Genomic DNA, 57,671 nt, shown 5'->3' with positions numbered 1-57,671 from the left:
CTTCAGCCGGTATCGAAGTCACAGTTGGTAAAAATAACCTTGAAAACGACCAGTTAACAATGAAACTTTCACAAAAGAATCACTACTGGCTACACGTAAAAGGCATCCCCGGGTCACACGTTATTTTAAAGGATAGTGATCCTGACCAACAGTCAATCACTGAAGCTGCTACGATTGCAGCCTACTATTCTAAGGCTAGAGATTCTAGCAAAGTACCAGTCGATTATGTCCAGATCAAACATATTAGAAAGCCTAATGGTGCTAAGCCTGGCTTTGTAATCTTTGAAGGTCAAAAGACGATCTTAGTCGATCCTGACCGCAAGTTAGTAGAAAAGTTACGCGTTAAATAAAAATAAGCCACGGCGACTGATTATTCAATCTTCATGATTTGAATAATCGATCAGCCAGTGGCTTTTATTTTTTCTTAGGACGTAATTCTTTTAGTTTCGCTTGAGCTTCTTGTTTATCTAGCAACTGATAACGTTTATCGTCAATTGTTAACAAATACTGTTCATCAAAATTATCAAAGATTTTTTCAAGCGACAGGTCATCATCGATCTTGTTACCAAGCAATAACTTCACTAAGGTATCTAAAACATGAACGGAACTAGCTAGTTCGTGGCGAATAATATCGTTGGTCATCCCCCGATACTTCTTAGTTACTAACCAGTGATCGTGATTTAAGATCATCTCAAAATTGAAAATATCCACTTGGTTATCTTCTGCCAACTCCTGATTGATTAAATTAGCTACCTCAGCTCGATCTTCTGCTGTCATGAAGTTATTGATCGAACTCACTTCATAGATATGTTTGTCTCGTTGAGCACGATAAATTACTGATGGGGCTAAATAATTTTTCCCATCACTGACGACCATTACTCTGAGAATTGAGTCACCAGTGAGGTCCATATTTTTGATCTCTTGGGCGCTGAATTGAAAGACATGACCATCTTCAGTATTTACGATATTTTTCGAAAGGTCGATGATATTCAAGACATTTTCACGCTTGATCAGATCCAAACTCTTCATTTCCATGTGCGGGTCATCAATTTCGACAACTTTGCGTCGCATTGACAACGGAGCATTCCATGGTTCACGGCCAATGATAATGGGTTCAAGTCCATTTTGATCGATTGACTTGGCTAATTGGAACAAGACAAATTGCCGAATCATGATATCGGTTTTTGAAGTAATGATCGGCGTGCGGACAATGATTTTCTTTCTGTCGCTGAGTTGCAGTTCATTGCTGATACCACTGGTAACAAAATAATTGTGATTGATATATTCATTGTTTGCGACCGACACAGCCCGTTTATTTTTAACTACTGTTCGGGTCACGATATCGGAACTATCTAACAGTAATTTACTGTGACCAACCCCTTTAACACCCATATTGACCATTCGTTCAACATTGTTGCCATCGATCTCGCCTTCTCGAATGATCAGACTATTGTCGATGATGTTTTGCAGAGCTTGTAAATATGGCAAATTGACCCCGGTAATCTCTGAAAGCATAGGCATTTCAAATTTCCGCCGCAAGGCTTCTGACAAGACATCTAAAATCCAGCTCGTCGGATGGATGATCTTTTCAAACAGATCGTCATCGTCTAACTTGCGTAACTGATTATAACGGTCAAAGTTGTTGTTCAATTTATCATTTAAGGCCCCCTTATTGAGCACTTCTTCCAAACTAAAACCGTTGACCACAATACTAGAATCTGAGGTCTTACTTGGTCCCAAGTAAATTTGCTCATCTGACTTCCATTGTGGGAATCGGGAAGTTAAATGGTCGACAAATGGTTCGGCCGCCCCATTAAAAGGATTTCCGGCGTCTAGTTGTAATTTATCCAAATGATAACCTAAACACAATTCGACTACCGCCGTCGCGATGGGATAACTTGTCGCATATTCCAAAAACTTCGTTTCTTCACTCAAACGAGGAATAAATTCCGTAATATAAGATTCATTCGTCGTATGGTTGTATGCAAAATGAACTGTGCAGACCCCAATGATATTGAAGGCTCGAGCCAGTTTTATCGAAAAGTTTCTTAAACGTTGCAACTTCGAATCATTCAATGAAATAGCTGGCGAGACTAAGTTAGAGTCCAAATGGTGAATACCGATGGGTTCGATATCTTCAATTGTGCCAATCAACGCCGAATTATCATAGCGGTCACGTAAAATTGTGAATGAATACTCACTGAAACCTCTGATGCTTCGTTCAATTTCAATCTTACTGTCGGAAATATCTTCCATGGCCATAAAGTTATCGAGTTCAAACAGATTATTAATATTAGTCCAGCCACTCGAATGGCGATTCGAATAACGTCGACGAGCGATTATCGGAAACCCGATTGAACGGATAAAACTGTAAATTTCTTTTTCATCATCTGAAGAAACAAACTTGATTACTGGCAAGTGAGCTTTGGTTAATTTTTTGATGAAAAGTTCCCGTTTGAAGGTTGCTAAAGAAGCAGAGAAACTGGCCCCTAAGACTTTGGTATTAGCTAGTTTACCGTTCAAACTGGAGACGATTCCTAAAGCATTCCGATCGCCGACTGTTGGTAAGATAGCGTCGGGATGGTACTTCTGCACAAAATTGAGTACATTTTCACCGGTAACTTTTTCGACTACCGTCTTATCAAAGAAACTACCTGACGATAATAATGAGGTTGGATCTTCGACGATAATTGAGGTCTTGTAACCCAATTGGTGCAAAATATCGACGGTATCATAAAGAGCGGTCGAAAGATCAACATTTTTGTCGCTGCTCGTCGGACCGATAATTAAGATAGTATGTATATCATCTAAATCCATTGATTTTTAGCTCCTTCTTGCTTCTTGGCCGATTCAACTAAGTCGATAAATTCATCAAAAACATAATAGCCATCAGTTGGTCCAGGAGCTGCTTCAGGTTCAAAAAGTACCCCCATAATGGGCAAGTATTCATGACGAATTCCTTCGATCGAACCATCAGCAACACAAACATTCGTAACAATGAAGTCCGAGCCACCGATAAATTTTTCGTCCAAGGTATAAGAATGATTATGATTGACAAAATCAATTTTGCCACTGGCAACTTCTTTAACTGCTAAAGAAGATTCATGGTGTGGTTCTTTTAATTTGGCTATTTGGCAATCATTGGCCAAGGCAATCAACAAATTGCCCAAACCGATGCCTAAAATAGGATAACTCTTTTGTAAAGTTTGAATCGTTTGAATCACTTTCGGTAGATCTTTGGGATCACCAGGTCCATTGGAAAAGATCATTCCATCGGGATGGAGGTTTTCGATTTCTTTAACACTCGAATTGTAATTAACAATGATTGAATTGCAATCTCGATACGACAACTGGCGCAAGATCGAATACTTTAACCCTAGATCGACGATGACGATTTTTAAGCCCATGTTTGGATTGGGATAAGATTGTCTCGTCGAGACCCGTTTAACTAAGTCTGGTGGCAAAACTAGAGCTTTGATCTGGTCGATTGCATGTTCATCGTGCGTGTCCATAATACTGGCCTTCATCTCACCATGTTCAGCAATATGTTTAGCTAAAGCTCGTACGTCAACATTTTTAATGCCGGGGATCTTCAGACTTGTAATCCAATTTTCAAATGGAATTGAACCATCAACCGTCGCTAAACTAGAGGAGCCGATGACGACACCTTTACATTGTGAGTTGATTGATTCATAAAAATCACGGTTTATCCCTGAGTTACCAACTGAAGGAATTGTGAAAGCCAAAATCTGACCCTCAGTATCTGGATCAGTAACGGATTGCTCAATTCCTGTACGATTATTTGAGATTACCAACTGTCCCGTGGTAATGATAGAAGATCCAAAGCCTTCACCAGGAAAGACCGTACCATCTTCTAAAATTAAATAACGTTTCATTACTAGCAACTCCTCAAATTATTTATTCGATTTCGATTTTATCTTCGCCATCGATCTCTTTCATCGATACCTTGATCTTTTCCTTTTGAGAAGTTGGAATATTCTTGCCGACAAAGTCAGCTCTGATCGGTAATTCACGGTGACCACGGTCAACTAATACCGCCAAAGAGATTTTCTTGGGACGTCCAGCCGACATCAAAGCATCCATAGCTGCACGGATGGTTCTGCCTGTATAAAGAACGTCGTCGGTTAAAATAATATGTTTATCATTTATATCGATATCTAATGGTTGCGTTTTTACGGCTGAAATATCTTTTTCCTCGTGAGTTTGATCATCACGATAAGGTGTGATATCCAATTCTGCCACTGGAATTTTGATATTTTCTAATTGTTTCAATCTGGATTCAATTCGGTGGGCCACAAAAACACCCCGAGTTTTGATCCCTACTAAAACAAGATCGTCGATTCCCTTATTTCTTTCAATAATTTCATAAGTGATCCGGGTCAATGCACGTGTCATTGTTTGACCATCAATAATTTCTTTAGCCATAATTTTCCCTACTTTCAAAAAAGCACTCACAAAGTGAGTGCTTTTAGTTTTTCATCGCACACAATTCTATTGTTAGATTATAGCACGAGCTTACGGCTGTCAATGTCGTAATTGTTCTAACGTGTCTAAGAAAATCTTTGGTGGTTCCACGGAAAATTCCATCCACTGATTCGTTCTTGGATGAACAAAGCCTAATGTCTTAGCGTGTAAAAATTGTCCATGTCCAGGCAAAGTATTCTTTGGTCCATACAAGGGATCTCCAGCAACGGGATGTCCGATATATTGCATATGAACTCTAATCTGATGTGTTCGACCAGTTTCTAATTTCAATTTTAAAAGTGAATAGTTCTCAAATTGCTCTAAGACCGTGAAATGTGTCACCGCATTTCGACCATCTTCAACCACTGCTTGTTTCTTACGATCAAACTTGGAACGACCTAGTGGCGCATTGATCTTGCCGGTCTTCTCTTCAAAGTTACCATGAACGATTGCTAAGTACTCGCGCAAATTGCTCTTATCTTTAAGCTGCTTCATCAAAGATTGTTTAGCAAGATCGTTTTTGGCAATCATCAACAGGCCCGAGGTATCCTTGTCGATCCGATGCACGATTCCTGGTCGGATCACGTCATCGTCATTGATCTTACAATGATATAAGATAGCGTTGACTAAGGTTTTATCAGGATGACCAGCCGCAGGATGGACAACCATTCCTTGAGGTTTATTAACCACGATCACATCGTCATCTTCATACACTACATCAATAGGAATGTCTTCTGGAATCGCCTTGATTGGTTCCTCCTCTGGGACATTGACTAATAATTTGTCACCTAAAGTTAACTTAGCACCAGTCTTAATAACAGCTTGGTCGTTAACCAAGACGTCACCATCTTTAATGAGTTTTTGAAGACGTGAGCGGGTCATTTCTGGGATCTGTTCGCTCAAAAAGGCGTCCAAACGTGTTTTTTTAGCTTCTTGATATTCTAATTCATACGACTTACTGATTATTTTTCTCACCTGCTATTTGGATAATTAACGACACCACGATTAAGATAACTCCGACAGTTATAAAAGTATCGGCTAAATTAAAAATTGGGAAATTGATGAAGTCCAAATTGAACATATCAACTACAAAGTGTCTTGTAAAACGGTCAATGGCATTCCCAACTGTGCCGGCTAACAAAAAGATCAACGAAAAACGATAGAGGTATTCTTTTTTATCAGCTTTGACAAATAAATACATCAACACGCCCACTGCAATGATAGTTACTAAATAGAAGAAAAGCATCTTCCCTTCTAACATGCTCCAAGCGGCACCAGTATTGGTAATATGCGTGATCGACAATAACCCCGGGATAAAATCGTGGATTGTACCTGGAGCGATATTGGTGTAAACGTAATATTTCAAACTTTGGTCACTGACGACTAAGACTGCGAAGAGCAGCCAATAAATCAACTGCACTAGAATAGTCCCCCAATTGTTCCTTCATTATCGACATCCATTCCTAAAGCGGCTGGCTTTTTAGGCAAGCCTGGCATCGTCATAACATTACCTGTCAGAACAACGACAAAACCGGCTCCTAACTTAGGTACGATATCTGTGACATGTAAGGTGAAATCACGTGGAGAACCAAGTTGTTTAGGATCGTCGCTAAGTGAATACTGAGTTTTAGCGATACAGACTGGCAAATCGTCCCATGCTTGGTCTTTTAGAATCTGTAATTGTTTCTTAGCCTTACTACTATATTCGACATTATTGGCACCGTAGATTTCAGAAGCAATCGTCGCGATCTTAGCTTCAGTTGTCTCGCCGTCTTCATAAAGTCTTGTATAATTAGCTTCTTTTTCTGTGGCCTTGATGACCGCTTTGGCTAATTCTTGACCACCTTTGCTACCGTTGTGGTGAATTTCAGCTAATTGAACATCAACTCCGACTTCGTCACAAAGTGATTCTAAGAGCTTGATCTCATTGTCAGTATCTGTTTCAAATTTATTGATCGCTACCACAACGGGAATGTGATAGTAGCGCATATTTTGAATATGACGTTTCAAGTTCTTGAATCCTAGATTCAAAGCATTCAAATCTTCATTCTTAATATCATCGAGTTTTTGACCACCATTGTATTTCAAGGCTCGAACAGTCGCCACGATCACAATTGCGTTTGGCGCATAGTCTAGTTTTGGTGTCACGATATCAAGAAACTTCTCGCCACCAAGGTCAGCTCCAAATCCGGCTTCGGTAACGGCATAGTCACCTAACTTCATCGCTAGTTTGGTAGCTAAGATACTGTTACAGCCATGGGCAATGTTTGCGAATGGACCACCATGAATAATAGCTGGAGTATTTTCCAAAGTTTGAACGAGATTAGGCTTTAAGGCGTCTTTCAACAAAACAGTGATGGCACCTTCAACTCTAAGATCTCTCACGAAAATTGGCTTTTTATCGTAAGTATAGGCAATCAAAATATTGGAGATTCGTTCTTTTAAGTCATCAATGTCTTGAGCAAGACATAAAACAGCCATTAATTCACTCGCAACAGTGATTTCAAAGTGATCTTCCCGAGGAACAGAACTGAAAGGTCCACCTAAACCGATCACGATATTTCTTAAAGAACGGTCGTTAATATCTAACGCACGTTTCCAAACGATTATTCTTGGATCGATATTTAAATCGTTGCCTTGGTGAATGTGATTATCGATCAAGGCTGCCAAGGTGTTGACCGCACTAGTCAATGCGTGCATGTCACCTGTAAAGTGAAGGTTAATATCTTCCATTGGTACAACTTGAGCGTAACCACCACCAGTGGCTCCACCCTTCATACCCATAACTGGTCCTAGTGAGGGCTCACGTAAAGCTAAAACAGTCTTTTTGCCCAATGATTGTAATGAATCAGCCAAACCGATAGCAACCGTCGACTTACCTTCACCGGCCGGTGTAGGATTGATCGATGTGACCAGAATCAATTTACCATCGTCTTTTTCCATACTTTTAAGAATACTTCGGCCAGAAAACTTAGCTTTGTAATGGCCGTATGGTTCAATATCTTCCGGTGTTAAACCGACCTTTTGAGCAATTTCGTTAATGTTTTTCATTTTATCGTGCTCATTTATTTGAGCAATTTCGATATCACTTGGAAATGACATTGCTTTCACCCGCTTCTTCTTTGATAATATTTAAAATTCCCTTAGTAGAAGTAATCTCAAATGGAAAGAAATCATGATTATTGAAATCAAACTTCAAAGTCCATTTATTTGCCGTAATATTAACATTAGTCTGTTCAAAGACACGTGTTTTATAATATGGTTCTTTGATGATTACTTGGTCAGCAGTTATCTTGATCCAAGAATTAGTTATAATATAGAAAACATAAGCCGCATCGACTATCCAAACTAAAAATGGAATGATGCTGAAACTCATTATCTCTAATTGTAAAATAATTCCTAAGCAAAACAAACTTAACGCTATCGACCACATGATGATACCCCATGCCCCAGTTGGTTGAACGAAATGTTTCTTTGACATAATTTCTCCTGAAAGGTTCTAAATAATATGATTAAATTGTACACCGATGCTGGACTAAATACTAATCTAAATCTTGGTGTAGTAGCATTTGTAATAACAAAAAATAAGGATACTTATAAAGAGGCTCTCCAACATGATAACCTAGATAACCACTATTTGGAATTTTTGGCATTAAAACTTGCCCTAGATAAGATTATAACCGAACGGTGGAATGATGAGATAGTTTTTATCCATTCTGACAGTCAGATTGTGATTGACAGTTTGGATAAGCACTATTCCAAGCATTACCAACCGATCCTTGATGAAATTTTAATCGACCTCAATCAGTTTCCAGGCTACTTTGCCAAGCATATTGCAGACAAAGATAATCGCCAAGCTCACACGCTCGTTCACCAAAAAATGTTAAAGATTCGTTCAAGTGAAGATAAATAGTTTCTGATTTTCACAAACTGTGCTACGATAAAAACGTTTCCAAATAGTTGAGGAGGTTTATTCTATGTACTACGTTGTGATGAAAGATCGTGATATTCGTGATAATTTGGCTACAGAACAATATTTGATGAATAATGTAAAATTCGACGAACCATTAGTGCTATTTTATATTGAGAAACCTTGTATCATCGTTGGCCGTAACCAAAACACGATGGAAGAAATAAATAGTGATTATATTAAGGAACACAATATCACTGTTACTCGGCGGATCTCTGGTGGCGGTGCCGTCTACCAAGATCTTGGCAATCTATGCTTTAGTTTTGTGGTGGACTCAGATGATAAGAACTTCGGTGATTTCAAATCATTTACACAACCTATCATTAATGCTTTGCATGAAATGGGAGCCACAACTGCTGAAGTTTCTGGTCGAAATGACTTATTAGTTGATGGTAAAAAATTCTCTGGCAATGCCATGTACTCTAGAAATGGTAAAACATTCTCTCATGGTACTCTATCACTGGATGTTGACTTAGACGTTTTAACTAAAGCTTTACACGTCCAAAAAGATAAGATTGCTTCTAAAGGAATCAAATCAATTCGCAGTCGTGTAACTAATTTGCGCCCTTACTTAGCTCCTGAGTACCAAAACTTAACTACTGAACAATTCCGTGACCGTCTATTGTTGGAATTATTCCATGCTAATGATTTAGCTGAAATTAAAGACCGTGAATATATTGTGACACCAGCTGATCAAAAGGAAATTGACAAGATCAAGGAACAATATTATTACAATTGGGATTGGGTTTATGGCAAATCTCCAGCATTTACGGCCAAACAGAGAAAACACTTCGATATGGGAACTGTCGATGTCAGATATAATGTTGAAAACGGTAAAATCGAACATGTAGAAATTTACGGTGATTTCTTTGGTATGAAAGATGTGACCGATATTAAAGACAAATTGCTGAATGTTAAATTCGACCGTGACGAAATCTTGAAAGTTCTCGATCAATTCGATTTAGATGATTATTTCAAAGGCATTCCTAAGGAAGATTTAGGTAAACTCTTTACTCCTTAATCATTGTTAGCAAAAAAATAAAGAAATGAGAAATATATTCTCGTTTCTTTATTTTTTTTGCTATGATTATTGTTATTGAGGAGAAAAAAATGATTAATGAATTAGTATTAAATTCCAAAATACAATTGATCGACATTCATTCCGAAGACAGTTTATCAGATGATGATCGAAGTATTTTAATTGAAAAGTACAACTTAAATAACGAAATTTTAGATTACGCAGATGATGATAATGAACGCGCTCGATTTGAATACGATGAATTGACTAATACCTTTTTGATCGTTTATAACGTTCAAAACGAAAATGAACAGACCGAGGATCTGTCACAAAGGGTATTACCAATTTCTTTTGCCATCAAAGAACAACAATTGTTTTTGTTTACCAATGATGCCACCCACTACATTAAGGATTATTTGGTAAATGCCAAGTACCGTCTCAGTGAGGGAACGCAAAAGGAAATATGGGAGTTTATTTTTAACACCTTGGATCAAATTTCTAGTGACTATAGCGATAAAATCAGCGAAACTGACGGTCAAAGAAATCATATTCAAGCTTTGATCAAGAAACACCATTCATCAGAGAATCAGATCCTAGAATTGGCTGACTTAGAAGATTTAACGACTTATTTGAGTACGGCGATCAATGGTAATCTAACCGTCATCAAGCAGTTACAAATGACTGCCACGGGCAATTCTCAATCGTTATCTTTTAGCCAAACCACACGGGAACATTTACATGATTCCTTGGTTGAAATTGAACAGATCAAAAACGAAGTCGACCTTTCTGCTGATATAATTGATCGTATTTCTAACACTTACAACAATATTTTGAATAATAGAACAAATACGACCATGAAAGTACTGACAATTTACACAATTGTTCTCAGTATTCCCACGATCGTATCTGGTTTTTACGGTATGAATATGAAATTGCCAATTGCTGACCAAGGTTGGTCTTGGGTCTTTTCATTAATCATCACGGTTGTTATTATTTTAGTAATTCTTTGGGACTTGCATCGCCGGGATAGCCTTTAATGCTTGTTAGCCCAGTATTGATAAAGGTCAGTTCTTAAAGAACCGTTGTAAAGCTTACGCTTCTTGGTTGCTTTTTGACCATAATAAGTTTCAAATTCAGTATCACTAGTCAAAATATACTTATTCCATGTGGGAGCGGTCGCAAAGACTTCTCCCATTTCTTTGTATAGTCTACGGACATTTTCCATATCGCTCATTCTTTGGCCGTATGGCGGATTAGTTATGATCGTTCCAAACTCGCCTTCAATTTTCAAATCTTTAACGGCAATTTGCTTAAATTGAATGTCGTGCAAAACTCCGGCATCATGGGCATTCAATTTTGCCACATCGATCATTGAGCCATCGATATCACTAGCAAAAATATCTAAGTCGATATCTTTTACACCTGCTTGAGCCTCTTCTTTGAGATTGTCGAGGATCTTATTATCGAACCAATCGAAGTCTTCAAACAAGAAATGACGTTGGATGCCGGGGGCAATATTCTTAGCCAAACGAGCAGCCTCAATTGCAATTGTACCGGAACCGGTTGTTGGGTCCATGAAAGGATCTTCTGCGGGATGCCAGACAGTTAATAAAATCATGGCGGCAGCGAAGTTTTCTTTCAAAGGAGCAGCACCGTGTTCGATTCGGTAACCACGTTTGTATAATGATTCGCCAGTTGTATCTAAAGTAACTTCAACTAGATCTTTATGAATACGGGTTTCAATCTGAAATTTAGCCCCTGTTTCAGGTAAACGTCCTCGACGCATGAAAACATCGGCCATCTTATTGACGATGGCTTTTTTGGTGATGGCTTGAATATCACGTTCCGAATGAAGTTGTGATTTAACCGTCCGGGCTTTAATTGGAAAAGCTGCATTTAGAGGTAACCAATTATCCCAATCAATTGCATAAACTTTGTCAAATAGCTCTTCGAAAGTCGTTGCTTTAAAGCTGTCGATCAAGATTTTAACTCGATCAGCACTGCGGAGCCACAAGTTAGTTCTGGCAATATCTTCATATTCGCCTTCAAAATAAACTTTACCGTTCTCAGTTTTAGTTTTATATCCTAAATCTTGTAATTCTTTAGCTGTTACAGACTCAAAGCCACTCGACATCGTCGCAATTAATTTCATATTGTTCCTCTATTTTTTATTTTTTTAAATTTTTGTATAAAAAAAGGACGAACAAGTCGTCCCTTTTGCCTCGATAAACTCCTATAGGCCACGTTCTGTTCATGTATTAGGATGGCGCCCTAATACAGTTAGTAATCATCTATCTACAATTAAGTCTTCACAGTAGATTCAATTCTCGTTGTGAAGCGCCCCTACCAAAGTTTGGGTTGCCCGCTTGCGGGGTTTACCTCGTTCCACTATTGCAATTTCTCGCAATAATACGTCTCTGTGGCACTTTCAAGCTATTCACACATAGTCAAAGACCTTAGTGCTTTCGCTGCCGTTACCTTAAAAGGTACCTTGGCTTATTAGGCCAAGCACAAACACTGCCAGCATCGCAGCTCGCGCGGGCGTGGACCTTCCTCAGCCTAGATAACTAGACCGCGATTACTCGTAATTTACCGACTTAAATAGTATACACTAAAATTGGTTAGAATTGTTAGAATTATTAAAATTTCCATTAAAATTATTTTGAGATGGATTTGATCCATTGTTCATAGGACGATTTGCTTGGAAATTATTTGAATTTTGATTTTGGAAACCATTATTCAGGTTGTTTTGGTTCATACCTGGATTGATTTCAGTGTGACCACTTTCGAAGCCATTGTGATTAGCCATATTATTTGGCACTGCAGCAGAAGCAAATTGTTTAGCATCATTATCTTCTGGAACACCATTAGCAAAATCATGACCAAAGACACGCTTCTCAAGATTTGATAAACGTTTCAAAATATCATAATTCTTTGAGGCTTCAGCTGTAGCACTAGTTGCTGGCTTAGGCTGAGCCGGTCTCATATGATTATTTGGTCTGGCTTGTTGAAAATTTGGACGATTATTCATCGCACCGTTGCCACGATTGTTCATCAAACTTTCATTTTCGCTCTTTAATTGGTCGATTTCATTGATAAATGTTTCGTAATCTTTAATGATGCCATCAAGGAATTGATCAACTTCCGTTGGATCATAACCACGCATTTTAGTCTTGAATTCTTTTTGTAAAATGTCGTTTGGTTGATAATTGATTGAAAAATCATTACCATTTCCATTACTTGCTTGTGGCTGTTGGTTCATTGAATTATTCATGTTGTTCATTTTTAAACACCCCAGTGTTAATTATTGTCAAATTCTTGCTTCTCTTAGCTATCATACAACATATTAGCAAAGTCTTGCATAGAATCAAAATCAATGAGTTCTAATTGGTAATCAATACCCCGAGCTTGGTAGTTTTTGATAGCCTCATAATCATACTTAGGTTTGCCACCACTATCAGGATCGTAGAAGATCAGCGCCCCATCGGTATGTTCTAACATAAACTCCTGCCATACTTTTAATTGCCTAGGATTATAGTAACTCATATTAGAAATTTTATTAACATAGTCCGCATTTCTTAAAAAAACATTTAACAATAGCTGATTGTTCTCATTCCATTGGCTGCCAAATTTAGCAAATGGTAGCATTACTGCATGTTTTATATTATAATCTTTTTTCTTAACTTGTTGTACAGCTTTCCCAACAATTTGTTCAGTCCCCATTTGCGCACCAGTAATCACCCATTCTAGGCCGTCTTCGGCATAACTGAGAATACGTTGTTCAAAAAAGTCTTGAATAACTTTTGCTTTTGGGTCATTATCTTTAAAAATACCTAGTTCATAAGATCGGTAACCAGTGATCCATAAATTTTTAATCATAAAGAACCTCCCTAATAATGATTCTCTTTACCATCATGGTATAATTTGCTCAGTAGGAGTTGATATTTTGAAAATAAACTACCCCGATGGTCAAATTTTTAACCGTCCATCGAATCTCTCCAATAAGGCATCTACCGATACCACCGCTAAGAAAAAAATGATTTTTGGCGATCGTGGAATGACTCTTGAGGAAGAAATTAATGAAAGTAATAAGTACTATCGAGCTCATGAAATTGCAGTGATCTACAAAAAACCAACACCTATTCAGATCGTAAAGGTCGATTATCCTAAACGTAGTCGAGCAGTTATCAAAGAAGCTTACTTTAGACAAGCTTCGACAACGGACTATAATGGTGTTTTTCGTGGTCATTACGTCGATTTCGAGGCTAAGGAAACTAAGAATAAAAATACATTTCCATTGAAGAATTTTCATCAACATCAAATCGATCATCTTCGCTTGTGCCAAAAACAAGGTGGCATCTGTTTTGTCATTATAAAGTATGTGACCTTAAAACGCTATTTTGTAATGCCAGCTGATGATCTATTTGAACATTGGGATGCGCAAAAACATGAGGGGGCCAAATCAATTCAATTAAACGATATCGTAAATAGTTCAATTGAAATTAAGGCTAATTACGATCCTACTTTACCCTATATTGATGCCGTACAGCAGCTAATAGAAAGTGGGAAGGAGAAATAATGAATAATAAAAATATCTTTACCTTCAAAAATATCTTAAAGTGGCTTGCTTCCATATTAGCCGTTTTAGTCGGAATATTTTTGTTTATCTTCATATATTATGCTTTTAGTGCTCCAGCCGTCAGTCAAGAAAATCTTCAAAGTGGCGGTTCGTCGACGATTGTTGATTCGACTGGTAAGACCATCGCTTCACTCGGAGACAATAAAAGAAATTATGTGACGATTGATAAAGTTCCACAGCAGATGCAAGATGCAGTAGTTTCTATTGAGGATAAGAACTTCTACAACGAGCCATTTGGTATCGATCCGGTTAGAATCGCAAAATCGGCTTTTAACAATGCTACTACGGGTACTTTACAAGGTGGAAGTACCTTGACGCAACAATTGATCAAGTTGACTGTCTTCTCCACAGACACGAAAGATCAAACATTTAAACGTAAAATGCAAGAAGCTTGGCTGGCCATGAGGGTCAGTCAAAAATTCTCTAAACAACAGATTCTCGAATTTTACATGAACAAGGTCTATTTGAATAATGGTATTTATGGTATGGAGACCGGTGCAAAGTATTACTATGGAAAAACCTTAAAACAGCTTACTTTGCCGGAAATGGCAATGCTTGCTGGTTTACCTAATGCTCCTAGTAACTACGATCCTTACACCCACCCTACCGAATCAAAACAACGTCGGGATCTAGTTATTCGGGCGATGTACGAAAACAACAAAATCACTAAGGCTCAAGCTGATGCAGCTATTAACACGCCAATCAGCTCTGGCTTACAACCATACAAGAAAGTCTCAAATAGTAATAATGAAAAACGAATTGTTTCTGATCCATATATTAAAGAAGCTATAACGGAAGTTAAGAAAAAAGGCTTTGATCCATATCGAGATAATCTAAAAATTACTGTCAATATGGATTACGATGCTCAAAGACGTCTTTATAACATCGTGAATACTTCTAATTACGTCCAGTTCCCTGATTCTAAAATGCAAGTTGGAGCAACTATCGTTAACCCTAACAATGGTAAAGTTGTTGCCATGATTGGTGGGCGTAACTTGGGTGATATTCAATTTGGTCTTAATCGGGCTGTTCAAACTGGCCGTAGCAATGGTTCAACTATGAAACCTATCTTAGACTACGCTCCAGCAATCGAATATCTCAATTGGTCAACTTACCATCAATTGGAAGATACGGAATATACTTATCCCGGAACCGATATCCAATTGAAGGATTGGGATGAACAGTACGAAGGACAAATGAGTTTAAGAAAAGCTCTAGTCAATTCACGAAACGTGCCTGCAATCAGAACTCTTTCAACAGTTGGTTTTACTCGCGCTAAGAGTTTTGCCAAGAAACTTGGTATCACGATTGGAAGTGACGAAGGACTATCAGCAGGTATCGGTAGTAAAGTATCTTCACTTCAAGGTGCTAGTGCTTATGCGGCCTTCTCTAACGGTGGAACGTACTACAAGCCATACTATGTTTCTAAGATCGAGACCGCTGATGGAATCGTTCATAACTACGATAAGTCTGGTACTCAAGCCATGAAAGATTCGACTGCTTATATGATCACCGATGTCTTGAAAGGTGTTCCGGCAACCTATGCAACTTACGCTAACATCTCTGGCTTACATCAGGCTGGTAAGACGGGTACAACTAATTATTCCAGCGAGGCAATCGCCTCAAATCCTGCTCTAAGTGGAACTGCAATGGATTCTTGGTATAACGGTTATACCAAGAACTATTCAATGAGTGTCTGGACAGGTTATGATTCTCCAAACGAGAGTGGTATTTCTTCAAGCGAACAATCGATTGCCGGCAAGATTTACAAGGCGGAAATGAGTTACTTAGCTAGCCAAACTAACAGCAACCCTAACTGGAAGAAACCTAGCTCGGTTGTTTCAATGATGATCAAGAACTCTGGATCAACTACACCAGTAGTCGCCTCCCCTAGTTCAAGTTCATCTAGTTACACTAAAGAATTATTTGTTAAGGGTCATGCACCAAATAATCCTTACAAAGATTCCGACTACAGTACAAGTAGCGCCACGGGCTCAAGCAGCAATGAAGTGACAACAAACCGTCCTTCAAGCAGTACTTCAGAGTCTTCAACGGATGAGAATAGTACAACTAATTCTGATGGCAATACTGAAACTGGTACTGGTTCAGATAATCAAAATACAACGAATAATTCAACTGATAATTCCAACAGTTCTGGCAACACTAATACTGGTAATACCGATTCCAATACTGGTGGGACTACTGGTAATAACAACGGTTCAACTGGTGGCAATACCGGCGGTACAACTGGTGGTGGTTCCTCTGATGGCAACTCTAGTGGTTCGACCGATGGTGGAACGTCCAGCAATGGTGGTTCATCAACTAATGGTGCAAGCACGAATAGTGCGACCGATTCTAATCAATAAGTTGATTTATCTGTAATTAATAGCGACAAAATAGCCCTTGATTCTTCGGAATCAAGGGCTATTTGAATGCATTCAAAACTTAATTGGCTTCATTTTCGGTGTTCAGTCGGTCACACTCAATAATCAATTGATTAGTTTCTTTAGCAGGATCAAGTTTCATAGAATACTTACGGCCATATTCAATCATCGTATGATGAGCTCAATGCAATTCTTGTGGTTCCATGACCGAAACGATCTTTTTTTCAACTTCCAAAGGACTAGCCTTCTGGTCGACAAAATGCAGACGCTTTGAAATAGCTGAAACGTGTGTATCCACGGCAAATGTTGGCTGATTAAACACGTCACTCAACACGACATTAGCTGTCTTTCGACCCGCTCCAGGAAGTGCCATGATGCCGCTTCTAGTTTCTGGGACGACGTCATTAAGCTCTGTGTGGACGACTGCGGCAGTTTTAATGATGTTTTTGGCCTTGTTGTGAAAGAGCCCAACACTCTTAATAATTTGTTCCACATCCGCAATATCAGCCTTCATCAGGTCCTTTGGTTCAGAATATTTGGCAAATAAGACTGGAGTAACTTTATTCACCGAAACATCAGTTGCTTGAGCACTTAAAATTACCGAAACCAAATACTGAAATGGTGTGCGGGAATCAAGTGATGGCCCGACTGGTCCAATATCCTCTTCCATTTGATGAATTGCCCAAACAATTTGTTCATCTTTTAACATTAATAACCCAACTTCTTTCGCCGTTCTTGCAGTTGTTCTGCATATTTAATGTTGCTCTTTTCCCAACTGATCAAAATTCGATCCATATATTTCAATGAATAAGCTTGATTCAAAACTGCCTCTCGTAGCGACAAACTAATTAAGTCGATACTGTAATGGTCGTCGTCGATCCACTGATGAATCTGTTCTTGCTCAATTGGAGACAGAGGCCGCCCAAACTCAACTTCAATCTGTTTGAATAATTCTTCAGTTTCAGACATCAATTTATCCTTTTGATTCGATTGCTGTTCTTGAGCTAATAAATTCTTGATTCGATGATAGATTGGTGTTAATGAATAGAGGTCACGCTGCTGGTGATGATCCATTACGGTTTTAAGTTCAATGATTCCTAGTTTGATCATCCCTTGAATGATGGCGTAGATCGTCGTCTCATCAAGTCCTGTATCGACAGCTAAATCAGCTGCCATCGGAAATGTGTTACCCTTTTGAGCATACATGGACAAGGCCAAATAAACTATTAGATCCTGTTCTGTCATGCCTAATTTGTGATAATTTTTGAGAATTAAATTGTTGATAGTCGTTGAACCACTGTCAACAAAGTCATTAAATAATTCATCGTTCATTTTATATTTTACTCCGCTGAATAAAAAAAGCCCGAGAAACCAAATTGTCCCGACTTTTTTTATGTTTTAAATATTATTGATAATCTGTTTACTCTGACCAGTTCGAAAATCGATTAGATTATAACCGATGCTGCCATTCTTATTCTCAAACGCTACTTCCCAAGTAGGTTTATTTTTATATAACCCTAAATTAACATGGAGGATCTTTTTGGCATTATATTTGGAAATTACTTCGTCCATCACGGTTTGACGAACCGGAGCATTATTCTTATTGATGATTTCTGTTTTACCAGACTTAGCATTGATAATTATGTAGCGATATTTTTGATTTTTAGTTAAACCACCAACAGAGTAATACTGTTTATCACGCGTATAGTTGCCAAAATAATCCGGCGTAACAATGCCTGCTCGGTCCTTAGCGATTTGATTAGCCTGAGACTTAGCACTCGAATATGGTGCAAACGAGAGATTGATATAAGTTAATACCGAAACGACTGCAAGTGCAATCAGCGAGATAGTCAATAAAATTTTTGTGCTTCTATTCATAATACGTCCTTTTTCTAATTAACAAAAATAGTATAGCAATAATTTGTCTAATTCAAAAATTCATTTATATCTTTTTTAATTAAATCCATATTTTCATTGACTACTGGTAAACCTTTCGGTAATGAGTCTAAAATTGTTTTGCCGTAACTCTTCGTCAAAATGCGGTTATCTAACAGTATGATGACGCCTCGGTCGTTCGGTGTCCGTATCAAACGACCCAATCCTTGGCGTAATTGTAAGATAGCATTTGGTAAAGAGTCAACTTTAAAGACATTCATATCCTGTTGTTTCAAAATATCTTGCTTGATCTTCACATCGGGTTGTTCTGGCGATTCGAAAGGAATTCGCGTCACAATGAGAATCTCCAAAACTTTTTTGGGAAAGTCGACGCCCTCCCAAAAAGAATTAGCTCCGAGCAAAACTGATCTCTGTCCGATGGCAAAGCGTTTCTTGATCTTTTCATTCGATCCCGTTACACCTTGTGCCAGAATTTCCCATTTTTCCTTAACGTCAGTTTCCATTAAGCGTTCATAGACTTTGCTCAGAGTATTCAGAGAATTGAAGAGGATCATCGTTTGATGATCTAAATGGTCCAAGACATCGACGATATACTTGGTAACCATCTCAAAGTACTCATCGCTAGAAAGACTCTGAATGTCTAATAAATCGCTTGGTAAGTAGATTTTACTGTTCTTCGAAATGCTGTTATTGTCTGGCAAAATGACCATCTGATTGATCTGATTCTGATTCAGCTGCGTGTCCAAAATGAAATGTGAGAAATCCTTTTGAATCGTAATAGCCGCCCCAATCGCAAAGATCTGACTGAACTTGTCAGTCGTTTGATCGATCAAGTTACGAATGTCATATTGGCGCCAACTGATTTTTAAGGTTTTAGGATCATAGTAATCGCGCATTTCTAATTGAATGCCAAACTTATCTTTCTCGCTTTGCATTGCTTGGAGAAGTTCATCGAGATTTTTCAAGACCACGATCAACTTACTATTCTCGATCGTCAAGTTAGAGATAACTTTTGACAACTCGACTGAAATGAAATTCTTTTGAAAATTATATTGGTCGAATAAAGTTTCAACCCGATTAGAGATCAGTGATAATTCAACGATCAGATCCGACAACAACTCCGTCAAGGCCTGATTATCTTTCCCAAAATTATTACTACTGTCCAAGATTGAGACAAAGTTCTCACGATCCTTAAAACTGACCTTATTGCGGATATAATTACCAAAAATGTTGTATTCCAAGCGTTCCATCAATTCATCGACGGCTTGAAAATGAGTTTCCATATCTTGTAAGTCTTGATAATTCCACAGTTGCGTCGTGACCTCGGTAAAAGCATAGCGCAGTGTGACCCGATTTTGATAAAGAATATCACTGATTTTTTTGACATATTCATTCAATTGCAAAAAGTCGATCGTTGGTGAACTTGCATCACGCAGACTGCCTGCAAAATGATTGGCTTCATCGATAACTAAGTATGAATTACCACCCCAATAAGGACTGTCTAAGTGTCGCGACAAGAAAGCCTGATTGGTGACTAAGATTTTGGCTTCAAAATAACGATTTTGTTGATAGAGCCAAAAATCGTCATTACTAAAGGCCGTATTCTCTTTGGCTTCACCACGATGACGAATGATACTAAAAAGCGGAATATTATAATTCGTCAAGTGCAGTTCACTTAAATCGCCAGTAGTAGTCATGGTCAGCCAAACGATAATTTTCATTTTCAAGATGGCTGTATGGCTATGCAAGCGATAATTGTCTAAGGCCTCATAAAAACGGTCAAGGTCGATAAAGTTGTAGCTGCTTTTGACGATCTCCGCATGATAATTGCTATTGGTAACTTGATTCAGTAAAGGAATCGACTGTTCAACGATCTGTTGTTGTAAAACTTTAGTTGTCGTAGCGATGACCAGTTTTTGATCGTTGTTAATCAAATAAGACATGGGTAATAAATAGCCCAAAGTCTTCCCTGCACCCGTTGGTGCTTCAATCAAATTCCACTTTTTAGTTTTGTCACGATGCTGACTAGTTTTGAAAATGTTATCCATTAACTTAGATTGATTGACCCGATAATCCAAAACACCGTCAAGCATGGCTTTTTTGGCTTCACGTGTGGCTGGATATTTAGTCGAATGGTCGATTTGTTCAGTGACGTGATAATCTTTTTTTCGTAAGATCAAGCCATTCTTCTCAAACAAGAAAGCGGGTAAAACTTCGGTCCGAGATGATTGTTCACGTTCTTCCAAAATGGTTTTAAAGACCAAATTAGTTTCCCGAATCGTATTTTTACCGAATTTAGCTAATGATCTTAAGGTTACTAGTGGTAACTGTTGAATTCGTTTTAAAATAATGAGAAATAATTCTGCCGTCACATGAGCATCACTATTAGCACTGTGCGGATTCTTATGCACGATACTCAAATAATTCGTTAAATCTTGCAATTTATAGCTGCTGATAGTTGGAAAAAGTATTTGCGATAATTCAACCGTATCAATCGCTTTGACATTTAATTGATTCATTCCGATTCGTTTTAATTCACGGTTTAAAAAAGTTAAATCAAAATTCACATTATGAGCGATAAAAACTCGATTTTTTAATAGTTTAAAAATATCAGGTGCAACTTCTTCAAATGTAGGTGAATCCTTGACATCTTCGTCACTTAATCCTGTTAGTGCCGTGATTCTGCCAGGAATTGGCACTTTGGGATTGATCTTCTGATCATATATGTGCGTAATTTCACCATTTTCGATAAGAGCACAGCCGAATTGAATTATACGCCCGTTGTCATGCCAATTAGAATTGGTCGTTTCAAGATCAACAACAGCGTAAGTATTTTTCAAATCATTCACCTCTCATCTTTGTCATTTTTGAAGATCGACTGCTTGATTGACCTTCAAAAAGTAAAGATATTTCCCTCTGACGGGTTGATTTTTGATGGCAGAAATTGCTTCTGCGTATAAATTGACTTGTCCAGAATATTTTGAAACTAATTCATTACGATTTTTATCTGTCACATTATCCGTCTTATAATCAAAAATCGTTATTCCGTCTTTCAACTCAATCATACCATCAATAATACCATGAACTAGTATCTTATCGTTAGTGGAATAGTTCTTGTTTTCATTCTTAAACAATTTGGTGGCGGGCATTAAAATTGAACAAGGAAATTCCCGACTGACATGTTGATGATTTTCAACGATCAGTTGTCCTAAATCGCTTTGATAAAAGTCAGCTAGACTTTGACAGTCGATTTTTTCAGCCAACTCGGCCGTCAACAATTTTTGATTCACCAAATCTTGAACTAAGCTTTCAAAGTCTGAGATTGTGGGCGTCGTTTCAATCTTGATTTTTTGCAAGACCAAATGCGTAGCACTACCCACTTCGGCACTCGTAACCTTTTTTGTTTTAGTTAAAAAGTTTGGCTTTGAGAAAGAACCTAAATTATAGCGAGACTGGTCGCTGATCAAATCTTCAGCCATGTTTTCATCATCAGGGTCCGCAAACAAACCTTTAATCTCAGAAACTGACTGATAAGCTGTCGTCTCAACTGATTCTTGATACGGATAATTGAAATCTAAAATACCATTGACTGATTCTTTAAACGTATCGTTAATTTCACCAACTGCTTGTTCTGGAATAATAATCTGATTGGACTGGTCACTAGCACTCGTGACGGGAATGATTTTAAAATCAAGTTTCATTTTCTGATCGAAATAATCAGATTTATCGACACCATTGAGGGTACTCATCCCTACGAGATTTTGGAAACTACCAGCAGCCAATCGGGCTGAAGCATTGATCAGCTTGCCATTACTAGTTTTATCGAAGTCTTGAAAGAGCTTTGCTTTATCTTTAGTAAAGCCTAACATGATCAACTTTTGTTTAGCGCGAGTCAGTGCAACGTACAGCAGACGCATCTCTTCAGAAACCGTTGAGATCTTCTTTTGATTACTGATAATACCTCTTTGGGGCATTCGATACTTTAGGCGATTTTGAATGTCAATTAAAGTGATTCCGATACCCTTTCTTGCGTCAAAAACCGTCTTTGCATTGACATCCTTAAGGTTGAATTTCTTATCCATGTCTAAGTAAATCACGATTGGAAATTCCAAGCCCTTTGAACCATGCACGGTCATGACTTTGACGGTATCATCGTTAGCTTCGATACTATTAGGTTGTGATAAATCTTTATCTAAACTTTGCATCCGTTGAATGAAATTAATAAATTGATGCAAGCCTTTAAAATTATTTTCTTCATAAGCATTGGCTCTCTGATAGAGTGCGTGTAAATTAGCGGCACGTTGTTTACCACCGGGCATACCCGAAACATATTCCAAAATTCCCGTTTCTTGATAAATTTTCCAAATCAGGCGAGCAATACTGTTCTTATTGGCAAAATCACGGTAATTCTCGAGCTGTAATAAGAATGATTTCAACTTATTTTGAATATGTTGGTCGATATCATCCGTTGCTTTTAGATATTTTAAAATCGCGGTGTAATACATATTGCGCTTATCAATCAGACGAATCTTCGCTAACTCTTCTTCATTCAAACCGACGATTGGCGAACGTAAGACTGCCACCAATGGAATATCTTGATAAGGATTATCAATAATGTTCAACATCGACATCATGATCTGCAATTCAGTGGTCTGGAAGTAATTTTGAGCATCAGTTACCATAACTGGAATATTGACTTTGGAGAAATATGAAACAATATCAGTATTGCTATCGCGGGTCCGAGCCAAAATAGCCACATCCGAATACTTCATCGGACGAATTTTTTCAGCCTCTGTTGTAGCTTTTAATTTACTGTCATAAATTTCAAAACCTTGGTCCATCAAACTTTGAATCTTTTTAGCTGCGGCACTGATCAGAGTTTGTCGCTTAGTGATCTCCGCTTGACCATCAGTTATTTCATCAGCTTCTTTGGCTTCTGGGAGTGAATAGATTTCAAACTCATTCTTAGTATCGACATTTTTGGGAAATTTGGTACCTGTCACAAGTTTAGCTTTATCGTCGTAGTCAATATCACCAATTTGTTTGTCAAACACCCTCGTGAAAATTTGATTGACAAAATCATCGATTGCTTTTGCAGAACGGAAATTCATTGATAACTGGACTAACTCGTTATCATTGTCTGCTTTTTGGAAACGGTCATATTTCTCGGTGAAAAGTTGTGGTGCGGCCTGACGGAAACCATAGATCGATTGTTTGATATCACCGACCATGAAGCGATGATTAGTTTCACCTGATAAGAGATCAATGATTCTATCTTGCATTTCATTAACATCTTGATACTCATCGATCATCAATTCGTCAAATTTATTTTGGTAATACTCTTGGGCAATCTTTCGACCATCGACTGCACCTGTTAAAATTTCGACCGCCTTATGTTCCAAATCGTTAAAGTCTAAGACGTGACTGTTTGCTTTTAAGCTGGCAAATTTCTTCATGAAGCGTCGCTCTACTTCAACTAATTTGGCGATCAACTTTTGGGCTGCAACTAATGATTGATTAATTTCAGTTTCCGACTTCAAAAAATAGTCTTCGACGATCTTGTTGCGTCGAGCAGTAAATTCCTTGTTCATTTTGGTGGCAGCCTCTAGGACTGTCTGATCTTTGCCCGCTTTGTCATCTGCTTTTACAGGCTCCTTCTTAGCAGCCGTCTTAAAGTTTGTGACAGCTTCTCTTAACTCTTGATATGAACCAAAGTGTGAATTCTCAAGTTCTTCTAACTTCTCATTTCGTTCTTGAAAGACATTTGAATACGATGAAGCTAATTCATCAGGTGAACAAAGGTCGAGTGCTTCTAAATTGTATTGGCGTAAATCCTCAAGCCGTTGTTTGATTTGAGGCAAGAAATCATCTCGGTAAAAGTCACTGTCAGCAAAGCTCTTGTCAAATTGATAAGGTTTAACTAAGTTATCTAACCAAGCTGTCGTGTCGCGGTTCGTGATTGCAAAGTCATAAGTTTTAAACACAATATCCTTGAGTCCGTCATCTGAACGGTCATCAGTAAAATTATCAGTCAAAGCAATGAAGTCCTCATCAGCTTTGGCGTAATAGTTATCACGAATCTGTTCATAAGCTTGTTCTTGAATGATCGACTTTTCGGTTTCATCACTCAACAAGCGGAAATTAGGATCAAGATCGATCACATAATAGAATTTTTTAATAACACTCAAACAGAAGGCATGAATCGTACTGATGTTAGCCATCGGGATGTGAAAAATCTGTTTTTGTAAATGACGTTTAACTTCCGGGTCGTCTTCTTGATTCACAGCTTTTTTCAAAGCCTCCAAAAGACGTTCCTTCATCTCTTGTGCAGCGGCTTCAGTAAAAGTAACCACTAACAGATTATCAACATCTTCTGGTTGATGATTTTGATCACCCTTTAGTTCTCGTAAGATCCTTTCAATCAGGATGGTAGTTTTTCCTGAACCAGCGGCGGCAGAGACTAAAATGTCATGTCCTCGATGTTCAATTGCTTTAATTTGATCGTCAGTCCACTTAGGCATTTTCTTCTCCCTCCAAAATTTCCTCAATTCGTTCTAAGACGTCTTCTTTGTTGTAATTAATAATGTCGTGATAATCGTTTTCCGGTAACATTGCATCAAATTCAAAAATAGGTCGATAATCACTGTATTGTAGAGCGGTTTTCTTATCATAGCGGTATGGATTCAACGCCAATTTACCAGAATAGATTTTCTCACCAGCATTTTTAATCAAACGTCGATTGTAATTCAAAATCTTAAAGAGATCTGCATCACTGATTACGTCTTTTTTGCTAAAACTTACCACCGGTGAATTGCTTGAGCGAGTATGATTTTTATTCCGAGCTTGTAAATCAAAATTATCCAATAATTCTTTATCATCTAACAAAATTCCTTGTAATTTAAAGTTAGCCAGAATCTGTTGATGCAACGGTACTTTTTTTGTAGACAGCTGGATGAACGGATTGACGATATGCTCGTACAGTGCTCCACCAATCTTGATATCCTTATTACTTTCTTTAAAGCGGTCTAAATTGTCAGTTACGCTTTGGATATAAGTTGGCATTTGCATAGTAAGTCCATCAAGAAATTGAGCATAATCAAACTTCCGATCACTTGACTTATAGTCAATAATGGCTAAATAAGTTAAGTCGTCCAAACTCATTTCATCAATACGATCGATTTTCCCACGCACGTAGATTTCATGCCCATCAGCCAGATGATAAGTCATATAAGGCAAGTCTTCCTCGTTATTCAAACGGCCAAAAGTTACTTCGGAACGTTTTGGTACAAAGTTATTACGTTGGTATTGCAGTTTCATATTTTTGGCCAACTGAACCAACGTACTCTGCAACTTGTCAGCAATATACAGCATTCGGTCCGATGATTTAAAGATTTTATTTTCGGGTAATTCGGCCTGCTTTGCAAACAAATCTCTGACCAAATGATCGATTTCTGAATCATCAAAGTCAGTTAAACGTTTGCCGGTTTGGTTCAAATATTTCACTAAGCTATTTAACACTGCATGAAAAACCGAACCAGTTTGAGCTGGCGTAATTTCAAATAATTGCCTTGGTGCCAGACGAAGCCCGTACTTGAGAAAATACTCGTACTCGTTCATATAAAAAGTTTCGAGTTGTGAAATTGAAACTTGAATCTTGTCGCCATACAAAGCATTGACGGTCTGTGGGTCCAAATCAGCAGGCTTATTTTGATATGTCAATGAACTCAATGCAAAATCAGTCGATTCGGGAGCTCTATTGGTCAGTTGCTGTTTGACATAATTCCAAATCTTTGGCAGCTCGACTTTTTTATCCAAAGCCAGCCGAGAAACACGAATCAAATAATTCAAAGTCGAGTCCTTAGAACCAACGTATTCCAAAACGTGATTGTAATTAACATCGTCAATTTGCGGATTAGCCAACTTATCTTCAACTGTCAGGTCAAAATGATTGATAATTCGCTTGACATAGCTGGATAATTCTTGTTTCTTATTGTCTTCCGATAAGTTAGGGTATGTGAAGATCAAGCGCTGCGAACCAGTAGTAAAAATTAAGTCATGTAAGAATGGTTCGGAATTATTCACAACCTCATCTGAGTCTTTCAAAAACTTGCCATCAGTTAGATTTTGATTTAAGAATCCTCGTTCATCATCAGTAACCAAGTTATTAGAGACAGTTGCCCCAGGCATATTGCTGGTAGTACTGCCGAGAATAAAGGTAATTTTACGATTATTGGGCTGAATCATCCCAATTTCAGAAATGCTGACGGCATCAAGAGTTGAAGGAATCTGCGAATAAGTTGCACTCTCAAAAGCAGCATCCAAAATGCTGATAAAGTCAGTTGAATTAAAAGTTTTCTCGCCAAAAATGCTGACATATTCATCTAAGATTTGATTGAACAGATTGATAATTTGCTCGGGTTGATTAGCCAAAGTGAGATTGTTTTGTTCAGTCGCCTGTTGTTGCCACTTTAACAATACTTCAAAGACACCTTGAGTAGTCAAAAAGCTATAAAGCTTTGTCGCACTAGTCAGGGAATCTTTGGGTTTATCTAGGAACTTCGTCAATTGCTGATAAATGCCTTTGACAAAATTCTTGATCAAATTGATTTGTTCAAATTCACTGATACGAACCGCATCGACCTTTTGATCAAGCTTGACATTCGGACTGAAATCGTCACCCAACCAGCCCCGTTTGGTGATGCCATTTGCCAAAACATAGTTTTCTGTTAAATCGACTGCTTGTCTAAAACCAACGATATCGTCTTTAAAGACTTCTGGGATCAGCAGCTCTGTCCGTAAGAGACTGATCACGTCATCTTCTTGCATACCTAAGTCATGAATGGCAAATAAGAGATCGATCAAACGCTTAAAGGGATGGTTAGCCATTTTCTTTTGCAGATCAATGAAATATGGGACTTCGTTATTTTCCATGAAAGACTCAATAAAGGAGCTATATTCAGATAGATTTCGACTGACAATTAAAAAGTCCTTATAACGATACCCTTGACGAGCTACCAATCGGCGAATATAGGAGCTAATGGCCGAAACTTCTGTCTGCTTATCGGTTGCTTTCCAAATTTGAATCGAGTTTTGATTATCCAAGTGATGGGACTGAATTGAACCTGTGCCGCTTGATTGAATCCAGTAATTTTCTAAATTAGCCAAATCGGGACTAACTCGTAATTGATCACTAAAATACACATGGCTAGCATTTTTTTGCTGCTTAGAAAATTCCAATAACTCCTGGTAAGTGTGCAGTGGCCGATAAAAGAATTCTTGATCGGACAATTGATTCAAACTGGTATTCTCGATCACCAAAGAGACGTTCAAGTCAGTACAATTGATCATCATCGCTTTGACAAGATTAAGCTCGGTAGCGGTGAAGTTAGAGAAACCTTCAATATAAAAATGATAGTGACTAGTATCTAATTGCTGATTTAAAAAGTCTGCCAGAGCATTCAATTGATAATCAGCTGTTTGATAAGTGGCAATTTTTTTGAGATATTCTGTATAGATTAAATTTAATTCACCGATTTTATCTGCAAAAACATCCGTTTGATTTTGAGCTAGGATCTCGCCAATGTCATCTGGCTGCACTTGACCATTAATAAATTCATCGAATTGAGTGATCATTTGGTCTATGAACCCTGGTTTATCAACCATATGCTTGAATACTTTTAAATTCTTTTGATTGCTTTGCACAATTTCTTTTAAAAGCATGGCCGATTTAGTTTGCGTTAATGTTTCACGGTTATAATCACTGCTGTCACGCAAAAAATACCAAGCTAGTCGTGAGAACGAAAAAGTTTGGACGTTATTAGTAGCAATGACTTTGTCATCACCTTTATCAAATGATTTTAAAATATTTACTTCCGATTCAAATTTTATGTGATTCGGAACCAGAAAGAAAAATTGACCCTCTGGATCAGTTTGAAAATCTTGTTGGAACAATTCCATCAGCTTTTGATGATGATCAAATTGGTTTTTACCAAGTACAAAATTTAATGTCATAATTATTCACCCGCAAAAATTCTATCATAGTTGATGGACATAAGGTGGAAATCGGTGCAATAGATGTATAAAATATAGACTTAGAGAATATGAGGTGAGCATGTGCTTAAAGGAATAGGTAAAAGTCACGGGAAAACGATTATTATGGGAGAACATGCAGTAGTTTATGGCTACCCAGCCTTTGCAATCCCCCTCTTAAGTACCCCCGTCATTGTAAAAATAAAACAAAGTTCTGAAAATAATTTAATTTCAAAATATTACGCTGGTAAAATCGACCGCATCCCCGATTCACTGTCAGGCGTGAAATATTTGATAGCACTCTTAGATGAAAAATTGAATACATCTCATCAAAATTACACCATCAGTATCGATAGTGGCTTACCCATCGAACGAGGTATGGGGTCATCAGCTGCAATTGCTGCCGCCATTACACGTGCCTTTTTTGATGCCTTTGGAGAAAGATTAGATCATCAGACATTAATAGATTACGTAAATAAATCTGAAACTGTCACTCATGGCAAGGCCAGTGGCTTAGATGCTTTAACAGTCAGTTCCGAAGACCCCATCAAATTCAGTAAAAACGATGCACCTAAACACTTTAATTTCAACTCGGACGGTTTCATCGTCATTGCTGATTCCGGCGTCAAAGGACGTACTAAAGAAACTGTTGCCGATGTCAGACAAATGTATGACGACCAGCCTGAAAAAACTGGTGCCTATCTAGAGCAATTAGGCGACTACGCTACTAAAGCCAGTTCATATTTGACGAATGGAAACTTAAAAAAATTAGGCTTAGTTTTCTCCTTAGCCAACGAAGTTTTAACCAAACTCAAACTGTCGATCCCCAAGACTGACAAATTGATCGATGCCGCCAACAATGCCGGAGCTTTGGGCAGCAAAATCACTGGTGGCGGTCGTGGCGGCTGTATCATTTGTTTAGCCAGAAATTTGAAGAACGCTCAAATGATTCAAAAAGCATTAATTAAATCCGGAGCTGAACAAACTTGGATTCAACCTTTATCAATTTATGCGGAGGAATCGGATAATGACTAGGACAGCACGGGCCTATACAAATATCGCTTTGATCAAGTATTGGGGTAAAAAAGATCCACAATTGAAACTGCCCTTCACTAATAGTCTTTCTTTGACGCTCGATCGTTTTTATACCGACACCAAGGCCACTATCATCGATTCTGACCATGACGTGATTTATTTAAATGAGCAACTCTTAGATGACACAAAAAATCAGCGCATCGTTAATTATTTAAACACCGTCCGTCAGATGTATTCATTTACGGAACATTTTCAAATTGACAGTGTCAACCACGTCCCAACTTCTGCCGGTTTTGCCTCCTCAGCATCAGGTTTTGCAGCTTTAGCTGTGGCAATCAATGAAACTAAACAATTGCAATTAGATTCACGACAATTGTCGATTTTGGCGCGCAATGGTTCTGGATCAGCCTGTCGGTCGATTTATGGTGGTTTTGTCGAATGGCAAGCTGGAACTGATAATCAATCGTCTTTTGCCGCGCCAATTGATGAAAATCCAAATATCGACCTTTCCTTACTCTCTGTAGTTGTTGACAAGCATAGTAAAAAAATTTCTTCAACTTTAGGAATGAAAAATAGCGTAAAGACCTCCCCTTTTTACTCAAATTGGGTTACACTAGTGGCTTCAGAGATAAATGAAATTAAGCAAGCAATTGCCAAAAAAGATCTACAAAAAATCGGTGAGATTTCTGAACACAATGCGATGAGTATGCATGCTTTAACGCTTTCAGCAAATCCTTCGTTCACATATTTTGCTCCGGAAACCATTGAAATCATTCAATTAATTCAAGAAATTAGGCAAAAAGGTATCTTTGCGTATGCTACAATTGATGCCGGTCCGAATGTTAAAATTATTTGTACGAAAGAATCTCTTCGAAAGGTTCAGCAATACATCGAACAACAATTATCAAACGTCTCTACTGTGATCGCAAACATCGGTCCTGGTATTCAACTCGTCTGATACAAATTGAAAGGTATGATATTTTTGTCTACAGGAAAAGCACCTGGAAAATTATATTTGGCTGGAGAATATGCTGTCGTTGAAACAGGTTTCCCTGCCGTCCTAACTTCAGTCAATAAGTACGTCACTGTTACAATCAATAAAACTCAAAACGGTGGTACGATTCAGTCGAAAAATCTGAATAAAGAATTGATTCATTGGAATCGTCAAGGCACACAGCTTGTCTTTGATGACTCTGAAAGTCAGTTGCAATATATCTTGGCGGCCATCAAGTTCGTTGAAAGATACGCTCTCGAAAGAGACGTTAAGTTAAATTATTATGATTTATTAGTAACTAGCGAGTTAGACTCAAAAGATGGTAAAAAATACGGTCTGGGTTCTTCTGCTGCTGTTACTGTTGCAGTGGTAAAGACTTTAGGTGATTTCTATCACTTGGAGCTTTCTGCAATGGATATTTATAAAATAGCTGCCATCTCCCATCTATCTGTTCAAGGAAATGGTAGTTTAGGCGATATCGCTGCTAGCGCCTTTGGAGGCATTGTAGCTTACTATTCACCTGATCGTAACTGGATCTTCAATATGGTCCGCAATCACAGTATTACTGAAATTCTTTCACTAGATTGGCCTAAGTTACAGATTCACAGTTTAGAGTTGCCTGATGACTTGGAGTTAACCGTCGGTTGGACTGGTTCACCCGCTTCAACTTCGATCTTAGTCGACCGAATTGCCTTAACTAAGGCACAAAAGGTCGATAAGTATCAACACTTTTTGCAATCCAGCCGTCAAAACGTCGAAGATTTAATTGACGGTTTCAAAACTAAAAATTCCACAAAAATCAAAAAAATGTTCAGCGAATATCGTCAATTATTGGCTGATTTAGCCGATTTCAGCGATGTTCATATTGAAACAGAACTATTAGAAAAGCTTTGTGATATTGCCGAAAAACTTGGCGGTTCGGCCAAGACTTCCGGTGCAGGCGGTGGTGACTGTGGTATTGTCCTCAGTGATAAGTCCCTTGATATAGCCGAACTAAAAAAAGAATGGCAACAAGTTGGGATCACCCCACTGACTTTAAAAATTGGAGACATAATTGCTCATGCCTAAACAAGATGAACAAATTCAACGTAAAGTTGAGCATCTTTTCTTAGCAGAAAAATTTTTTAAGGAAACAGCATCTGCCGATTTTAATCGAGTTTCACTCTTGCATGATGCCCTACCTGAATTACGAATAAAAGACATCGATATGTCGACACAATTTCTGGGCCACCAAATTAGTGTGCCCTTTTATTTTAATGCGATCACTGGTGGCTCAAAACAATCTGAAAAATTCAACCAACAATTAGCCATGCTAGCAAGTAAGCTTAACATTCCCGTATCCAGTGGCTCCATGGGAGTCTATTTCAGATTACCTAAAGAAACTAAAAGTTCATTTACAACTTTGCGAGAAAACAATCCTCATGGCCTAGTAATAGCCAATGTCTCTGGTAAGGCTAATGCCACTCAAGCACAAACGGCGATTGACCTTATCAAAGCAGACGTTTTACAGATTCATCTCAACGTTTTGCAAGAATTAGCTATGCCCGAAGGCGATCAGGAATTTTTCTGGCTCGATAATATTAAAGATATTATTTCAAATGTTTCCGTGCCGGTAATCGTCAAAGAAGTTGGCTTTGGAATCAGCCAAGAAAACATTGCTCAGCTCTATAAAATAGGAGTTCGCAACGTTGATATATCTGGTCATGGTGGCACTGACTTTGCCCAAATCGAGAGTGCTCGAAACCACGACTTAGATTTAACTTATTTAGATCAATTATCCTTGACGACTGTTGAAGCTCTCTTAGAAACGGTCCCTTATCAAAATAAAATGACGATTTTTGCTTCAGGCGGCATTCGCACACCACTAGATGTTGTCAAGGCAATTCGTCTGGGAGCAAAGGCTGTGGGTATGTCAGGCCTAGTCTTGCATCATCTCCAAAAACATTCTTTTGAAGAAACAGAAGTCTTTTTCGACGACTTCATTAAACAATTACGAATCATTATGGCGGCTATTGGTGCTAAATCGGTCAACGACATCAAAAAAGCCCCCATCGTTTTCGATGAGAGCTTGATAAATTATATGCAGCAACGCCAAATCAACTTCTAACGTCTTAATCCTTTGGGATAGACGTTTTTTATTTGCTGATTGCTGTAACGGCCCCAACTGAATAGCTTTTCTTGAAAAGACAAGCCGATCCATTTATTATCAAAATCAGGTTTGGCAGTCAAAATAATCGATTCGCCATGCAAGTATTTCTCAAATTGTTCCGTCGTTAATTCATAAACTGTCTTTAAATCAGTAGGTTTGAGCGCCAATATCATTGCGATATCGGGTTCAAATCTATTTTTTTTGAATTCACCTAGTTTAAGACCATTTCTAAGAATATGCAAACCTTTGAAACGATTATCCAAACTAGCGGCCTGATATAAGAAATCAGCAATCTTTAACCAATTTTGTTCTTTAAGAGTAATCAAATTAGCTTGACTGAATTTTTGAACAAACTTGAAATCATCTTTTTTCAAGCCATCGTTAATTTTACGTTCTTTGACTTCAACCGGAGTACCATCTTTGACCAATTTGCACATAAAGTGGCCTTCACCGTTGAATTGATCAGGAAACATTCGCAACGTCTTAGTTAATTCTGGGTTACCATCAGCCCATTGTGGTCGACCATCTTCCATACCAGGATATTTTTTGACTGTTGCCAAATGCATATCGGGATACTTATTCAAAAACCAAGCAACATTTTGCTCATTTTCTTCAGGCGAAAAGGTACAAGTCGAATAAATCAATGCTCCACCGTTATTCAACAACTTATAGGCTGAATCTAAGATGTGTTGTTGTCGGTTAGCACATTGCTCAACATAATCCAGAGACCAATACTGAACCGATTCTGGGTCCTTACGAAACATCCCTTCACCGGAACAAGGCGCATCGACTAAAATTTTATCGAAGAAACCGGCAAACTTTTTCTCAAAATCTTTTGGGGAATTATTCGTCACAACTGTATTAGTAATCCCCATTCTTTCGATATTTGAGGACAATACTTTGGCCCGCTTGGAATTTATCTCATTGCTAACCAAAAGTCCCTTAGAGGCCATTTTTGAGGCAATATAAGTAGTTTTACTTCCTGGTGCGGCACACAAGTCGAGAATTTTATCGCTCTTTTGTGGATCAACGATCTCGGTCACATACATTGCACTAGGTTCTTGACTGTAAACATAGCCAGACAAATGATCGATTGAGTTACCGTCAATATCACCATAATAACCAATATTACTATAGGGGATCGGTTGGTCTAATGAATAGGCCACATTTTGAAAATTTGCTTTCAGCGGATTGAGTCGAAAAGCTTCTTGGCTGTCTGTTTCAATTGCTGCAAAGAGTTTCTCTGCTCGTTCCCCCAATAAATTACGATACTTTTCTTTGAAGTCAGGACTCAAATTGACTTTCATTTAAATTATTCACTCCGTTTACCAAAAAATATTTGCGACAGACCTATCAAAATCGTCACGATAGCCGACATGGCCATAAATAGATTGAAAGTGCTGTGACTTATGATAACGATTCGCCAATCGACCGCAATAAAGCCTAAGAACATTGGCACCATCGTATAGAGCAAGTAGCGAATCATCAGGCCATTACGGTAATTGTTCTTCAAATCACCCGTTAAATTAGAATGCGCTAAATCAAAACGCAAAGGAATCAGAATATAAAAGGCGATTGCCATGATTAAGAAGAACAACAAGACGATTCCGACCAGATACAATTCACCATTATTAGTTGCTTCGACATTCGTAAAATCGTCCGTCTGTGGAACATATTTATGCATCGAGCGCGTATGTAAAACTTGCTTGATCTTGCTCAATGTTTCTTTATTGTTAACTGCCCTGCCATCTAAAACTGTCGTCACTTCATTCAGATGATACTTAGACTTTGGTTGATTAGGTGACAGAGAGATCAACGTTTGTGAGTTGAGAATATCTGCGCCATCAAAGCCAATATTTCCAATGACTGAAATATAACGATTGTCCACTTTGATATAAGCTTGACTTTGAGGTTTGTAGGCTTCTAATTCAGAGGTCTTCCCCTGGATAGCAAAAGGAATTTGTGATGTAAAGTCATCTTTTGAAAAATAACGTCCGGAAATGATTGGCAATTTGTTGATTTTATTATGACTATAAATATAACCAACGTCACTATTCCCCTTTTCAAAGAAGATCAATTGATAGCCAGACATTTTCTTTTTTTGACTCAATTGTTGCACAGCGGTCACAATATTTTTCTTAGATTTTGTTTGTAAAACGACGGCTTCTTCACTCATACCTAGCCGATTCATCGTATTATTATATTTGATAGCATCACTTTTAGAAATGGCAACTCCGGTCAATAATACCACTAAGAAGATAACAATACTTGAAACAATTTTTTTCATAAAAATTCACCTATAATCTTGTCTTACTGATATCTTATTCTACACTAATCAACAATTAAAGGCTGAAACTAATTACAAACGCTTCAGCCCCTTTCCTATTTGATTAAAAATAATTGATCATGCACTAAGTCGTAACGTGAATAAAATCGATTGATCTGTTCGATTCTTTGATCTTCGACTAACTGTGCATTGTCCCAAAATTTCTGACTATTAGTGGCACCATCTTTTTCGCCAATCAATAAAAAGTTCACGTCTAATTGGCGGATTCTTTCAAGAATTTCATAGTCAATCTCTTCTCGGTCGGGACTCCAAGCAAGGATAATATTGTCAACTTTTTGACCATACTTTTCAATTGCCGAGATGGCATCGAGTGCTTCAATTGAGGTCAACTTTAAGTTACCCGTTTGGTCGTGCTTGGACCAACTTAAATCATCAGTACAATAAGTCTCAACCCCTAAATCTCGCAGTCCTTTTGAAAGATAACCATTACCAGCCATCAATTCTAAAAATGATTGACCAGAAAATTGGCGCTGAAGTTCAGCAACAAAGTCTTGCGTAATTGTGGCCCAATAACCAAAACGAATCTGTAGATAAGTTCGGAACTCGCCCAAGTCATGATCGAATTTTTCTAAATGAGCTGACATGGTTTGATAGGCAACTTCATCCAGTCTAATATTACTCTCCATAAAAGAAGTGATCTCTTTTTCAGTTAACTGAAATTGCGGAAAATGATATTTGGGCAATTCGTCTTGAGACAAAGCCAAGCAAATTCGTTCCATGAATTTTATGCGGGCATTAAAAACCATCCCATTCGGTAAAACTTTAGTATCTTCGCGTAATCCGTCAATATAATTCATTTTTTTCTCCCAAGACAATCTGCCGATATTTTAAAACTTTTCGACCTTCATCTTACTAAACTTTTCCCAACACTTAAAGTTATTCTTCCCTACTATGACACTTAACTGCGAAATGTTAGCATTCGATTAAATTTTAATAATGAAAATATCACAAATATTTCCAATAATTACGAAAAAGTGTAATATCATAAGTAGTACATGTACGAGGTGAAATATGGCAGAAAATAATCGTAGACGACAGCCTCAAAAAGACGAAGAAACTGGTTGGAAGTTTTGGTTGCAAACCATTGCTTTAACCATTGCAATCTATGCAGTCTTCTTCTTAGGGTTTAAGTTCATTCTTTCCAATGACAAAGTTTCGGGACCATCGATGCAACCGACTTTTGAGAACGGTGATAAAGTAATTGCTACTCGGCATTCAAATATCACCCGTGGCGATGTCATCGTTTTGAAAGCTCCTGATGAACCGGGCTCATTCTATATCAAACGAGTGATCGGTTTACCTGGTGACACTGTTGTTTCTAAAAACAACAAGATTTACGTTAATGGCAAACAACTTAACGAAGACTTCCTTAAAGCTGGTAGTAAGCTGAAGGAACCTGATACTAGTCTATATGCTGGTAAACCATACAGCTATACTTATAACTTTTCTCTGAGTTCTCTAGCAAAGAATTCACCAGAGTGGCAACAACGTTATAGCAGTTCTTACCTAAAGAAGATTGAAATGACTAACAAAGTTCCTGCTGGTACTTACTTCGTTATGGGAGACCACCGAACTGTATCTAAGGATAGTCGTATCATCGGTTTTATTAATAAAAAGAGTGTCATTGGTGAAGTTAAGTGGCGCTATTGGCCATTAAATAAATGGTCAACATTTTAAAATTTGAGTATCAAAATAATTGGAGGCATTTTTCATGGATAAACCAAATATTGCTGAAATGATAATTCAGTACGAAAAAGATAAAGACATGACTGATACGCAATTTGCTTTTGAGAGTCATATCTCAGTAGAAAGAGTTCATAATTTAAAATCAGGTGAATATGAACCAACAGCAGATGAAGCAAAAACAATCTTGGAATATATCAAACTACATCAATAGAAGTAATATTTGTAGTTTACCCTGATGGCGGTAACCAATTGGTTATCGTTTTTTTTATTGGTTTCGATTCAAATAATATTTTCTTATGTTATATAATATCTGTATAATCTATAAAAATATAACTTATAGTTTTATTTGATGAGGTGATTGAATGTTTTTGGGCAAAGTAATTCTTGAACAACGCAAAAAAATGACTTTAAATCAACAACAACTAGCTAACGGAATCTGTACACAAACCGTCATCAGTCGGATCGAAAATCAAAATATCTCCCCTTCCGTTGATGTTTTAGTAAAAATATGTCAGCGCTTGAATTTGACTTTGAATGACGTCTATTCAGAATTTTCCAAACTTCCTTCAAATAATTTGGTTAATGATAAATTAACAACCTTGTTTGAATTGGTTCAAAAAACAGATTTCGAAGAAGCAGCCAAGCTTCTTCCTAAAATTGCTACCAGTAATTTAACCAATCCGCAAAAATTGGAATTGAATTTTTTAAAGGGACAATTGGAACTACAAAAAAAAGAATACGACCAAGCCGTATTCCAATTCACTTTTGTTTTGACCAGCCGCAACCGTCAAAAAGACAGTTTTTGGGAAGTAATGACTAATATTGAACTAGCCGAAGTCTATTTACTAAAAGAACAACCAGAAATTGCCCAACACTACTTTGAAACTGCTAGTAAAGTTCCATTTCTGACCAATTTGACGATGCTTGAAACCATTGCATATCGAAAAAGTCAATTGAAGCTGGCGGCCTTTTTGTCGGCCAACCATGAGCTAGATACTAGCAATCAAGTCATTTTCAACAATCTAAGGCACAGCGATAATAATATGGTTGTAGCCCAAGCTACAGATGAGTTTTATTATTTAGCCGCTATCAACGCTCTTGCACAGGCTCCAAACGATCGTAACCAAGTTAGTCATTACTTGCTGTCAGCGATTGCTTTCGCAGAATATAACACCAATGACGCCTTGTTAGACAAAATTAATCAGACGATGCAAAAACATCAAATTACTGAACTCAAAATCAAGTCTTAATTTTTCAAATAGTCAAAAATACGTGAATCGTGAAAGTAAACAAAACAACCTTTGATACCACGTTTCATTAAAACATTGATCGAATTAAGAATGATTTTTTCTCTACTTTGGTCTAGATTGAGAAGATCATTTTGATGACGTTTTTTAAAAGCTTCACGGTCTTCATAGGCCTGCAAATCGATCTTGATTTTCCCAGATCCGTCATAGACCACAGAAGGACCAATTATCACTGCCACATAGTTTAAATCAAAACCTTGGACGGTATAGATCGAACCAATCTCATTGATAGTCTCAGGTTTTTGTGCCCAAGTTGTAGTTGAGTAGTTATACTGATCCCATGGCAGGTGAAAGTTACCTTCATTGACGAAATGCTTTTTCCCATCCAAGGTCGAAGGATAATCTGCCGTCGCAACGATTCGAGACTCACCTACTTGATCGTTGAACGATTTAATTTCTTGATACATAGTTTCAGCATCATTGTAGATTCGAAAGTCGTATTGATTGCTCAATTTAAGGAAATTGGACTGAGATTCTTGAACGGAATCGAGCGTCAATTTCTCAGTCAAATCATCGATCCATTTGGTGATTGATTTAGGGGCCTGCATGCGCATTTGCTGAATCAAAGTCGCCTTAGCATAATTTGCCCGTTGACGTTTAACAATTGCATCTAAGAGGCTTTGAGACCAGTAGCTTTTTAGTTTAAGCACTTGACGTTCATCAAAAACCAAAATGACAACTTTACTTAATTTAATTATTTCTTCTAATTGATTCGTTTGATTGAAATTATTGTAGTGATCACTCTCACTCAATAACAGATGAGCTTCATCGATAACGACGATATCAGCCGACCTTTTTTCTTTACGCAAACGGTTGATAAAGGTAGTAGGCCGCAAGAAACGATTCTTACGCAATTGCGAAAAAGCACCGGCGTTCTCTTGATAAACTTTCAATAATTCCGGGTGATTGACTAAAAAGTAATTATCTGTTTGATTATCTTTTGCTTGCTGTTCGATTTTTAAAAATAGTTGCGTTAAGATAACACTCTTACCCGTTCCAGCATCACCATTTAATTGAAAAACAGCTTTGGTTTCACCATTCAAATTAATTCGGCAAAACGTTTCAATCTCATCGAAAATAGCCTGTTGCTCTTGAGTAAGTTTTTTATTCGGAAAAACAGATTCTAACATTCAAATTACATCTCCAAGAAAAAAAAGCCTCACGGCTTTTTTATTTTTCGTCACTCTTTAAAACGCCACCAACTGCATAGTGTTCTTTTTCCATTTCGTTCAAGACTACATGAACGTGTTCAGCAGGAGCACCAGTGTTTTTTACGATTGCGTCTGTAACATCTTTGACCATTCCTCTTAATTGTTCTTCAGAACGACCTGCAATTAAATCAATGTGTACTAATGGCATAATGAATTCTCCTTAATTAAGTGAAGTAAAAAGCATTTAAATTATCTCATAACCTCAACGTTTTTTAAATACAATTCCCCTAACTTTAAGCCATCACGCCGACAGGTTTTTAATTAATAAGCGGGCAACAGCACTAGCAGAAAATGGATTCTGGCCCGTAATCAAATGACCATCCTGAATGGCAAATTCTTTGTAAGCTCGTTTCTTTTGAAACTTTGCACCATGGTCAAACGCTACTTGTTGGTTTAAAAAGGGAACGATTTTTCTCTTGCCGGCAAGTACCTCTTCGGCGGTCGTAAAGCCGGTGACCTTCTTATCCTTAATCAAATATTGGCCATTTACTTTAACGTTTAATAAACCTGCGATACCATGGCAAACCGAAGTTACGTAGCCATTCTGTTGATAAATCTTTTGAGTAAGATCTTGAAGCTCTTGATTCATCGGAAAGTCCCACATCACGCCGTGACCACCAGTATAGTAAATTGCCGCATAGTCTTGAATTTCAACTTCATTAGGAGAAAGCGAGTTCGTCAGCGCCCTTTTTTGAAAATCTTCACTCTCATAAACTTTTAAATCAGCTTCAGTTACGTACTTCATACTCCGAGGATCTAAAGGCACAAAGCCTCCTTTGGGACTAACATAATCCACTTTAAATCCAGCTTTAGTAACTTCTTCAACGAATTCCGTCGCTTCGCTCAACCAAAGTCCAGTAGCCTCATGTGTATTGTGATAACGGGTAGTATTAGTTAAAACAAGCAATATCTTTTTCAAAGTTAGTCTTCCTTTCCAATTATCCTCGTTGTGGAACCAGAGCTGATAAACCTTGCTCTTTAACCGCAAATCCTAATGAACTCCAAGCATTATCTGTGATCTGGACTGGTAATCCCTTGGCAATCCGCGCCATTTGTTGTTGATAATAACTTAGACCAATTAAAGAACCAACCTTCTTGTCTAAACCTTTAAGGTGAGTAGTTAAATGATGTAAGGTAATAGCTGTAAAGTTTCCTAGTTCAAATTGATTTGGTAAATCAGGTAATAAAACTAATGGACGAGCTAGACCAATGAGATCTGCTTCATGATTTTCAATCGCCTTTGACATACCATTAGCTGTACTAAAACCACCAGTTACTGCGACCGGAACTGTGACAGCTTGTTTAACTTTTTGAGCATACTTAATGAAAAAGGCTCCCTTACCAATCCCTTGAACTGTCGGTTTCTCATAGTTACCACCAGAAATCTCAATCAAATCAATTCCCAACTGATCCATCTTTTGAATCACCTTGAAAGAATCCTCTTCAGTGAATCCTCCCTCACGAAGGTCTGATGAATTGATCTTCAAAGCAATCGCAAAATCATTCCCAACTTTTTGACGCATTCCTGTATAAATTTCTACCAATAATCTCATTCTATTGTCTAAATTGCCGCCATATTCGTCAACCCGCTGATTATCATGTGGTGATAAAAATTGACTCAGCAAATACCCGTGGGCCGCATGAATTTCGACTCCAGAAAATCCAGCCTCCTTTGCAACGACAGCCGCATTGATAAACTTTTGAATAATTGTTTGAATCTCCACTTTAGTCAGAGCTCGTGGATCATTAAAGGCAAAGCTGTTTGAGCCCTCCATGGGAACTGCACTAGGTGCGACTGGTTGTTTACTGATAGTTTTAGGTGATTGTTTGCCAGGATGATTCAATTGCATAAAGATCTTAGCTCCATTGGAAGTCCCTGCCTTGGCCCATTGTTTTAACAAATTCAAATTGCTTCTGTCTTCAACAACAATGTTGCCAAATTCACCTCTGGCACTTTGATCGACCATGACATTACCTGTAATAATCAGTCCGGTTCCACCCTTAGCCCATGCCGAGTAAAGGTTTATCAACTCTTGCGTTGGACGATAGTATTTATCCCCCATTGTCTCACTAGTTGCGGCTTTCATAAAACGGTTCTTTATGGTGGTTCCATTAGGTAATGGTAGTTGCGTAAAAATATTAGTCATAATTTTTCTCCTGTTAATGGGTTTAAACATTTAAACGTATAGTTCAAAAAAATAATTTCATCTTAATTAGACGAAATACTTTCCTCTAGTGATTTGGTCAGCTCTTTAAGTAATTTAACCGTATCGTTTAACGAAACTTGATAAAACCGTTCTTTACCAACTTTGTTGACTGTAATTACACCTGCATCTAGCATCAATTTCAAATGATGAGAAACCGCTGGACGAGAGAGTTCCAATTGATCAGTTATCTGGTTGACCGTTAATTCTTTGTGTTTGCACAGTAATAAGATTATTTTTTGACGATTTTCATCTTGAAAAATTGCAAAAATAGGCATCCCGCGCTTAAAGATTGCCATTGTCTCTTCGGCCATTATTTATCTCCTATATGTTTAAATGTTTAAACGCATTGTATTACGATAATTGGTTAGTGTCAATAAAAAAACATTTCTAAGAAAAAAGTCTTCCCAGAAATGTCCTTTAGTTCTATCTTTAAAAAATCGAATTTGTATTACTTCTCATCGCTGGCCTTCATTTTATCATTGTATCCAAACAACCACGTGAGAATAAATGCGACTACAAAAGTACCAAAATGAGTAATTAAATAATCATAAAAGTTGGGACCAAGTACACTCTCAGTACCAAAAGGAATAATATCGGCAATATTGATATCAAAAAATCACTAAGGTTACATAAGAAAATATATTTGAAGTGAACATTTAACAAAATGAATCAAACCTAAACGCAACATCTTATCCATTATGAGAAAGAACTATTCCTGTACTCTTTTTTCTATGAGAAAAAACAAAAAAAGTCTCACACCTTGGTATTTCTACTAGGTATGAAACTTAACAAACGATTGGCTAACTTTATAATCAAGTTAGCAACTTTAAAAAATGACAAAATAAAAACACCAAGACGTAAAAATCAAGTATCATTGGAGTTCTCACCCAAACAATGAAAGATTTTTTTCGTCTTGGTGCTAGGACAGAATATCTTAATCGTCCCAAAGGGCTAACTTGTTATGAAATTTTCGATTAAAACACGATTAATGTTTTTCACTATTTAATTTAATGATTTCGAGAACAACATCCACGGCCTTTTCCATTGCTTCTTCAGAAACATATTCAAAACGACCATGCATATTCTCGCCACCTGCAAATAGGTTTGGAGTTGGCAGACCTTTGAAGGAAATTGTTGAACCATCTGTACCACCACGAACTGGTGCTTCATCTGGAACAATATCCAAGTTCTTCATTGCCTTTTCAGCTAATTGAACTACGTCCATATGGTCTTTCATAATCTCATACATATTGTAATATTGATCATTCATGTCGATCTTAACGGTTTCAGCACCATATTTATCATTCAATGCTTTAACGATTTCTAAGACCTTATTCTTACGTGCTTCCAGTCCATCACGTTCAAAGTCACGGATAATGTATGACATATCAGTGTGATCAATGGTACCTTGTTCGTCACATAATAGATAGAATCCCTGACGACCCTCAGTCTTTTCAGGAACTTCATCGGCTGGTAACATGCTTTGGAATTCATTTGCAATCAACATTGAATTAACCATAATACCTTTGGCACCAGATGGGTGAACATCTTTACCTGTAATATGAACCTTTAAACCCGCAGCACTGAAAGTCTCATATTCAAGTTGTCCGACTGGACCTCCATCGACTGTGTAAGCAAAATCAGCGCCGAAGTCTTTCACATCAAAGTGAGTTGCTCCTGTACCAATTTCCTCATCTGGTCCCAAGCCGATCTTGATTTTTCCATGTTTGATTTCTGGATGATTGATCAAATATTCCATAGCTGTAATGATTTCAGAAACCCCAGATTTATCGTCTGAGCCCAGTAAAGTATCACCACTAGTAGTAATTAGGGTCTGACCTGCGTAATTCTTTAGCGAACTAAATACTGCTGGGTCAAGAGTATACTTACCCTCTTCGTCAAGCTTAATAACACTCTTACCATCATAATTTTCAACGATCTTAGGTTTAATGTTCTCAGAATTAAAGTCAGCAGTATCAACGTGTGATAACAAGCCTAAAACTGGAACGTCATAATCAAGATTTGAAGGCAATTCAGCGGTCAAATATGAATCAACTTTGCGAATCTTAACATCTTTCAGACCAATTTCCATCAATTCTTCCGCTAATTTCTTAAGAAACTCGGTCTGTCTCTCAGTCGAAGGAATTGTAGTAGAATTCTCATCTGAACGAGTATTTTGCTTTGCATATTCCAAAAAACGTGGAATTAATTTTTCATATTTTATTGCCATTTTTATACACTCCCTATAAGAAATTATATGGTTCCGTATCCACTTCTGATTGTACTATATCTAAGCTTAATTTATTAGACCTTTTCCAATCATTTAAAATAGAAGCCATTTTCTTAATAAAGATTGCTTCAATATGGTGACCAGGATCGATTACGTTCAAACCATTAGCCATCATATCGTGGGCAGTATGATAATAGACATCCCCAGTGATAAAAGTATCAGCTCCAGCTTTTAAAACCTCTGGATAAAATTTACCAGCATCTCCACCGATGACAGCAACTTTTTGAACTTTTTGATTGCGGTCAGATTTCACATAACGCAAATTTTGGACATGAAAGGCATCGCGGACTTGCTTAGCAAAGTCGATTAAGTCCATAGGTTCTGCAACTTCACCCATCCGGCCAATTGAATAGTCATCATTTTCATCAAGGAAAGTGATGTTCTGGAGATCAAGAGCCTCAACCAGCCAATCATTCATCCCATCATGTGCTTTATCCAGATTAGTATGACTAGCGTAAACTGAGATATTGTGTGACAACAAGTCACGATACATTTGATTTTGTGGTGAAGCTAGGTCCAAATTATGGGCTGCATGAAACATTACTGGATGGTGAGCAACGATTAGGTCTACGTTTTTCTCAATTGCTTCAGCCACAACTTGAGGACGCACATCCAGAGTCGTCATGACTGTATTGACAGTCTGTTGGCGATCACCTAATTGAAAGCCTGTTGGATCACCATCCATTTTAATTGATAAGGGAGCAAATTCTTCGATTCGATTGATAACATCTTGAACTTTTACCATTTTAAAGTATCTCCTCAATATATTTAATATATTGGTTCATCACATCAATTTTTGCTTGGTCGATCTTTTTAGCATGTTGCATATTATTGACTGCCTTTTGGTAGCCATTTAATTTGCGTTGCCATTTATTGACAAAGCTTGCAGTTTTCTTTTCCATCAACACTGGACCCATTAGGAATTGAGCTTCTGTCAGACCAAGTGGCTTAGTGACTTTAGTAGCTTTAATAATTTCATAATCGTGATGATCTTCTTCCACGATATCTTCATCAATGATTGCAAAGCCATTTTCAACTAACCAATGCCGAACCAATGGTTCACCGATATTGGGTTGCAGCACTAAGGTTTTCACATGTGATAATTGTTCTGCAGTCGCATTCGTTAGGATATTTTGAATCAAAATTCCACCCATACCTGCAATTACAACTGTATCAATTAAATCTTCTGGTTGAATGACAGCTAAACCATCACCCAATCGAACATCGATCTGCTTACTCAAGCCGAATTTATCAACATCAGCCTTGGAGCGTGACATCGGCCCTGGAGCAACTTCTCCGGCAATTGCAAAATTGGCAACTTTTTGCTCAATCAATTCCACAGGTAAATAAGCGTGGTCTGATCCAATATCAGCCACTCTAGTATTTGCGTCAACCATTTGATAAACGGCTTGTAATCTTTTTGATAGTAAAGTCACTTTAACCTCTATTCTGCAGTCTTTTTATCTAAGTCTGTCATGTATTCGCGTGTCATTGGCATAGCTGTGCCACTTGGGCCATTAGTCAATAAGTACTGGATAACATCGATGTTACCACTTTCAAAGGAAGCAGCACAGGCTTGTAGGTACAAGTCCCACATTCGAACGAATCTTTCGCCATACATTTCCTTAACTTGATCTTTCACTTTACTGAAATTATGATCCCAGATTTCAACCGTCTTTTGATAGTGACGACGAAGTGGTTCTAAATCATCAATTTGTAAACCGGCATCCAAAATATTACCGACATTTTCTTTTACATCAGGAATATAACCACCTGGGAAAATATATTTAACTAGCCAAGCATCAACACCAACACCGTAATGTTGACCAGTAATACCGTGAATCAAAGCATTCCCATTGGGCTTCAAAAGCTTTTTGACTGTTTCGAAGTATCCAGGTAAGTTTTCCTTACCAACGTGTTCGAACATCCCGACTGAAACGACATGATCGAACTTTTCGTTAACTTCACGGTAATCTGCCAAAATAACTTCCATCTGATCTGTAAGATTTTCATCTTGTATCTTTTGGTTAACAAAGTCATATTGCTCTTGACTTAAAGTAACACCTTTAGCCTTAAGGCCATACTCTTTAGCAGCAGTGAACATCATTGTTCCCCAGCCACAGCCAATATCAAGGATTGTCTCACCTGGTTTGGTATTGAGCTTATTCAAAATGTGGTGAACCTTATTCATCTGAGCTTGTTCCAAGGTATCTTCTGGTGTTCGGAAGTAAGCACAAGAATATGTCATAGTTTTATCTAACCATAACTTATAAAAATCATTACCAATATCATAATGTTCTTGAATTTCTTTTTTATTTTCTTCTTCAGTATGACTGAACTTAGGAATATATTTCTTCAATTTAATACTGGACATGAAACTGTCAGACTGCGTATATGCCGAAGTGATCAATTTTTGAATTGAACCTTCGATTTCAATCTTTTTGTCCATGTATGCTTCACCTAAAGTTAAAGTAGCATGTTTTACAACATCGGAAATTGGAACCTTGTCATTAAATTTGATTGTTATATCAGATTTTCCCTGTGGTCCATAACTCTTTTCTTTGCCATCCCAAAAGATAACTTTAATCGGTATGGTAAAGGAACGTGAAAATATTTCATCATAAATCTTCTTATCTAACATAAAAATCCTCCAAAAAATATATGATTCCATTGTAAAACAAATCATGAAAAAATATAAATAAAAAGGTCATTTCCAGAAACACATTTTATTAATTGTCTGATTATTTCATAATAGGTTAATTATTTTTACGGAAATACGGATTGTTTTTTAAAATTCGAGTATAAAATGTTAAATCTTCAAAGGCTTCATTGAGGCGTTTTTGAAAATGGTCACTGTTGGCAACTTCTAAATTCAATTCACCCTGATCAGTAAAATTCTTACTTGCCTCCCACAATAACACTGGTTTTGGCAAAACTATCATCTCTAACATTTGTAGAATTGGCACTATTGCTCTGGCCGCCAACATTCCACCATCGGTATAGTAAGAATACGTTACAATTTGAACTGGTTTATGATCAACTTCTGGACCAATAAAATCTAAAGCGTTTTTCAAAGCTCCGCTGATTCCATGATCATACTCTGGTGACAGAATGATGTAGCCATCTTGCTTCGCAATAGTATTTAGCCAAGCTTGCTCGTTTTCATTCAAATTGCTGATGTGTCCCTCTAGAGGAGTTTCTTCATGGTCATAAAATGGCAATGGGTAATCCTTTAAAGGCATCCAAGTATAATGAACCTCTGCACTATCTTTAAAAGTTGTTTTCAAATAATTTAAAATATTTTCTCCCAATGAATTCGATCTAGCCGTACCTAAAATAATTCCAATCTCTAATGACATTTTCAATTTCCTCCTTAACGCAAAGTCCATTATAGCAAACCAAGAAAGCAACTGTCTTTGCCAAGACACAAAAAAACATGCTACTTTAGAAATACCAGCAACATGTTTTTCAAATCTATTCGTTATGTAAAATTTTATTACTCAAGGAAATCCTTAAGTTGCTTAGATCTTGATGGATGGCGCAACTTTCTGAGAGCTTTAGCCTCAATTTGACGAATTCTTTCACGAGTAACACCGAAGACTTTACCAACTTCTTCAAGTGTTCTTGTCCGGCCATCGTCCAAACCGAAACGAAGACGTAAGACGTTTTCTTCACGGTCAGTCAAAGTATCAAGCACGTTTTCAAGTTGTTCCTTCAAAAGCTCATATGATGCGTGATCTTCAGGACTAGTTGCATCAGAATCTTCAATGAAATCACCTAAATGAGAGTCATCCTCTTCACCAATAGGTGTTTCCAATGAAACTGGTTCTTGAGCAATCTTCAAGATGTCACGAACTTTTCCAGTAGGCATATCCATTTCAGCACCAATTTCTTCTGGTAAAGGTTCACGACCTAAATCTTGAAGCAATTGACGTTGAATTCTGATCAATTTGTTGATAGTTTCAACCATGTGAACTGGGATACGGATGGTTCTAGCTTGGTCAGCAATTGCACGAGTAATTGCCTGTCTGATCCACCAGGTTGCATAGGTTGAAAACTTGAAGCCTAGTCGATAATCAAACTTCTCAACGGCTTTCATAAGTCCCATATTACCTTCTTGAATCAAATCCAAGAATTGCATCCCACGTCCAACGTAACGTTTAGCAATCGAAACAACCAGACGTAAGTTGGCTTCAGCAAGTTTTTGTTTAGCTTCTTCATCGCCTTGTTCGATCTTCAAAGCTAAGTCAACTTCTTGTTGAGCATTCAACAATGGAACTCGACCAATTTCCTTCAAGTACATTCTTACAGGATCATTGACCTTAATATCGGTAGGAGCTGTAGTATCATCTTTATCGCTCTTCTTTTCTTCGCTCTTTTCTTTGATCAGAGCTAATTTAGAAGGATTACCTTTGTCGTCAACAACACCAATACCGACATCTTCCAATTCACTAATAAAATTATTTAAAGCGTCGCCTTTAAGCTTATAAGGTTTGATGATCTTTTCATTCAAATCATCTTCAGTAATCTTACCGCTCTTCTTAAGATCCTTGATCAGTTTCTTAGTTGCTGCTTCCAATTCTTTTGATACTGCTGGTTTTTTTGCTGTAGCCATATATATTTTCCTCCAGTATGCTTAATTACTTAGGATTCTTCGTACATCAACCAATTTCTTGACTAACTCGATCTGTAACTTATTGTCACCGACCATCGCCGCCCTTTTTAATTGTTCGTTGATTTCTTTTAATTGTGTCTCGAGACTCGAATTTTTGACATTTTTGACGTAGTCTTCAATTTCTTCGTCACTGTACTCTTCCGGCATGTTCATCATTTCCAGATCCGCTAGAAGATTCTTATCATCATCATCTAAAACATTCATGAAGTCAGAAACATTGATTTCATCATCATTCACATCATTTTTTTCAACATATGACAATAATTTATCAAAAACTCGTTGATAACTTTGATGAACAAAAGTAAAGCCTTCCCCTTTTAGGTTGATCCTCACTTCAGGGAAATTAAGCGCCCAATATAATAAGTAACGTTCAGATTTTTCTAAACGGTCATACTTAGGCTTGACGCTAGAAGTTACTTGTTCCAAAGCTTTTTGTTGAACGTGCTTATAATTGTTGGCTGGCTGTTGTATTGCCATTTGTCGCCGCAAAGCATCTAATTCTTTATTGATTGCTTCTTTAGATACTTGCATCTCCTCGGCAACTTTACCAACATACATATCTATTTCGACCGGAGACTTTAATTTTACGATTTCTCGCAATGATTGGTTCAAAAACTCTAATTGATCGTGTTCATTATTCAGATTATAGTTGCGCTTGAAGTAATTCAAAATAAAGGCAATTGGTGTCTGTACACCATTATTAGCTAAATTCTGAAACTTTTCAAAACCTTCACTGCGAATGTATTCATCAGGGTCCTTTTTATCAGGAATACTGATCACACCGTAAGTGAAACGTTCATCAGTCAACTGTGTCAAAGCTCGATAAGTTGCTTCAACTCCAGGATCATCACCGTCATAACAAACATTGATTTTTTGAGTCAATCGACTCAAGACATAAAGCTGTTGGTCAGTCAAACTTGTACCCATCGAAGCCACACCATTAGTGACGCCAGCCTTATAAGCACTAATGACATCCATGAAGCCTTCAAACAAGATCACACTGCCCGATTCTCGAATCTCTCTTTTAGCATTATTCAAGTTGAACAAAGTCTTCCCTTTATTGAAGATCTCGGTTTCTGGACTATTGAGATACTTGGCGGTAGATGCTTCCTTATCTAAAATACGTCCGGAAAAAGCAATGATATTGCCCGACTCATCAGTAATAGGAATCATCACTCGATCACGGAATCGATCAAATAACTCCCCCGCCTGATTTTCGGCAAACAGCCCCGATTTTCGTAAAACATCTTCACTGATATCACGATCCTTAAAGAACTGCAATAACAGGTCATTGTTATTGGGAGCATAGCCAATGCCAAAAGTTGTGATCAATTCATCCGATAAATCCCGACTTTTCAAGTACCTCATGGCAGGAGTACCGTTCTCTGTCTTGGTTAAAATGTGCGAATACAGTTTAGCTGCTTCGGCATACATTTTTAACAAAGTCTGACTGTCAGAATTTTGATACTGGTTATTGGTAGCTTCATATTGATCAGGAACCGGAATATTTCCCATCTGGGCAACTTCGATCACTGCCTCTGGAAAAGTCTTGTTCTCCATCTCCATGATGAACTTATAAACATTGCCACCACGACCACAACTGAAACAATGAAAAATTTGTTTGTCCTCCGCTACTGAAAACGATGGAGTTCGTTCTTCGTGAAACGGGCAAAGTCCAAACAAATTCTTACCTGACTTCTTCAATTGTACATATTTGCTAACTACGTCGACGATATTCGTCTTCGAGGTAACCTCATCAATGAATTCCTGAGGAATTCTCGTTGCCATGGCCGTCACCTCCTCATATGTTTACAAATAGAGCGAAACATAATCTAACACATTCATTTTTGGAAAACAAACATGTTGCATTATTCCACCAGCGACTAGAAATAAAAAAGTGCTCCCACAAAAAGTGCAAACTGGGACCACTAGCCACTTGTCAAATAACTATTATACACGGTTGATACTAAAAGTCACGTTATTTGATACTTTAAAACAAAAAAGTTGAATCATTCGATTCAACTTTTTAGTATCAATATTATTGTAGCAACACAACTATTTTGTCACGATCTTAGATAAATCGCCTAAGTTAGCAATCAAATGATTGGCAATGACCAATTGTGTTAAACGATTATTCTTAACTTTTTCATCTTTAGCCATAATCATATTTTCATCAAAGTATGAATCAATCACTGGACGCAATGCTGCTAATTGTTTAAAGAGTGCTTCCGCATTTTCATCACTAACTTGATCAACTTGTTCTTTCAATTGAGATTCTGATGGATTTTCAAACAAATTATCATCAACTGCTAAGTCATCTGAATAACCAAATTTAGCTTTCTTAGACAAGTTAACGATTCGGCCTAAGGCTTCCATAACTACCTTGAAGTCATCGTCAGTAGCATGTTTCTGGAGAACTTCAGCCACGTCGATCATTGCAATTGGGTCAACGTTAGAACCAGAAGCAACGGCATCAACGATATCGTTTCTGATACCACGTTGATTCAATAATTGACGAACCCGGTCGATCATGAACTCATTGATAGCTTTTTCATTCTTATTTAAATCAAGTTGAGCTGGAACTGTTAAATTAGCTTTCAAATAATCTTGCAAGTCTTCGAGGTTCAATGACCATTGATATTGATCAAGGATCCGAACGATACCATAAGCTTGACGACGTAATGCATATGGGTCGTTTGAACCACTTGGAATCAAGTCAACCGCATAGAAAGTAACCAATGAATCGATCTTATCAGCGATTGCTAAAGCAGCCCCAACTTTACTTGCTGGTAAAGCTCCTTCAGCTGAAATTGGCATGTAGTGTTCACGAATTGCTTGAGCAACAGCTTTTGTTTCACCCATAATCTCAGCATACTTTTCACCCATCACTCCTTGCAGTTCAGGGAATTCATCAACCATACTTGTTACGAGATCGAACTTGTAGATATCACTGGCACGAAGCAAATCTTTCGTCTCTGTAGCATCCAATTGGAAAATTTCTGCTAAATGTGCCGCAATTTGGTGAACTCGAGCCATTTTTTCGTACATTGTACCGATCTTAACGTGGAAGTTAACTGTCTTCAGTTTTTCAACGTAGTCAGCAATAGTCTTCTTTTGATCTTCTTTGAAGAAGAAGTCGGCATCTTCCAAACGGGCAACGAGAACTTTTTCATTACCACGGATAACATTTTCGATATGTTCGGTATTACCATTTCTAACTCCAATAAAGTAAGGAGCAAGTTTTCCTGCTTGGTCACGAACATAGAAGTAACGTTGATTATCTTTCATAGAAGTAATCAGTACTTCTTCAGGAATCTCTAAGTACTTTTGATCGAATGAACCATAGAAAGTAGTTGGAAATTCAACTAAGTTGTTAACTTCTTCCAACAAGTCAGCATCAACGTCAATATTCCAGTTATTATCAGTAGCAATTTTACTAATTTGGTCAGAAATAATTTGTTTACGTTCCTTAGCATCAACGATAACAAACTGTGACTTTAATTTTTCAACGTAATTTGAAGCACTATCGATCTCAACATCTTCACCTAAGAATCTGTGACCACGAGTCATGCGACCAGAAGTAATATCCAAAATTTTAACAGGAACTTCTTGATCATCAAGTAAAGAAACCAACCAGTGGATTGGACGGATATACTCGAAATCATATGAACCCCAACGCATTCTAGTTGGGAAAGTAATTGCTTTAATGACTTCATCCATGTGGCTTAAAACAGCTTCAACTTTTTGACCATCTTCATGTTTTTGAATATAAGCGTATTCAACGCCTTTTAATTCTTCAAAGAAGATATCATCGGGATTCATCCCTTGTCCGCGGGCAAAACCTTGCGCAGCTTTAGTCCAATTACCATCGGCATCTTGAGCAATCTTCTTTGAAGGTCCCTTAGCTTTCACGTCGATATCAGTTTGTTTTTCAGCAATACTCTTGACTAAGATCGTCAAGCGTCTAGGAGTAGAAAATTTTTCGATTGAATCAAAAGAAATACGGTTTTCTTTCAAGAATTTTTCTGCTCTTTGGGCAAATTGATTCACACTCTTTGTCACAACATGAGCTGGCATTTCTTCTAAGCCGATCTCTAACAAGTAATTTTTAGTCATTTTCGTTCTCCTTTACTGCATTGCTATTTGCCAAAAGTGGGAAGCCACGTTTCTTTCTTTCTTCAACAAAGGCTTTGGCTACCTTGTGGGCCATCTTTCTAATTCTTGAAAGAAAGGCCGCACGTTCAGTAACTGAAACTGCGCCACGGGCATCAAGTAAGTTAAATGTATGTGAGCACTTCAAAATATAGTCGTAAGCAGGATGCACTAGTCCTAAGTCCATCAAGCGGTTAGCTTCTTTTTCATAAGAATCGAAGAAGTGGAACAACATATCTTGGTTACTTTCCTCAAAAGAATACTTTGAGTGTTCGTATTCAGGTTCTTTGAAAATATCGCCATAAAGTACGCCATCGCCCCACTCCAAGTCATAAACTGAGTTCACGTCTTGAATATATGAAGCTAAACGTTCAACACCATAAGTGATTTCACTAGTTGTTGGGTGACATTGTAAGCCCCCGACTTGTTGGAAGTATGTGAATTGTGAAACTTCCATTCCATCAAGCCAAACTTCCCAACCAACACCGGCACAACCCATTGAAGGATTTTCCCAGTTGTCTTCAACGAAACGAATATCATGTTCAAGTGGCTCAATACCTAAAGCACGCAGTGAATCAAGATAATACTCTTGAATATCTTCTGGAGCTGGTTTCATGACAACTTGAAATTGATGATGTTGGTATAAACGGTTAGGGTTTTCACCATAACGGCCATCAGCGGGACGTCTTGAAGGTTCAACGTAAGCCGCATTCCAAGGTTCGGGGCCAATTGCCCGTAAGAATGTATAAGGGCTCATTGTTCCGGCACCTTTTTCTGTATCGTATGCTTGCATCAACATACAACCTTTATCACCCCAAAATTTTTGAAGCGTAAGAATCATGTTTTGAATATTTAACTTCTTTACCATTTTTTCTCCCTTCAGGTAGAAGACAAAAAAATCCCTTGCAGTGTACACTTAGGCACTTTCTGCAAGGGACGAGTATTCGCGGTTCCACCCTAATTCAGGACTAAAGTCCTGCACTTTTATATTCGAATTAAAAATTGTTCGCCATAAATCTGATCGAAGCTCTCACTGTCCTTCGTCGCTGTTTCAACATAAATCAATATACCATTTTTGAATGAATTGTCAATTACAGTCGCCAACGTTTCATTTTGTCGATGAAAACTTTACTCTTGGGATAATAGCCAACCGTCCCTAAGTAAATTGAGTCAATAGCATGTTGAATCAGATCCTTGTTATTCTCTTTAACTTCAATACGACCAACATTGTCCAAATCAATTTTACTGAAAAGACGCAAGAAATAGATGATGCGCTTGGGGATATGCAGACGATGGATATCGTTGTCATAATGCTTAGAACAAAGTAATCCTCCCAACAAGACCGAAAAATCGAAGTCTCCAGTTGTTTCGCCACCAACCACGCAAGCGTCCATATTAGGCTCTACTCCAAAGGCTTTTAATAATTTCATCTGCATGATATTCACGATGATCTGAGCATCAGAACCATTCTCGATATACAACAAAGCCTTAAAGAGCATGCGATACCAATCATCAGGCACTGGGTCATCAACAAACGCCTCATGGTATAAATCAAACAAAAAGGTCGCATAGGCATTCAATTCAATATCTTGGACAATTTCAGTGAACTGTTTAACATCACTAGCCGAATTAAGATATGACAAGCCACTTTCACGAATCACGCCTGAATATTCACCATATGAGAAAGTGATAACGGCGCCAGAGATCTTTGATTTGGCCGTTTGTGTTCCACGAACCAAAAAAGTTTTGAAACCATATTCTCGAGTCAAAATAGTGACTAAAGCATCTCGCTCTTTGTAACGCTGCCGGCGTACGACAATACCAAAAAAGTTATTTGGCGAGTTGGCCATTAATCCTTCAGATCCTTCAATGAGTAACCAGCACTTGCTAAGAAGGCTTTATCATCACGCCAGTTCTTCTTAACCCGGACCCAAAGTTTCAAATTAACTTTTTCACCTAACAGATGTTCAATTTTAATTCGTGAACCGATTCCAATATTCTTTAACATGGCTCCGCCTTTACCAATAACGATTGGCTTTTGGCTATCACGTTCGACATAGATATTTGCTTCGATCTGTAGCTTGCCGGTTTCACTGCGTTGATTCATCGATTCGACCACCACCGCAATTGAATGAGGAATTTCGTCTCTAGTATCTTCTAGGATCTTTTCGCGAATCAACTCACCGACGATAAAGTATTCCGGATGGTCAGTAATCTGATCATCAGCATAATATTGTGGACCAACTGGCAAATGTTTCGTCAAAGTATCGATAAGATCTTCAATATTATTACCATTAGTAGCGGAAATTGGGATAATCTCTGCAAAGTCCATCAAATCTTTATATTCGTCAATTTGAGGTGCCATTTCATCTGGATTGATCAAGTCGATCTTATTGAGTACTAAGAAAACAGGTGCTTTGACTTTCTTCAATTCTTCAATAATGAACTTATCGCCAGGGCCAGCTTGTTCGCCCGCTTCAGTCATAAATAAGACGGCATCGACTTCTTTAAGAGCAGAGATCGCCGCCTTGTCCATATATTGGTCCAAGTCGTTGTGTGGTTTATGAATTCCCGGTGTATCGAGGAAAATAATCTGACGTTCATTGTCAGTATAAATACCTTGAATCTTATTTCTGGTAGTTTGAGCTTTTGGTGAAGTAATGGCAATCTGCTCTTTGATGATTCGGTTCATAAAAGTTGATTTACCAACGTTAGGACGTCCAATAATTGCGACAAATCCTGACTTATAATTTTTATTATCCATAATTAATCCATGTCCTTATCACTGAATGCTAGTGGCAAAATTTCTTTAAAAATATACTCACGATATTCGTTGCTGTTATTGGTCAAGTAGACTGTATCTTCTGGTCCCATGAATTCACTCATAACTTGACGACAGGCACCACAAGGCTTTGAAAGTTCGTTAGTTCCATTGACGATCAAAATCTTGGAAACATGTGTTGCTCCCTCTGAAATGGCTTTAAAAATTGCTGTTCGTTCGGCACAATTGGTCAAACCATATGAGGCATTTTCCACATTGATTCCCGAATAGATCTTGCCATCATCACACAAAATGGCTGCTCCCACCGTGTAGTGTGAATATGGTGCATAGGCGTGTTGCATTGCTTGGTGGGCAACTTCAAATAACTGCTTTTCAGTAATTTCCACTAGTTCCAGTCTCCTTTTTTGTGTATCTCAGGTAATAATTATATAACAGAAGTTTGTTTCAAAAAAAGAATATCAGACTATTGCCCAATATTCTTTAAAAAATTTATTTTTCTAAACCATATGCACTTAAAATCTTCTCTTGTAAGCCAATCATGACTTTCTCTTCATCTGGTTTGATGTGGTCATAACCATTCAAATGCAAAATTCCATGAACAATTGTGTAACCTAGTTCACGGTCAAATGAATGCTCATAGTCTTTAGCATGTTCAGCCACGATTTCAACACTGATAAAGAGGTCGCCTAAGTCAACTGGCAGATCAGGAATCTGTGCTTCGAGGTAATCTAAAGAGTCTTCCCCATCGTTGATGGCAAAGCTGATTACGTCTGTTGCACGATCAGTGTCACGATATTCTTTGTTAATTTCATGAATCTTATCTTTCGTCACGAAATGAATCGACAATTGTGTACTATCTTTTAAATCCAATTTGTTGAAAGTAAATGAAACGATATCTTTGACCCAAGCTTCACGTGCTTGGTCGATCAAATTATCATCATTATATATCTCTAAATCCATAATAATCCCCAATAGTTATTTTTCAATTTTATCTGAATCTTCATAAGCATCGATGATCTCAGCCACAACTGGATGTCTCACCACGTCGGCTGAACTGAAGTTTACAAACTCCACGTGTGGCAAATTCTTCAAAATAGCCTGTGCTTGCACTAACCCACTACGGGCATGACCAGGCAAGTCAATCTGAGAAATATCACCATTAACGATCATTTTGGAACCAAAACCGAGTCGTGTCAAAAACATTTTCATTTGCTCACGAGTCGTATTTTGAGCCTCATCCAAGATTACAAAGGCTTCATCCAAAGTACGACCACGCATATAAGCTAACGGTGCTACTTCGATCACACCACGTTCCAGTAAGCGACTAGTATGATCAGAGCCCATAATAGCATAAAGTGCATCATAAATTGGTCGCATATATGGATCAACTTTTTCCTTCAAGTCTCCTGGTAGAAAGCCTAAACTCTCACCTGCTTCAACAGCTGGACGAGTCAAAATGATTCTTTGAACCTTACCCTGCTTGAGTGCAGCGACTGCCATAACTACCGCTAGATAGGTTTTACCAGTACCAGCAGGACCAATTCCAAAGGTAATATCATTGTGATTGATTGCATTCACATACTGACGTTGGCCAAAGTTTCTGACCCGGACCGGTTTACCGCTGAAGTCCTTGATCAACTCATCTTTATATAAGTCACCAAAGTAATCTAAAGTCCCTCTTTCGACCATTTTCAAGCCACTGACGATATCGGCCGCCCCAAGGCTAACTCCAGTTTGAACCAATTCCATTAGTTTTTTCAGTAAAGCCAGTGCATGATCAACATTTTCCTCAGTTCCCGTCACATCTAAACGGTCACCGAATGCATGAATTTCAACATCTAACCCTTCCTCAATTAAATGTAAATTACTATCATTAACTCCAAATAGATTTACAGCGTTTTGCGGATTTCTGATTTGAATGCTTTTTTTAATTTGTTCAACTTTTTCTGTCAATAAAGTCCAACCCTTCCATGTATTACCTTGAATGATAGCACAACAGATGATTTTTTTGACAAAAAAAAGGTTAAAACAAAGTAAATTGTTTTAACCTTTTGAAACTATCGATTAACGACGTTTCTTGTTGCGCTTACGAGCAGCCTCAGACTTTAACTTTCTCTTGACACTTGGCTTTTCGTAAAACTCACGTTTTCTATATTCTTGAAGAGTACCACTCTTTGAAACGGAACGTTTGAATCGACGAAGAGCATCATCAAGCGACTCGTTTTCACGAACGACGGTTTTTGCCATATGATAATCCCTCCTTCCGATTTCTAACGTAACTGTCTATTGCTCTTGCAGTTCATATGTTATTATAACAAAAAGAAGATAATGTTCAAATAATTTTTTACATTTTTTTGGAGGAATTTACTATGAAACAAAAATTAGATGTCTTTGTTCTCTCTGATGGTGTTGGTG

51 protein-coding genes, 1 other RNA gene and 2 pseudogenes (2 of these 54 cut by a window edge) are annotated in these 57,671 nt (G+C 37.8%); 14 read left to right on the top strand and 40 right to left on the bottom strand.

Features of this window, described 5'->3' with window-relative positions; genetic code table 11:
* Positions 1–350 carry the 3' end of an Rqc2 family fibronectin-binding protein gene (locus ACYT32_RS07850; protein WP_395265511.1) on the top strand. The gene continues 1,312 nt to the left of window position 1, outside the view, so only the last 350 of its 1,662 coding nucleotides appear in the window; its start codon lies off the left edge, out of view; its stop codon occupies positions 348–350.
* 64 nt (positions 351–414) lie between these two features.
* Here the strand turns inward: ACYT32_RS07850 and ACYT32_RS07845 are convergent, their stop codons facing one another.
* The 7 genes from ACYT32_RS07845 to ACYT32_RS07815 form a co-directional block, all read right to left on the bottom strand.
* Positions 415–2,817 carry an ATP-binding protein gene (locus ACYT32_RS07845; protein WP_395265512.1) on the bottom strand — a complete coding sequence of 801 codons (2,403 nt, stop codon included), beginning with the start codon at positions 2,815–2,817 and terminating at the stop codon, positions 415–417.
* On the bottom strand, positions 2,808–3,896 hold the full coding sequence (locus ACYT32_RS07840) for a carbamoyl phosphate synthase small subunit (protein ID WP_395265513.1): 1,089 nt from the start codon (positions 3,894–3,896) through the stop codon (positions 2,808–2,810). Before ACYT32_RS07840 ends, ACYT32_RS07845 begins: the two co-directional genes overlap by 10 nt.
* 22 nt (positions 3,897–3,918) lie before the next feature.
* Positions 3,919–4,446: a bifunctional pyr operon transcriptional regulator/uracil phosphoribosyltransferase PyrR gene (gene pyrR / locus ACYT32_RS07835; protein WP_395265514.1), complete on the bottom strand. Its 528-nt coding sequence runs from the start codon at positions 4,444–4,446 to the stop codon at positions 3,919–3,921.
* Between the two features lie 99 nt (positions 4,447–4,545).
* Entirely contained in the window at positions 4,546–5,448 is a 903-nt protein-coding gene (locus ACYT32_RS07830) for an RluA family pseudouridine synthase (RefSeq protein ID WP_395265617.1), read from the bottom strand.
* Entirely contained in the window at positions 5,441–5,905 is a 465-nt protein-coding gene (gene lspA, locus ACYT32_RS07825) for a signal peptidase II (protein ID WP_395265515.1), read from the bottom strand. The genes ACYT32_RS07830 and lspA overlap by 8 nt, the downstream gene beginning before the upstream one ends.
* A complete protein-coding gene (locus ACYT32_RS07820) occupies positions 5,905–7,587 on the bottom strand; it encodes a formate--tetrahydrofolate ligase (RefSeq protein WP_395265516.1) in 1,683 nt (560 codons plus the stop codon). The genes lspA and ACYT32_RS07820 overlap by 1 nt, the downstream gene beginning before the upstream one ends.
* On the bottom strand, positions 7,571–7,966 hold the full coding sequence (locus ACYT32_RS07815; protein ID WP_395265517.1) for an EbsA family protein: 396 nt from the start codon (positions 7,964–7,966) through the stop codon (positions 7,571–7,573). Before ACYT32_RS07815 ends, ACYT32_RS07820 begins: the two co-directional genes overlap by 17 nt.
* 27 nt (positions 7,967–7,993) lie before the next feature.
* Between ACYT32_RS07815 and ACYT32_RS07810 the strand changes: the two genes are divergently transcribed.
* The 3 genes from ACYT32_RS07810 (at position 7,994) to ACYT32_RS07800 (ending at position 10,510) form a co-directional block, all read left to right on the top strand.
* The gene (locus ACYT32_RS07810; RefSeq protein ID WP_395265518.1) at positions 7,994–8,398 is read left to right on the top strand and encodes a reverse transcriptase-like protein; all 405 of its coding nucleotides are present in this window, start codon (positions 7,994–7,996) and stop codon (positions 8,396–8,398) included.
* A 64-nt stretch (positions 8,399–8,462) separates the two neighbouring features.
* Positions 8,463–9,476: a lipoate--protein ligase gene (locus ACYT32_RS07805; protein ID WP_395265519.1), complete on the top strand. Its 1,014-nt coding sequence runs from the start codon at positions 8,463–8,465 to the stop codon at positions 9,474–9,476.
* Positions 9,477–9,565: 89 nt separating this feature from the next.
* Entirely contained in the window at positions 9,566–10,510 is a 945-nt protein-coding gene (locus ACYT32_RS07800; protein WP_395265520.1) for a magnesium transporter CorA family protein, read from the top strand.
* On the opposite strand, the gene ACYT32_RS07795 is transcribed toward ACYT32_RS07800, so the two are convergent.
* From ACYT32_RS07795 to ACYT32_RS07780, 4 genes and pseudogenes are all read right to left on the bottom strand, one after another.
* On the bottom strand, positions 10,507–11,625 hold the full coding sequence (locus tag ACYT32_RS07795) for a THUMP domain-containing class I SAM-dependent RNA methyltransferase (RefSeq protein WP_395265521.1): 1,119 nt from the start codon (positions 11,623–11,625) through the stop codon (positions 10,507–10,509). The two genes, ACYT32_RS07800 and ACYT32_RS07795, sit on opposite strands and share 4 nt — an antisense overlap.
* A 79-nt stretch (positions 11,626–11,704) precedes the next feature.
* An RNA gene (gene rnpB, locus ACYT32_RS07790) (RNase P RNA component class B) lies at positions 11,705–12,063 on the bottom strand.
* Positions 12,064–12,354: 291 nt separating this feature from the next.
* Positions 12,355–12,735 (bottom strand): annotated as a pseudogene (gpsB, locus tag ACYT32_RS07785) (cell division regulator GpsB); the annotation flags it as partial.
* A 65-nt stretch (positions 12,736–12,800) separates the two neighbouring features.
* Entirely contained in the window at positions 12,801–13,352 is a 552-nt protein-coding gene (locus ACYT32_RS07780) for an SLOG family protein (RefSeq protein WP_395265522.1), read from the bottom strand.
* A gap of 67 nt (positions 13,353–13,419) precedes the next feature.
* Here ACYT32_RS07780 and recU point away from each other — a divergent pair, with 67 nt between their 5' ends.
* Positions 13,420–14,052 (top strand): Holliday junction resolvase RecU, encoded by a 633-nt coding sequence (recU, locus tag ACYT32_RS07775; RefSeq protein ID WP_395265523.1) that lies wholly within the window; start codon positions 13,420–13,422, stop codon positions 14,050–14,052.
* Entirely contained in the window at positions 14,052–16,478 is a 2,427-nt protein-coding gene (locus tag ACYT32_RS07770; RefSeq protein ID WP_395265524.1) for a PBP1A family penicillin-binding protein, read from the top strand. Before recU ends, ACYT32_RS07770 begins: the two co-directional genes overlap by 1 nt.
* A 79-nt stretch (positions 16,479–16,557) precedes the next feature.
* Here the strand turns inward: ACYT32_RS07770 and ACYT32_RS07765 are convergent.
* From ACYT32_RS07765 to ACYT32_RS07740, 6 genes and pseudogenes are all read right to left on the bottom strand, one after another.
* A pseudogene (locus ACYT32_RS07765) lies at positions 16,558–17,205 on the bottom strand (endonuclease III domain-containing protein).
* Positions 17,205–17,828 (bottom strand): DnaD domain protein, encoded by a 624-nt coding sequence (locus ACYT32_RS07760; RefSeq protein ID WP_395265525.1) that lies wholly within the window; start codon positions 17,826–17,828, stop codon positions 17,205–17,207. Before ACYT32_RS07760 ends, ACYT32_RS07765 begins: the two are co-directional and overlap by 1 nt.
* 66 nt (positions 17,829–17,894) lie before the next feature.
* On the bottom strand, positions 17,895–18,374 hold the full coding sequence (locus ACYT32_RS07755; RefSeq protein ID WP_395265526.1) for a cell wall elongation regulator TseB-like domain-containing protein: 480 nt from the start codon (positions 18,372–18,374) through the stop codon (positions 17,895–17,897).
* Positions 18,375–18,421: 47 nt separating this feature from the next.
* Positions 18,422–21,241 carry a helicase C-terminal domain-containing protein gene (locus tag ACYT32_RS07750; RefSeq protein WP_461793390.1) on the bottom strand — a complete coding sequence of 940 codons (2,820 nt, stop codon included), beginning with the start codon at positions 21,239–21,241 and terminating at the stop codon, positions 18,422–18,424.
* Between the two features lie 12 nt (positions 21,242–21,253).
* Positions 21,254–24,913 carry a helicase-exonuclease AddAB subunit AddA gene (addA, locus tag ACYT32_RS07745; protein ID WP_395265528.1) on the bottom strand — a complete coding sequence of 1,220 codons (3,660 nt, stop codon included), beginning with the start codon at positions 24,911–24,913 and terminating at the stop codon, positions 21,254–21,256.
* Positions 24,906–28,403 (bottom strand): PD-(D/E)XK nuclease family protein, encoded by a 3,498-nt coding sequence (locus ACYT32_RS07740; protein WP_461793389.1) that lies wholly within the window; start codon positions 28,401–28,403, stop codon positions 24,906–24,908. The genes addA and ACYT32_RS07740 overlap by 8 nt, the downstream gene beginning before the upstream one ends.
* A 102-nt stretch (positions 28,404–28,505) precedes the next feature.
* On the opposite strand from ACYT32_RS07740, the gene mvk reads away from it, so the two are divergent.
* The 4 genes from mvk to fni are packed head-to-tail and all read left to right on the top strand — an operon-like array spanning position 28,506 to position 32,557.
* A complete protein-coding gene (mvk, locus tag ACYT32_RS07735) occupies positions 28,506–29,456 on the top strand; it encodes a mevalonate kinase (protein ID WP_395265530.1) in 951 nt (316 codons plus the stop codon).
* On the top strand, positions 29,449–30,414 hold the full coding sequence (mvaD, locus tag ACYT32_RS07730; RefSeq protein ID WP_395265531.1) for a diphosphomevalonate decarboxylase: 966 nt from the start codon (positions 29,449–29,451) through the stop codon (positions 30,412–30,414). Before mvk ends, mvaD begins: the two co-directional genes overlap by 8 nt.
* Positions 30,415–30,438: 24 nt before the next feature.
* Entirely contained in the window at positions 30,439–31,518 is a 1,080-nt protein-coding gene (locus ACYT32_RS07725; RefSeq protein WP_395265532.1) for a phosphomevalonate kinase, read from the top strand.
* Positions 31,511–32,557, top strand: a complete 1,047-nt coding sequence (fni, locus tag ACYT32_RS07720) for a type 2 isopentenyl-diphosphate Delta-isomerase (protein ID WP_395265534.1) — start codon at positions 31,511–31,513, stop codon at positions 32,555–32,557. Before ACYT32_RS07725 ends, fni begins: the two co-directional genes overlap by 8 nt.
* On the opposite strand, the gene ACYT32_RS07715 is transcribed toward fni, so the two are convergent.
* The 3 genes from ACYT32_RS07715 to ACYT32_RS07705 form a co-directional block, all read right to left on the bottom strand.
* Positions 32,554–33,906: an RsmB/NOP family class I SAM-dependent RNA methyltransferase gene (locus tag ACYT32_RS07715; RefSeq protein WP_395265535.1), complete on the bottom strand. Its 1,353-nt coding sequence runs from the start codon at positions 33,904–33,906 to the stop codon at positions 32,554–32,556. The two genes, fni and ACYT32_RS07715, sit on opposite strands and share 4 nt — an antisense overlap.
* A 5-nt stretch (positions 33,907–33,911) precedes the next feature.
* On the bottom strand, positions 33,912–34,886 hold the full coding sequence (locus ACYT32_RS07710) for a hypothetical protein (RefSeq protein WP_395265536.1): 975 nt from the start codon (positions 34,884–34,886) through the stop codon (positions 33,912–33,914).
* Between the two features lie 95 nt (positions 34,887–34,981).
* Positions 34,982–35,743, bottom strand: coding sequence for a hypothetical protein (locus ACYT32_RS07705; protein WP_395265537.1), 762 nt, complete (start codon positions 35,741–35,743; stop codon positions 34,982–34,984).
* 214 nt (positions 35,744–35,957) lie between these two features.
* Between ACYT32_RS07705 and lepB the strand changes: the two genes are divergently transcribed.
* The 3 genes from lepB to ACYT32_RS07690 all read left to right on the top strand — a co-directional run bounded on the left by lepB (position 35,958) and on the right by ACYT32_RS07690 (position 37,882).
* Positions 35,958–36,623, top strand: a complete 666-nt coding sequence (lepB, locus tag ACYT32_RS07700) for a signal peptidase I (protein WP_395265538.1) — start codon at positions 35,958–35,960, stop codon at positions 36,621–36,623.
* A 34-nt stretch (positions 36,624–36,657) separates the two neighbouring features.
* Complete coding sequence (locus ACYT32_RS07695; RefSeq protein ID WP_395265539.1) at positions 36,658–36,843, top strand: LBP_cg2779 family protein; 186 nt, start codon at positions 36,658–36,660, stop codon at positions 36,841–36,843.
* A 151-nt stretch (positions 36,844–36,994) separates the two neighbouring features.
* Positions 36,995–37,882, top strand: a complete 888-nt coding sequence (locus tag ACYT32_RS07690; protein WP_395265540.1) for a helix-turn-helix domain-containing protein — start codon at positions 36,995–36,997, stop codon at positions 37,880–37,882.
* On the opposite strand, the gene ACYT32_RS07685 is transcribed toward ACYT32_RS07690, so the two are convergent.
* The 20 genes from ACYT32_RS07685 to rpsU form a co-directional block, all read right to left on the bottom strand.
* Positions 37,879–39,069: a DUF2075 domain-containing protein gene (locus tag ACYT32_RS07685; protein ID WP_395265541.1), complete on the bottom strand. Its 1,191-nt coding sequence runs from the start codon at positions 39,067–39,069 to the stop codon at positions 37,879–37,881. The two genes, ACYT32_RS07690 and ACYT32_RS07685, sit on opposite strands and share 4 nt — an antisense overlap.
* Positions 39,070–39,109: 40 nt before the next feature.
* Positions 39,110–39,298, bottom strand: a complete 189-nt coding sequence (locus ACYT32_RS07680; RefSeq protein WP_395265542.1) for a 2-hydroxymuconate tautomerase — start codon at positions 39,296–39,298, stop codon at positions 39,110–39,112.
* A 93-nt stretch (positions 39,299–39,391) separates the two neighbouring features.
* On the bottom strand, positions 39,392–40,069 hold the full coding sequence (locus ACYT32_RS07675) for a type 1 glutamine amidotransferase domain-containing protein (protein ID WP_395265543.1): 678 nt from the start codon (positions 40,067–40,069) through the stop codon (positions 39,392–39,394).
* A 19-nt stretch (positions 40,070–40,088) separates the two neighbouring features.
* Positions 40,089–41,297: an NADH:flavin oxidoreductase/NADH oxidase family protein gene (locus ACYT32_RS07670; RefSeq protein WP_395265544.1), complete on the bottom strand. Its 1,209-nt coding sequence runs from the start codon at positions 41,295–41,297 to the stop codon at positions 40,089–40,091.
* 62 nt (positions 41,298–41,359) lie between these two features.
* On the bottom strand, positions 41,360–41,668 hold the full coding sequence (locus ACYT32_RS07665) for an ArsR/SmtB family transcription factor (protein ID WP_395265545.1): 309 nt from the start codon (positions 41,666–41,668) through the stop codon (positions 41,360–41,362).
* A gap of 674 nt (positions 41,669–42,342) precedes the next feature.
* Positions 42,343–43,587 carry a peptidase T gene (pepT, locus tag ACYT32_RS07660; RefSeq protein WP_395265546.1) on the bottom strand — a complete coding sequence of 415 codons (1,245 nt, stop codon included), beginning with the start codon at positions 43,585–43,587 and terminating at the stop codon, positions 42,343–42,345.
* A 13-nt stretch (positions 43,588–43,600) separates the two neighbouring features.
* Complete coding sequence (locus ACYT32_RS07655) at positions 43,601–44,392, bottom strand: Nif3-like dinuclear metal center hexameric protein (RefSeq protein WP_395265547.1); 792 nt, start codon at positions 44,390–44,392, stop codon at positions 43,601–43,603.
* Between the two features lies 1 nt (position 44,393).
* Positions 44,394–45,083 carry a tRNA (adenine(22)-N(1))-methyltransferase gene (locus tag ACYT32_RS07650; protein ID WP_395265548.1) on the bottom strand — a complete coding sequence of 230 codons (690 nt, stop codon included), beginning with the start codon at positions 45,081–45,083 and terminating at the stop codon, positions 44,394–44,396.
* A gap of 8 nt (positions 45,084–45,091) precedes the next feature.
* A complete protein-coding gene (locus tag ACYT32_RS07645; protein WP_395265549.1) occupies positions 45,092–46,288 on the bottom strand; it encodes a class I SAM-dependent methyltransferase in 1,197 nt (398 codons plus the stop codon).
* Between the two features lie 115 nt (positions 46,289–46,403).
* The gene (locus tag ACYT32_RS07640) at positions 46,404–47,006 is read right to left on the bottom strand and encodes an NADPH-dependent FMN reductase (RefSeq protein ID WP_395265550.1); all 603 of its coding nucleotides are present in this window, start codon (positions 47,004–47,006) and stop codon (positions 46,404–46,406) included.
* Between the two features lie 137 nt (positions 47,007–47,143).
* Complete coding sequence (rpoD, locus tag ACYT32_RS07635; RefSeq protein ID WP_395265551.1) at positions 47,144–48,262, bottom strand: RNA polymerase sigma factor RpoD; 1,119 nt, start codon at positions 48,260–48,262, stop codon at positions 47,144–47,146.
* A gap of 21 nt (positions 48,263–48,283) precedes the next feature.
* On the bottom strand, positions 48,284–50,110 hold the full coding sequence (gene dnaG / locus ACYT32_RS07630; RefSeq protein WP_395265552.1) for a DNA primase: 1,827 nt from the start codon (positions 50,108–50,110) through the stop codon (positions 48,284–48,286).
* A 267-nt stretch (positions 50,111–50,377) separates the two neighbouring features.
* Positions 50,378–52,438, bottom strand: coding sequence for a glycine--tRNA ligase subunit beta (glyS, locus tag ACYT32_RS07625; RefSeq protein WP_395265553.1), 2,061 nt, complete (start codon positions 52,436–52,438; stop codon positions 50,378–50,380).
* Entirely contained in the window at positions 52,431–53,342 is a 912-nt protein-coding gene (gene glyQ, locus ACYT32_RS07620) for a glycine--tRNA ligase subunit alpha (RefSeq protein WP_395265554.1), read from the bottom strand. Before glyQ ends, glyS begins: the two co-directional genes overlap by 8 nt.
* A gap of 223 nt (positions 53,343–53,565) precedes the next feature.
* Entirely contained in the window at positions 53,566–54,324 is a 759-nt protein-coding gene (gene recO, locus ACYT32_RS07615) for a DNA repair protein RecO (RefSeq protein WP_395265555.1), read from the bottom strand.
* Positions 54,324–55,238: a GTPase Era gene (era, locus tag ACYT32_RS07610; protein ID WP_395265556.1), complete on the bottom strand. Its 915-nt coding sequence runs from the start codon at positions 55,236–55,238 to the stop codon at positions 54,324–54,326. Before era ends, recO begins: the two co-directional genes overlap by 1 nt.
* 2 nt (positions 55,239–55,240) lie before the next feature.
* A complete protein-coding gene (locus tag ACYT32_RS07605) occupies positions 55,241–55,642 on the bottom strand; it encodes a cytidine deaminase (RefSeq protein ID WP_395265557.1) in 402 nt (133 codons plus the stop codon).
* Between the two features lie 103 nt (positions 55,643–55,745).
* Positions 55,746–56,216: an rRNA maturation RNase YbeY gene (ybeY, locus tag ACYT32_RS07600; protein WP_395265558.1), complete on the bottom strand. Its 471-nt coding sequence runs from the start codon at positions 56,214–56,216 to the stop codon at positions 55,746–55,748.
* A gap of 15 nt (positions 56,217–56,231) precedes the next feature.
* Complete coding sequence (locus tag ACYT32_RS07595; protein WP_395265559.1) at positions 56,232–57,209, bottom strand: PhoH family protein; 978 nt, start codon at positions 57,207–57,209, stop codon at positions 56,232–56,234.
* 111 nt (positions 57,210–57,320) lie between these two features.
* Entirely contained in the window at positions 57,321–57,503 is a 183-nt protein-coding gene (gene rpsU, locus ACYT32_RS07590; protein WP_010019742.1) for a 30S ribosomal protein S21, read from the bottom strand.
* A gap of 122 nt (positions 57,504–57,625) precedes the next feature.
* Between rpsU and ACYT32_RS07585 the strand changes: the two genes are divergently transcribed.
* On the top strand, positions 57,626–57,671 hold the beginning of the coding sequence (locus ACYT32_RS07585) for a pyruvate, water dikinase regulatory protein (protein ID WP_395265560.1). The gene runs 776 nt beyond the window's last position; only the first 46 of its 822 coding nucleotides appear in the window; the start codon lies at positions 57,626–57,628; the stop codon falls past the right edge of the window.

This window comes from Companilactobacillus sp. FL22-3, assembly GCF_054881455.1.
This window is presented reverse-complemented; position numbering and strand designations above follow the sequence as displayed.

Coding starts and splice junctions, on each gene's coding strand:
- ACYT32_RS07840 (WP_395265513.1), bottom strand. CDS start 3,896: ATGAAACGTTATTTAATTTTAGAAGATGGTACGGTCTTTCCTGGTGAA.
- dnaG (WP_395265552.1), bottom strand. CDS start 50,110: ATGGCAACGAGAATTCCTCAGGAATTCATTGATGAGGTTACCTCGAAG.
- pyrR (WP_395265514.1), bottom strand. CDS start 4,446: ATGGCTAAAGAAATTATTGATGGTCAAACAATGACACGTGCATTGACC.
- ACYT32_RS07760 (WP_395265525.1), bottom strand. CDS start 17,828: ATGAACGATGAATTATTTAATGACTTTGTTGACAGTGGTTCAACGACT.
- ACYT32_RS07645 (WP_395265549.1), bottom strand. CDS start 46,288: ATGTTAGATAAGAAGATTTATGATGAAATATTTTCACGTTCCTTTACC.
- ACYT32_RS07705 (WP_395265537.1), bottom strand. CDS start 35,743: ATGAATTATATTGACGGATTACGCGAAGATACTAAAGTTTTACCGAAT.
- addA (WP_395265528.1), bottom strand. CDS start 24,913: ATGCCTAAGTGGACTGACGATCAAATTAAAGCAATTGAACATCGAGGA.
- rpoD (WP_395265551.1), bottom strand. CDS start 48,262: ATGGCTACAGCAAAAAAACCAGCAGTATCAAAAGAATTGGAAGCAGCA.
- ACYT32_RS07695 (WP_395265539.1), top strand. CDS start 36,658: ATGGATAAACCAAATATTGCTGAAATGATAATTCAGTACGAAAAAGAT.
- rpsU (WP_010019742.1), bottom strand. CDS start 57,503: ATGGCAAAAACCGTCGTTCGTGAAAACGAGTCGCTTGATGATGCTCTT.
- ACYT32_RS07670 (WP_395265544.1), bottom strand. CDS start 41,297: ATGACTAATATTTTTACGCAACTACCATTACCTAATGGAACCACCATA.
- glyS (WP_395265553.1), bottom strand. CDS start 52,438: ATGACTAAAAATTACTTGTTAGAGATCGGCTTAGAAGAAATGCCAGCT.
- ACYT32_RS07770 (WP_395265524.1), top strand. CDS start 14,052: ATGAATAATAAAAATATCTTTACCTTCAAAAATATCTTAAAGTGGCTT.
- ybeY (WP_395265558.1), bottom strand. CDS start 56,216: ATGGATTTAGAGATATATAATGATGATAATTTGATCGACCAAGCACGT.
- ACYT32_RS07655 (WP_395265547.1), bottom strand. CDS start 44,392: ATGGTAAAAGTTCAAGATGTTATCAATCGAATCGAAGAATTTGCTCCC.
- ACYT32_RS07740 (WP_461793389.1), bottom strand. CDS start 28,403: ATGACATTAAATTTTGTACTTGGTAAAAACCAATTTGATCATCATCAA.
- ACYT32_RS07820 (WP_395265516.1), bottom strand. CDS start 7,587: ATGTCATTTCCAAGTGATATCGAAATTGCTCAAATAAATGAGCACGAT.
- ACYT32_RS07755 (WP_395265526.1), bottom strand. CDS start 18,374: ATGAATAGAAGCACAAAAATTTTATTGACTATCTCGCTGATTGCACTT.
- ACYT32_RS07795 (WP_395265521.1), bottom strand. CDS start 11,625: ATGAAATTAATTGCGACGATGTCGAGTGGCTTTGAGTCTGTAACAGCT.
- ACYT32_RS07715 (WP_395265535.1), bottom strand. CDS start 33,906: ATGAAAGTCAATTTGAGTCCTGACTTCAAAGAAAAGTATCGTAATTTA.
- ACYT32_RS07845 (WP_395265512.1), bottom strand. CDS start 2,817: ATGGATTTAGATGATATACATACTATCTTAATTATCGGTCCGACGAGC.
- ACYT32_RS07815 (WP_395265517.1), bottom strand. CDS start 7,966: ATGTCAAAGAAACATTTCGTTCAACCAACTGGGGCATGGGGTATCATC.
- glyQ (WP_395265554.1), bottom strand. CDS start 53,342: ATGGTAAAGAAGTTAAATATTCAAAACATGATTCTTACGCTTCAAAAA.
- fni (WP_395265534.1), top strand. CDS start 31,511: ATGCCTAAACAAGATGAACAAATTCAACGTAAAGTTGAGCATCTTTTC.
- ACYT32_RS07665 (WP_395265545.1), bottom strand. CDS start 41,668: ATGGCCGAAGAGACAATGGCAATCTTTAAGCGCGGGATGCCTATTTTT.
- ACYT32_RS07780 (WP_395265522.1), bottom strand. CDS start 13,352: ATGATTAAAAATTTATGGATCACTGGTTACCGATCTTATGAACTAGGT.
- pepT (WP_395265546.1), bottom strand. CDS start 43,587: ATGGCAATAAAATATGAAAAATTAATTCCACGTTTTTTGGAATATGCA.
- ACYT32_RS07680 (WP_395265542.1), bottom strand. CDS start 39,298: ATGCCATTAGTACACATTGATTTAATTGCAGGTCGTTCTGAAGAACAA.
- ACYT32_RS07685 (WP_395265541.1), bottom strand. CDS start 39,069: ATGTTAGAATCTGTTTTTCCGAATAAAAAACTTACTCAAGAGCAACAG.
- mvaD (WP_395265531.1), top strand. CDS start 29,449: ATGACTAGGACAGCACGGGCCTATACAAATATCGCTTTGATCAAGTAT.
- lepB (WP_395265538.1), top strand. CDS start 35,958: ATGGCAGAAAATAATCGTAGACGACAGCCTCAAAAAGACGAAGAAACT.
- ACYT32_RS07710 (WP_395265536.1), bottom strand. CDS start 34,886: ATGAAAAAAATTGTTTCAAGTATTGTTATCTTCTTAGTGGTATTATTG.
- recO (WP_395265555.1), bottom strand. CDS start 54,324: ATGGCCAACTCGCCAAATAACTTTTTTGGTATTGTCGTACGCCGGCAG.
- ACYT32_RS07800 (WP_395265520.1), top strand. CDS start 9,566: ATGATTAATGAATTAGTATTAAATTCCAAAATACAATTGATCGACATT.
- ACYT32_RS07690 (WP_395265540.1), top strand. CDS start 36,995: ATGTTTTTGGGCAAAGTAATTCTTGAACAACGCAAAAAAATGACTTTA.
- ACYT32_RS07805 (WP_395265519.1), top strand. CDS start 8,463: ATGTACTACGTTGTGATGAAAGATCGTGATATTCGTGATAATTTGGCT.
- ACYT32_RS07810 (WP_395265518.1), top strand. CDS start 7,994: ATGATTAAATTGTACACCGATGCTGGACTAAATACTAATCTAAATCTT.
- ACYT32_RS07640 (WP_395265550.1), bottom strand. CDS start 47,006: ATGTCATTAGAGATTGGAATTATTTTAGGTACGGCTAGATCGAATTCA.
- era (WP_395265556.1), bottom strand. CDS start 55,238: ATGGATAATAAAAATTATAAGTCAGGATTTGTCGCAATTATTGGACGT.